General features: G+C 57.9%; 55 protein-coding genes and 2 pseudogenes (2 of these 57 only partly in view). 32 read left to right on the top strand and 25 right to left on the bottom strand.

All coding sequences use genetic code 11. The annotated features are described in order from the left end of the window. Together D8U73_RS15795 and D8U73_RS15790 are read right to left on the bottom strand one after the other, a co-directional pair. Positions 1-87, bottom strand: the 5' portion of a protein-coding gene (locus D8U73_RS15795) for an alkyl sulfatase dimerization domain-containing protein (RefSeq protein ID WP_130905053.1). 1875 nt of this gene lie to the left of the window's left edge; the window shows 87 of its 1962 coding nt (coding positions 1-87); its start codon is at positions 85-87; its stop codon lies beyond the left edge, outside the window. A gap of 100 nt (positions 88-187) precedes the next feature. Then, positions 188-1105: a LysR family transcriptional regulator gene (locus tag D8U73_RS15790; RefSeq protein ID WP_130905052.1), complete on the bottom strand. Its 918-nt coding sequence runs from the start codon at positions 1103-1105 to the stop codon at positions 188-190. Positions 1106-1185: 80 nt separating this feature from the next. Between D8U73_RS15790 and D8U73_RS15785 the strand changes: the two genes are divergently transcribed. From D8U73_RS15785 to D8U73_RS15765, 5 genes are read left to right on the top strand one after another with little or no spacing between them, the layout of a single operon-like run. Next, positions 1186-2424 (top strand): 3-hydroxyacyl-CoA dehydrogenase, encoded by a 1239-nt coding sequence (locus D8U73_RS15785; protein ID WP_130905051.1) that lies wholly within the window; start codon positions 1186-1188, stop codon positions 2422-2424. Next, a complete protein-coding gene (locus D8U73_RS15780; RefSeq protein WP_130905050.1) occupies positions 2421-4196 on the top strand; it encodes an acyl-CoA dehydrogenase C-terminal domain-containing protein in 1776 nt (591 codons plus the stop codon). The genes D8U73_RS15785 and D8U73_RS15780 overlap by 4 nt, the downstream gene beginning before the upstream one ends. A 31-nt stretch (positions 4197-4227) precedes the next feature. Continuing rightward, the gene (locus tag D8U73_RS15775; RefSeq protein ID WP_130905049.1) at positions 4228-5391 is read left to right on the top strand and encodes an iron-containing alcohol dehydrogenase; all 1164 of its coding nucleotides are present in this window, start codon (positions 4228-4230) and stop codon (positions 5389-5391) included. Then, entirely contained in the window at positions 5391-5855 is a 465-nt protein-coding gene (locus D8U73_RS15770; RefSeq protein ID WP_130905048.1) for a thioesterase family protein, read from the top strand. Before D8U73_RS15775 ends, D8U73_RS15770 begins: the two co-directional genes overlap by 1 nt. Then, complete coding sequence (locus tag D8U73_RS15765; protein ID WP_130905047.1) at positions 5852-7036, top strand: acetyl-CoA C-acyltransferase; 1185 nt, start codon at positions 5852-5854, stop codon at positions 7034-7036. The genes D8U73_RS15770 and D8U73_RS15765 overlap by 4 nt, the downstream gene beginning before the upstream one ends. 109 nt (positions 7037-7145) lie before the next feature. Here D8U73_RS15765 and D8U73_RS15760 read toward each other — a convergent pair whose 3' ends face one another. After that, the gene (locus tag D8U73_RS15760; protein WP_130905046.1) at positions 7146-8060 is read right to left on the bottom strand and encodes a LysR family transcriptional regulator; all 915 of its coding nucleotides are present in this window, start codon (positions 8058-8060) and stop codon (positions 7146-7148) included. Between the two features lie 224 nt (positions 8061-8284). On the opposite strand from D8U73_RS15760, the gene D8U73_RS15755 reads away from it, so the two are divergent. Then, the gene (locus D8U73_RS15755; protein ID WP_130905045.1) at positions 8285-9625 is read left to right on the top strand and encodes a nucleobase:cation symporter-2 family protein; all 1341 of its coding nucleotides are present in this window, start codon (positions 8285-8287) and stop codon (positions 9623-9625) included. Between the two features lie 32 nt (positions 9626-9657). Further along, positions 9658-10167, top strand: coding sequence for a nucleoside deaminase (locus D8U73_RS15750; protein ID WP_130905044.1), 510 nt, complete (start codon positions 9658-9660; stop codon positions 10165-10167). Between the two features lie 78 nt (positions 10168-10245). Here D8U73_RS15750 and D8U73_RS15745 read toward each other — a convergent pair whose 3' ends face one another. Further along, entirely contained in the window at positions 10246-10800 is a 555-nt protein-coding gene (locus D8U73_RS15745) for a YdeI/OmpD-associated family protein (RefSeq protein WP_130905043.1), read from the bottom strand. A gap of 649 nt (positions 10801-11449) precedes the next feature. On the opposite strand from D8U73_RS15745, the gene D8U73_RS15735 reads away from it, so the two are divergent. Both D8U73_RS15735 and D8U73_RS15730 read left to right on the top strand, forming a co-directional pair. After that, complete coding sequence (locus tag D8U73_RS15735; RefSeq protein WP_130905042.1) at positions 11450-13012, top strand: sensor domain-containing diguanylate cyclase; 1563 nt, start codon at positions 11450-11452, stop codon at positions 13010-13012. Between the two features lie 118 nt (positions 13013-13130). Further along, positions 13131-13829 carry a potassium channel family protein gene (locus D8U73_RS15730; protein ID WP_130905130.1) on the top strand — a complete coding sequence of 233 codons (699 nt, stop codon included), beginning with the start codon at positions 13131-13133 and terminating at the stop codon, positions 13827-13829. Between the two features lie 185 nt (positions 13830-14014). Here D8U73_RS15730 and D8U73_RS15725 read toward each other — a convergent pair whose 3' ends face one another. From D8U73_RS15725 to D8U73_RS15705, 5 genes are all read right to left on the bottom strand, one after another. Continuing rightward, the gene (locus D8U73_RS15725; protein WP_130905041.1) at positions 14015-14956 is read right to left on the bottom strand and encodes an alpha/beta hydrolase; all 942 of its coding nucleotides are present in this window, start codon (positions 14954-14956) and stop codon (positions 14015-14017) included. 61 nt (positions 14957-15017) lie between these two features. Continuing rightward, entirely contained in the window at positions 15018-16040 is a 1023-nt protein-coding gene (locus D8U73_RS15720; protein WP_130905040.1) for a transketolase family protein, read from the bottom strand. After that, positions 16037-16885, bottom strand: a complete 849-nt coding sequence (locus D8U73_RS15715; protein WP_130905039.1) for a transketolase — start codon at positions 16883-16885, stop codon at positions 16037-16039. Before D8U73_RS15715 ends, D8U73_RS15720 begins: the two co-directional genes overlap by 4 nt. Positions 16886-16903: 18 nt before the next feature. Further along, entirely contained in the window at positions 16904-18202 is a 1299-nt protein-coding gene (locus tag D8U73_RS15710) for an MFS transporter (protein ID WP_130905038.1), read from the bottom strand. Between the two features lie 100 nt (positions 18203-18302). Then, positions 18303-19052, bottom strand: a complete 750-nt coding sequence (locus D8U73_RS15705; protein WP_130905037.1) for an SDR family NAD(P)-dependent oxidoreductase — start codon at positions 19050-19052, stop codon at positions 18303-18305. Between the two features lie 198 nt (positions 19053-19250). Here D8U73_RS15705 and D8U73_RS15700 point away from each other — a divergent pair, with 198 nt between their 5' ends. The 4 genes from D8U73_RS15700 (at position 19251) to D8U73_RS15685 (ending at position 24440) form a co-directional block, all read left to right on the top strand. Continuing rightward, positions 19251-20165: a LysR substrate-binding domain-containing protein gene (locus D8U73_RS15700; protein ID WP_130905036.1), complete on the top strand. Its 915-nt coding sequence runs from the start codon at positions 19251-19253 to the stop codon at positions 20163-20165. A gap of 736 nt (positions 20166-20901) precedes the next feature. Beyond that, positions 20902-21855, top strand: coding sequence for an enoyl-CoA hydratase/isomerase family protein (locus D8U73_RS15695; protein ID WP_130905035.1), 954 nt, complete (start codon positions 20902-20904; stop codon positions 21853-21855). Between the two features lie 207 nt (positions 21856-22062). Then, positions 22063-23634 carry a gamma-glutamyltransferase gene (locus D8U73_RS15690; protein ID WP_056856784.1) on the top strand — a complete coding sequence of 524 codons (1572 nt, stop codon included), beginning with the start codon at positions 22063-22065 and terminating at the stop codon, positions 23632-23634. A gap of 113 nt (positions 23635-23747) precedes the next feature. Beyond that, positions 23748-24440 (top strand): GntR family transcriptional regulator, encoded by a 693-nt coding sequence (locus D8U73_RS15685; protein ID WP_130905034.1) that lies wholly within the window; start codon positions 23748-23750, stop codon positions 24438-24440. On the opposite strand, the gene D8U73_RS15680 is transcribed toward D8U73_RS15685, so the two are convergent. Genes D8U73_RS15680 through D8U73_RS15665 form a run of 4 tightly spaced genes read right to left on the bottom strand, consistent with a single transcriptional unit; the run spans position 24437 to position 30218 of the window. Beyond that, positions 24437-25666 carry an amidohydrolase family protein gene (locus tag D8U73_RS15680; RefSeq protein WP_130905033.1) on the bottom strand — a complete coding sequence of 410 codons (1230 nt, stop codon included), beginning with the start codon at positions 25664-25666 and terminating at the stop codon, positions 24437-24439. The two genes, D8U73_RS15685 and D8U73_RS15680, sit on opposite strands and share 4 nt — an antisense overlap. Continuing rightward, positions 25663-28155, bottom strand: coding sequence for an ATP-binding cassette domain-containing protein (locus tag D8U73_RS15675; RefSeq protein WP_130905032.1), 2493 nt, complete (start codon positions 28153-28155; stop codon positions 25663-25665). Before D8U73_RS15675 ends, D8U73_RS15680 begins: the two co-directional genes overlap by 4 nt. Next, the gene (locus tag D8U73_RS15670) at positions 28152-29021 is read right to left on the bottom strand and encodes a branched-chain amino acid ABC transporter permease (protein WP_130905031.1); all 870 of its coding nucleotides are present in this window, start codon (positions 29019-29021) and stop codon (positions 28152-28154) included. Before D8U73_RS15670 ends, D8U73_RS15675 begins: the two co-directional genes overlap by 4 nt. A 3-nt stretch (positions 29022-29024) precedes the next feature. Beyond that, the gene (locus tag D8U73_RS15665) at positions 29025-30218 is read right to left on the bottom strand and encodes an ABC transporter substrate-binding protein (RefSeq protein ID WP_130905030.1); all 1194 of its coding nucleotides are present in this window, start codon (positions 30216-30218) and stop codon (positions 29025-29027) included. A 187-nt stretch (positions 30219-30405) separates the two neighbouring features. Between D8U73_RS15665 and D8U73_RS15660 the strand changes: the two genes are divergently transcribed. Continuing rightward, a complete protein-coding gene (locus D8U73_RS15660) occupies positions 30406-30804 on the top strand; it encodes a nuclear transport factor 2 family protein (RefSeq protein WP_056856778.1) in 399 nt (132 codons plus the stop codon). A gap of 547 nt (positions 30805-31351) precedes the next feature. Here D8U73_RS15660 and D8U73_RS15655 read toward each other — a convergent pair. The 3 genes from D8U73_RS15655 to D8U73_RS15645 are packed head-to-tail and all read right to left on the bottom strand — an operon-like array spanning position 31352 to position 35209. Further along, positions 31352-32188, bottom strand: a complete 837-nt coding sequence (locus D8U73_RS15655; RefSeq protein WP_130905029.1) for a hypothetical protein — start codon at positions 32186-32188, stop codon at positions 31352-31354. After that, positions 32185-33789: a hypothetical protein gene (locus D8U73_RS15650; protein ID WP_130905028.1), complete on the bottom strand. Its 1605-nt coding sequence runs from the start codon at positions 33787-33789 to the stop codon at positions 32185-32187. Before D8U73_RS15650 ends, D8U73_RS15655 begins: the two co-directional genes overlap by 4 nt. A 37-nt stretch (positions 33790-33826) precedes the next feature. Beyond that, complete coding sequence (locus D8U73_RS15645; protein ID WP_241668528.1) at positions 33827-35209, bottom strand: OmpA family protein; 1383 nt, start codon at positions 35207-35209, stop codon at positions 33827-33829. A gap of 182 nt (positions 35210-35391) precedes the next feature. Here D8U73_RS15645 and D8U73_RS15640 point away from each other — a divergent pair, with 182 nt between their 5' ends. Next, positions 35392-35856 carry a hypothetical protein gene (locus D8U73_RS15640; protein ID WP_130905026.1) on the top strand — a complete coding sequence of 155 codons (465 nt, stop codon included), beginning with the start codon at positions 35392-35394 and terminating at the stop codon, positions 35854-35856. Positions 35857-35992: 136 nt separating this feature from the next. Beyond that, the gene (locus D8U73_RS15635) at positions 35993-36397 is read left to right on the top strand and encodes a hypothetical protein (RefSeq protein ID WP_130905025.1); all 405 of its coding nucleotides are present in this window, start codon (positions 35993-35995) and stop codon (positions 36395-36397) included. Between the two features lie 102 nt (positions 36398-36499). Here the strand turns inward: D8U73_RS15635 and D8U73_RS15630 are convergent, their stop codons facing one another. Continuing rightward, on the bottom strand, positions 36500-36955 hold the full coding sequence (locus D8U73_RS15630; protein ID WP_130905024.1) for a VOC family protein: 456 nt from the start codon (positions 36953-36955) through the stop codon (positions 36500-36502). A gap of 201 nt (positions 36956-37156) precedes the next feature. Between D8U73_RS15630 and D8U73_RS15625 the strand changes: the two genes are divergently transcribed. From D8U73_RS15625 to D8U73_RS15615, 3 genes and pseudogenes are all read left to right on the top strand, one after another. After that, complete coding sequence (locus D8U73_RS15625) at positions 37157-37474, top strand: transposase (protein ID WP_130905023.1); 318 nt, start codon at positions 37157-37159, stop codon at positions 37472-37474. Continuing rightward, complete coding sequence (gene tnpB, locus D8U73_RS29530; protein WP_153188975.1) at positions 37471-37806, top strand: IS66 family insertion sequence element accessory protein TnpB; 336 nt, start codon at positions 37471-37473, stop codon at positions 37804-37806. Before D8U73_RS15625 ends, tnpB begins: the two co-directional genes overlap by 4 nt. A gap of 61 nt (positions 37807-37867) precedes the next feature. Then, a pseudogene (locus tag D8U73_RS15615) lies at positions 37868-39444 on the top strand (IS66 family transposase). Between the two features lie 46 nt (positions 39445-39490). Here the strand turns inward: D8U73_RS15615 and D8U73_RS15610 are convergent. Then, complete coding sequence (locus tag D8U73_RS15610; RefSeq protein ID WP_130905022.1) at positions 39491-39850, bottom strand: DUF2834 domain-containing protein; 360 nt, start codon at positions 39848-39850, stop codon at positions 39491-39493. A gap of 118 nt (positions 39851-39968) precedes the next feature. Between D8U73_RS15610 and D8U73_RS15605 the strand changes: the two genes are divergently transcribed. After that, on the top strand, positions 39969-40775 hold the full coding sequence (locus D8U73_RS15605; protein ID WP_241667845.1) for a helix-turn-helix domain-containing protein: 807 nt from the start codon (positions 39969-39971) through the stop codon (positions 40773-40775). A gap of 280 nt (positions 40776-41055) precedes the next feature. Continuing rightward, positions 41056-41760 (top strand): CTP synthase, encoded by a 705-nt coding sequence (locus D8U73_RS15600; RefSeq protein WP_130905020.1) that lies wholly within the window; start codon positions 41056-41058, stop codon positions 41758-41760. A 206-nt stretch (positions 41761-41966) separates the two neighbouring features. Here the strand turns inward: D8U73_RS15600 and D8U73_RS15595 are convergent, their stop codons facing one another. Continuing rightward, a complete protein-coding gene (locus tag D8U73_RS15595; protein WP_130905019.1) occupies positions 41967-42767 on the bottom strand; it encodes a hypothetical protein in 801 nt (266 codons plus the stop codon). 264 nt (positions 42768-43031) lie between these two features. Then, a complete protein-coding gene (locus D8U73_RS15590; protein WP_130905018.1) occupies positions 43032-44462 on the bottom strand; it encodes an aldehyde dehydrogenase family protein in 1431 nt (476 codons plus the stop codon). 124 nt (positions 44463-44586) lie between these two features. Here D8U73_RS15590 and D8U73_RS15585 point away from each other — a divergent pair, with 124 nt between their 5' ends. The 3 genes from D8U73_RS15585 to D8U73_RS15575 all read left to right on the top strand — a co-directional run bounded on the left by D8U73_RS15585 (position 44587) and on the right by D8U73_RS15575 (position 46632). Next, positions 44587-45489, top strand: a complete 903-nt coding sequence (locus D8U73_RS15585; protein ID WP_241667844.1) for a LysR family transcriptional regulator — start codon at positions 44587-44589, stop codon at positions 45487-45489. Between the two features lie 245 nt (positions 45490-45734). Then, complete coding sequence (locus D8U73_RS15580) at positions 45735-46208, top strand: carboxymuconolactone decarboxylase family protein (RefSeq protein WP_130905017.1); 474 nt, start codon at positions 45735-45737, stop codon at positions 46206-46208. 46 nt (positions 46209-46254) lie between these two features. Continuing rightward, positions 46255-46632, top strand: coding sequence for a MerR family transcriptional regulator (locus D8U73_RS15575; RefSeq protein ID WP_130905016.1), 378 nt, complete (start codon positions 46255-46257; stop codon positions 46630-46632). A 122-nt stretch (positions 46633-46754) separates the two neighbouring features. On the opposite strand, the gene yfcF is transcribed toward D8U73_RS15575, so the two are convergent. Both yfcF and D8U73_RS15565 read right to left on the bottom strand, forming a co-directional pair. Then, positions 46755-47387, bottom strand: coding sequence for a glutathione transferase (yfcF, locus tag D8U73_RS15570; RefSeq protein WP_056856772.1), 633 nt, complete (start codon positions 47385-47387; stop codon positions 46755-46757). Between the two features lie 259 nt (positions 47388-47646). Beyond that, positions 47647-48033 (bottom strand): YkvA family protein, encoded by a 387-nt coding sequence (locus D8U73_RS15565; protein WP_130905015.1) that lies wholly within the window; start codon positions 48031-48033, stop codon positions 47647-47649. Positions 48034-48151: 118 nt separating this feature from the next. On the opposite strand from D8U73_RS15565, the pseudogene D8U73_RS29525 reads away from it, so the two are divergent. Further along, a pseudogene (locus tag D8U73_RS29525) lies at positions 48152-48244 on the top strand (serine hydrolase); the annotation flags it as partial. A 110-nt stretch (positions 48245-48354) separates the two neighbouring features. Then, positions 48355-48900 carry a hypothetical protein gene (locus D8U73_RS15555; protein WP_130905128.1) on the top strand — a complete coding sequence of 182 codons (546 nt, stop codon included), beginning with the start codon at positions 48355-48357 and terminating at the stop codon, positions 48898-48900. 36 nt (positions 48901-48936) lie between these two features. Here D8U73_RS15555 and D8U73_RS15550 read toward each other — a convergent pair whose 3' ends face one another. Together D8U73_RS15550 and D8U73_RS15545 are read right to left on the bottom strand one after the other, a co-directional pair. Then, positions 48937-49572 carry a hypothetical protein gene (locus D8U73_RS15550; protein ID WP_130905014.1) on the bottom strand — a complete coding sequence of 212 codons (636 nt, stop codon included), beginning with the start codon at positions 49570-49572 and terminating at the stop codon, positions 48937-48939. A gap of 223 nt (positions 49573-49795) precedes the next feature. Next, complete coding sequence (locus tag D8U73_RS15545) at positions 49796-50830, bottom strand: helix-turn-helix domain-containing protein (protein WP_241667843.1); 1035 nt, start codon at positions 50828-50830, stop codon at positions 49796-49798. Positions 50831-51227: 397 nt separating this feature from the next. Between D8U73_RS15545 and D8U73_RS15540 the strand changes: the two genes are divergently transcribed. From D8U73_RS15540 to D8U73_RS15520, 5 genes are all read left to right on the top strand, one after another. Continuing rightward, positions 51228-52106, top strand: coding sequence for a transporter (locus D8U73_RS15540; RefSeq protein WP_130905013.1), 879 nt, complete (start codon positions 51228-51230; stop codon positions 52104-52106). An 83-nt stretch (positions 52107-52189) separates the two neighbouring features. Continuing rightward, on the top strand, positions 52190-53230 hold the full coding sequence (locus D8U73_RS15535; protein WP_130905012.1) for a phenylacetaldoxime dehydratase family protein: 1041 nt from the start codon (positions 52190-52192) through the stop codon (positions 53228-53230). Between the two features lie 32 nt (positions 53231-53262). Next, a complete protein-coding gene (nthA, locus tag D8U73_RS15530) occupies positions 53263-53883 on the top strand; it encodes a nitrile hydratase subunit alpha (RefSeq protein WP_130905011.1) in 621 nt (206 codons plus the stop codon). A 44-nt stretch (positions 53884-53927) separates the two neighbouring features. After that, positions 53928-54560, top strand: coding sequence for a nitrile hydratase subunit beta (nthB, locus tag D8U73_RS15525; protein WP_130905010.1), 633 nt, complete (start codon positions 53928-53930; stop codon positions 54558-54560). 99 nt (positions 54561-54659) lie between these two features. Further along, the gene (locus tag D8U73_RS15520; RefSeq protein ID WP_130905009.1) at positions 54660-56177 is read left to right on the top strand and encodes an amidase; all 1518 of its coding nucleotides are present in this window, start codon (positions 54660-54662) and stop codon (positions 56175-56177) included. Between the two features lie 142 nt (positions 56178-56319). Here D8U73_RS15520 and D8U73_RS15515 read toward each other — a convergent pair whose 3' ends face one another. After that, entirely contained in the window at positions 56320-56592 is a 273-nt protein-coding gene (locus D8U73_RS15515; RefSeq protein WP_056856770.1) for a hypothetical protein, read from the bottom strand. Positions 56593-57036: 444 nt separating this feature from the next. Between D8U73_RS15515 and D8U73_RS15510 the strand changes: the two genes are divergently transcribed. Beyond that, positions 57037-57317, top strand: partial view of an MATE family efflux transporter gene (locus tag D8U73_RS15510; protein ID WP_130905008.1) — the 5' portion only. It continues 1078 nt past the right edge of the window; only the first 281 of its 1359 coding nucleotides appear in the window; it begins with the start codon at positions 57037-57039; the stop codon falls past the right edge of the window.

Genomic DNA, 57317 nt, shown 5'->3' with positions numbered 1-57317 from the left:
GGTTGTCGCATCCTTGGCAGGCGTGGCGGCGAGACTCGTCAGCGGTACCAGCAGGGCGAGAGTGAGCAAAGGCTGTGAAAAACGCATGGAGCAGTCCTTGTTATTGTTCGGGCGATCCACTCTAAGGAGCGGTTCGAGTCGCAGCCAATACCAGAGCGGCATGCCAGCCATCGCATTGGGTAATGGCTCAGCCCGGTTGAATGGCCAGGATTTGCGCCTCGAGCCAGGTCAGCGCCGGGTCGTGCTGGCGATGGGTCAGGCGTACCAGCTCTAGATCGAAGGGCGGTAGCGCGAACGGCAGTTCATACAGCTTCAGCGGCAGCAGCCGGGCGAACTGCTGCGCCAGCAGCGTCGGCAACACAACACAGAGTTCGGTCGCGGCCACCAGGTGTGCGGCTTGCAGGTAATTAGGCGTGGTGTAGACGATCTGTCGCACGAGGTTCTGCTCGGCCAGCCATTGGTCGACCATGCCGCGGGTCTGGCCACCATGAACCCAGACGTGGCGCAATTGCAGGAAACGCTGCAGATCCAGGCCGTCACTCAGTCGCGGATGGTCCTGACACACCGCGACTCGCAGGGTTTCGGTGCGCCAGAGCTGGCGAGTGAAACGTGCCGGTACGTGATCGAAACGACCCAGCACCATGTCCAGTTCGCCTCTGTCCAGCGCCTCGGCGGGCAGGCTGGGACTTAGGTGGGCAACATCAATGCGCAGGTGCGGCGCCTGCGTCTGCAGGCTTGCCAGCAAGGACGGCATGCACAGTTGTTCGACGAAGTCGGTCAGGGCAATTCTCAATTGACGATGGCTGCGCAGTGGGTCGAACGCGTCACCGGTGGACAGCGTTTGCTCGATTTGTTGCAACGCGGCGCGAATAGGCCCTTCCAGCGCGAGCGCTCGAGGGGTCGGGCACATGCGCCGACCGACGCGCACCAGCAGGGGGTCGCCCAGCATATCGCGCAAGCGCGCCAGGGCGTTGCTCACCGTGGGTTGGGTCAACGCCAGGCGTTGCGCTGCGCGCGAGACATTCTGCTCACGCAGCAACATGTCGAACACGCGCAGCAGGTTCAGATCAAAGTTTGAAGTATTCATGCACAGAATATATGGCATATGAAAATGAAATTTCAAAAATACTTGAAGCCTGCTTAGGGTGTCGGCTGTTCATTTTTCCCAATGCAGGAGCACCGCGTGTGAGCACCCCTTTCGATATCCAGCAGGTCGCCGTGATCGGCGCCGGCACCATGGGCCGGGGCATCGTCATCAGTCTGGCCAGCGCCGGGTTTCCGGTGCTGTGGCTGGAGAGCAATACCCAGACACTCGACGCGGGCCTGTCGATGATTGAGCAAACCTGGTCGCAGCAGGTGGGTAAACAACGCATCACGCAGGTCGAGGCGCACGCCAATCTCGAGCGAGTACGCCCGGTACAAAGTTACGCGGCGCTGGCAGAAGCGGACCTGGTGATCGAAGCGGTGTACGAAAGCCTGGAGCTCAAACAGGAAATCTTCCGCGCGCTGGACGCGCACCTCAAGCCCACGGCGATCCTGGCCAGCAACACCTCGGCGCTGGACATCGACGCGATTGCGGCGGTCACCGGGCGTTCACCGCAGGTGTTGGGTCTGCATTACTTCAGTCCTGCCCACATCATGAAACTGTTGGAGATCGTTCGTGGCAAGGACACCGACAGCCGAGTGCTCGAAGTGGCCCGCAGGCTCGCCCAGCGTACCGGCAAAGTAGCGGTGGTGGCGGGCAATTGCCCCGGTTTCATCGGCAACCGCATGCTGCGCAGCTATGTGGCCGAGGCACGAAAATTACTCCTGGAAGGCGCATTCCCTCAGCAGGTGGACGAGGTGCTGCAGCAATTTGGTTTCGCCATGGGCCCGTTCCGCATGTATGACGTGATCGGCATCGATCTGGAGTGGCGCGCGCGTCAACTGGCCGGGCAGGGCATGGACGCCCCCTTGGTGCAAGTCGACAACGCCTTGTGCGAACTCGGGCGCCTGGGTCAGAAAAGCGGTGCCGGGTATTACCGCTATGCTCCCGGCAGTCGCCAGGCCGAGCATGACCCACTGGTGGACGAATGGGTGCTTAAGGTATCTCAGGGGCTGGGCTACCGCCGCCGCGACATCGACGCACGGGAAATCCTTGATCGCTGCCTTTTGGCACTGGTCAATGAAGGCGCGAAGATCCTCGAAGAAGGCATTGCGGCCAGCAGCCATGACATCGATCAGGTATGGCTCAACGGTTATGGCTTTCCGATTGAAACCGGCGGACCGATGCGCTGGGCGGATGGGCAGGGCATGAATTCCCTGCTGGCTCGACTGGAACGTCTGCAAGGTCTTTTCGGCGAGCATTGGCATCCTGCCGGACTGATCTCCCGATTGATGGCCAGCGGCAAACACTTTGCCGATGTCGGGGAGGGCCGCGTATGAACTACCAGGCACCGCTGCGCGATATGCGCTTCGTATTGCATGAACTGTTCGATGTCACCGGGCACTGCCAACACCTGGGTCTGGACCTGGACCGCGACACCCTTGACGGCATTCTGGAAGAGGCGGGGCGCTTCACCGCAGAGGTGATAGCCCCGCTCAACCGCAACAGCGACGAGCAAGGCTGCCAGTTGCTCGGTAATGAAGTCCGCACGCCGGATGGCTTTCGCGAAGCCTATCGTCAATACGTCGATAACGGTTGGGCGAGCATGACCGGGCCGATGGCCTACGGGGGACAAGGCTTGCCGCAAATGGCGTCGGCCTGTTTCCACGAGATGTTAATGGCGGCGTCGTTGTCGTTTCGGATCTATTCCGGGTTGACCGAAGGCGCGGTCCTGGCCGTGCACCGCCATGGCAGCGACGCGCTCAGGCAAACCTGGCTGGGCAAGATGGTCAGTGGCGAATGGACCGGCACCATGTGCCTTACCGAGCCTCAGGCCGGCACGGACCTGGCGTTGTTGCGCACCCGCGCGCAGCCTCACGCCGACGGCAGCTATCTGATCACCGGCAGCAAGATTTTCATCAGCGGTGGTGAGCAGGACCTGACTGACAACATCATTCATCTGGTGCTGGCACGCTTGCCCGATGCCCCGGCGGGTGTGAAAGGCATCAGTCTGTTTCTGGTACCCAAAATCCTTGCCGATGGCCGGCGCAATGCGCTGAGCTGTGGCGCGCTGGAACACAAGATGGGCATCAAGGGCGCTTCGACTTGCGTCATGAATTTCGACGGTGCCCAGGGCTGGCTGGTCGGCGAGCCGAATCAAGGCCTGTCCTGCATGTTCACCATGATGAACGACGCACGATTCCAGGTCGGGTTGCAGGGACTGGGGATCGCTGAAGCCGCTTTCCAGGGCGGCCTGGCCTACGCCCGTGAACGTCTGCAGTCGCGCTCGCTGACCGGTGCAGTGGCGCCAGACAAGGCTGCCGACCCAATCATTGTTCATCCGGATGTGCGTCGCATGTTGCTGACGCAGAAGTCCCTCACCGAGGGATGCCGGATGCTGGGCGCCTACACCGCACGGCAACTCGATCTCGAGCACGGTGCGCCAGAACCCGATGATCGTCGCGCAGCCATGCGCCGCGCTGCGTTTCTGATCCCGATCGTCAAAGGGTTCTTCACCGATGTCGGCCAGGAAGTCGCCAGCCTCGGCGTGCAACTGTATGGCGGGCATGGCTACATCCGCGAATGGGGCATGGAACAGTTGATGCGCGACAGCCGCATCACCCAGCTCTATGAAGGCACCAATGGCATCCAGGCGCTGGACTTGGTCCGGCGCAAGCTGATGGGCGATGGCGGTGCCGAATTGCACGCGCTGATCGATGAGCTCGCTCAGCACGTCGAGGCTGCGGGCTATCTACCCCAGCTGCAGGACATGGCGGGTGCAGTCAGTCAGCGTCTTGAGCAATGGCGAGAGTTGGGCAAGACCATCATCGACGCCTGCCAGCGGGATCCGCAGGAAATCGGCGCGGTCTCTGTGGACTTCCTCGCCTATTCGGCTTACGTCCTGCTGGCCGGGCTATGGCTGCAGGCCGCGGTTCGAGCGGGTGAAACCCTGGCTAACGGGACGGGTGAAAACGCCTTTTATCAAGCCAAGCTACAGACTGCCGAATTCTACTGGCGGCGCGTATTACCCCGTGCAAGCGCACACCGGGAAGCCTTGTTGGGTGGCGCGAACTGCTTGATGGCCATGCCAGCGAGCGACTTCAGTTGCTGAAAACCTATAACAACAATCAGGAGTCGCGGACATGCAGCCTTTCAGCTTTGCCACTACGGCGCAGATTCTATGCGAAACCGGCGCCGTGCAGCGTCTTGCCAATCTGTGCAGGGAACGCGGCGCGCGCCGTGTCTTGATAGTCACCGACCCGGGTATTGCTCGCCTGGGCATGCTCGATGATGTGTTGCCCGGTTTCACCCTCGCAAAAGTTGCCGTGGCGATCTTCAGTGACGTGACGGCGGATCCGAGTCAGGCCTGCGTGCTCGCCGCCGTTGAACGGGCCCGGCATGTCGGTGCCGACCTGATCGTCGGCTTTGGCGGCGGCAGTTCGATGGACGTGGCCAAACTGGTCGCGCTGCTGGCGCATCCGCAGTGCACTCAACCGATCACCGAGCTGTATGGCGTCGACCAAGCCAAGGGCCAGCGCTTGCCGCTGATTCAGGTGCCGACGACTGCCGGGACCGGCTCGGAGGTGACCCCCATCGCGATCGTCACCACCGGTGAAACCACCAAGATGGGCGTCGTCTCGCCGTTACTGTTGCCGGATCTCGCCGTACTCGACGCCGTCTGTACGTTAGGTTTGCCGCCTGCCGTGACGGCGGCCACGGGCATCGATGCCATGGTGCATGCGATCGAGGCCTACACCAGCAAGCTCAAGCGCAATCCGCTGTCCAGCCTCTTGGCGCGAGAGGCGCTACGGCTTTTGGCCTGCAACCTCGACCAGGCCGTGTACAACGGCGGCAACCTGGGCGCGCGCCAGGCGATGTTGCTGGGTGCCTGCCTGGCCGGCCAGGCATTCGCCAACGCGCCGGTGGCGGCGGTGCATGCGCTGGCGTACCCGCTGGGCGGGCACTTTCACATTCCTCATGGGCTGGCGAATTCGCTGGTGCTGCCTCATGTGCTGCGCTTCAACCTGCCGGTAGCGATGGCGGACTACGCCGAACTCGCTCTGCCTTTGCTGGGAGAAAGGTTGCAGGCAGGTGATCACCATTCTCGCGCCGATCAATTTGTCTCTGAGTTGGCGCAATTGGGATCTCGTTGCGAATTACCGACCACGCTGCGTGCGGTTGGTGTTCCCAGAGAAAGTCTGGCCCAACTGGCCCGTGACGCGATGCAACAGCAGCGTCTGCTCGTGAACAACCCGCGCACACTCACCGAAGCCGACGCGTTGGCCATTTATGAAGCGGCATATTGATGACCGACCTCAGGCAGCGTGCCGGCTATCGGCACTTCACAACGATCAACACCCGTTGGCACGACAACGACGTGTATGGGCACGTCAACAATGTCGTCTTTTACGGTTTCTTCGACACTGCCGTGAACAGCGTCCTGATCCAGCAGGGAGGGCTGGATATCCACGCAGGTCCGGTGATCGGCCTGGTGGTGAGCTCCGGCTGCGATTACCACGCGCCGGTTGCGTTCCCCGAGCCCATCGAAGTGGCACTGGCGGTCAGCAGACTGGGTAACAGCTCAGTGCATTATCAACTTGCGGTGTTCCGTGAAGGCCAGGCACTGGCCTGTGCGACCGGGCGTTTCGTGCATGTGTTTGTTGACCGTATTCAACGCCGCCCGGCGCCGATTCCCGAACGGCTGCGCCTGGCACTGACTGAGCTGGTCAGCGACTGCCAGCCCTCATCGAACAAGGAACTTGAACCATGAAAGACGCCGTGATTGTTTCCACTGCTCGCACACCGATCGCCAAGGCGATGCGTGGCGCATTCAATGACCTCAAGTCGCCCAGTATGACGGCCATTGCCATTCGCGCAGCAGTCGAGCGTGCTGGCATCGAACCAGGCCAGATCGAAGACCTGGTGCTGGGTACGGCCATGCAGAGCGGCACTGCGGCCATCAACCCGGCGCGTTTGTCGGCCCTGGCCGCAGGCTTGCCCATTTCGGTCAGTGGGCAGACGATCGACCGCCAGTGCGCATCGGGCCTGATGGCCATTGCCATCGCCGCCAAGCAGATCATCGTCGACGGCATGCAGGTGACCGTTGGTGCCGGGCAAGAGCAGATCAGCCTGGTGCAGAATGCTCACAATCAAATGGCGAGCGAGGCGTTCGATGCCAACGTGCTGCGCATGAGCGAGCATGCGTACATGCCAATGCTACAAACGGCCGAACTCGTTGCGCGCCGGTATGGCATCAGTCGGCAAGCGCAGGACGCCTATGCGCTTGAGTCTCAGCAACGCACCGCGGCGGCGCAGGAAGCTGGTGTTTTCGCCGACGAAATTGTTCCGGTCAAGGCACGCAAGCGAGTCGTTGACAAGGAGAGCGGGGCGGTGAGCTATCAGGATGTCACGCTTGTCCAGGATGAAGGCAACAGGCCGACAACCCAACTCAGCGATCTGCAAGGACTCAAGCCGATAGTGGAGGGCGGTAGTGTCACGGCCGGCAATGCCAGTCAGTTGTCCGACGGCGCCAGCGCCTGCGTTTTACTTGAGGGGGCAGTGGCTGCGCGATCAGGCATTGCACCCTTGGGCCTGTATCGAGGGATCGCAGTCGCCGGACTGGCGCCAGAAGAGATGGGTATCGGCCCTGTACTGGCAGTGCCCAAGCTGCTCCGTCAGCACGGGTTGAAGGTGGACGATATCGGCTTGTGGGAATTGAACGAGGCGTTTGCCTGCCAAGTGTTGTATTGCGCACAACAGTTGGGGATCGATCCGGCGAAACTGAACGTCAATGGCGGCGCAATTTCCATTGGGCATCCCTACGGCATGAGCGGCGCGCGAATGGTTGGGCACGCGTTGCTGGAAGGAAAGCGGCGGGGGGTGAAGTTCGTGGTGATAACGATGTGCGTGGGTGGTGGCATGGGAGCAGCGGGATTGTTCGAGGTTTTGTAACCCAAACCCGAACATGGGCTGCCAGCATCAGCAACCAAGCCGATCAGTTGGATCGGCTTTTTTGTGTGCTTTAGTAAAACTGTTCAAGTCAGCGGCCGTTCGAGATTGGTCACAGCGTGGTGGTCTGTCCATTGCGATCCAGTTCATACACTTTATTGCCCTGCAGTTTCTCTTTCAGCCAGCGTCCAGCCTTGCCCAATGGCCGTTGGCGCATCCATAAAAGGTCGACGCCAATTTGCCAGTCGGTGTGCGGGTAGGCCGAGAGGGGTAGTTCTACCAGTTCGCCCCTGGCCAGTTCGCGCTGGATGAGTTGACGGGGCAGGGTGGCCCAACCGAGCGCCGCGCGGACCATTTCCAGCAACGCGAGGTAGTTCTCCGCTTGCCACAATTGCGTCGAGCGCAGGTATTCGCTGCTGGGCAGTTTGTTCGCGTGCGCGCTGAATGCCAGGCGTCGATGCACGTGCAGGTCATCGAACGTAACGGTGTCGAGCTGTGCCAGCGGATGATCGGGATGGCAGACGTGCAGCATGATCAATTTGCCCAATTGCTGGAACGCCAGTTCCTTCGGGTAGCCCGGTTGAGAAAACGCCACGCCAAGCTCCGCCTCTCCACTGCTGACCAGTTCACTGACGTCACCGTGCACCGGGTGGCGGATGATCAGGTCGACGAAGGGAAACGCCTGCTCGAAGGCCTTGAGCACCGGCATGATTGGCCCGTAGGGCGTTTCGATAGCCAGGGTCAGGCTGGGTTCGACGTTATCCGACAGGCATTCGGCGTGTGCCTCGAAGGTCATGCAGCGTTCGAGCACGGCTTCGGCCTGGATCAACAGTTTTTGGCCGCTGGCGGTGAGGGCAGGGCTGCGGTTGGTGCGGTCGAACAGATCAACGCCCAAATCGGTTTCGAGATTGGCAATCGCTGCGCTGATGGTCGATTGCGTCTTGCCCAACTTGCGTCCAGCGGCGGAGAACGAACCGCTTTTGACCACTTGGGAAAACATCTGCAGTTGATCGAATGAGAAGCGCAATCGGTTTACTCCTGGTCGAACGTGGCGGTTTGAACATCAAGACGAGTGCTTGAGTGTGCCGCTTGTACGCCATCGAAAAAAGCGATGGTTGCTAATTTGTTTCATCGTTAAAAACGCTCGAGTATGGCCTAGCGTCAATCGATCACCGGGGTTGGAGCATGCTTGCGACCGCCCCTGAGAATGCCGCGATCACACCATCCGTTGCACCTTCAGGAGCTTGTGACATGAATACACAACGCATTCATCCGGTGGACGAGGTTTTGCCCTTGCGGCAGCTGGTCACCTTTGGCTTGCAGCATGTGCTGGTGATGTACGCAGGGGCGGTGGCGGTGCCACTGATTCTGGGCAGCGCGATGGGGTTGTCCTCGGCGCAGATCATCTTGCTGATCAACGCCAACCTGCTGACGTCCGGCGTGGCGACGCTGATTCAGACCATCGGGTTCTGGAAATTTGGTGCGCGCTTGCCACTGATTCAAGGCTGCTCGTTCATCGCCCTTGCGCCGATGATCATGATTGGCAAGGAGTTTGGGCTCAGTCAGATATTCGGGGCGGTGATTGCCGCAGGCTTCATAACCATTGCGCTGGCACCGGTATTCAGCCGTCTGTTGCGATTCTTTCCGCCAGTGGTGATCGGCAGTCTGATCACCATCATCGGTATCTCGCTGATGCCGGCTGCCGCGATCTGGCTGGGCGGCGGCAACCCTGAGGCGGCAGATTTCGGCAGCCCCGCCAATTTGCTGCTGGGCCTGGCCACGGTCAGTGTCACGCTGGTGATCTACGCCAAATTCAAAGGCTTCATCGGCAACCTCAGCGTACTCATCGGTTTGTTCGTCGGTAGCTTGATTGCCGCAGCCTGCGGTATGACCCATTTCACCCGAGTGAGCGAAGCGGCGTGGTTTGAACTGAGTGCACCGATGGCATTCGGCGCGCCGGAATTTTCGCTCGTGCCGATTTTGATCATGACCCTGGCGATGCTGGTGATCATGGCCGAAACCACTGGCAACTGCCTGGCCATCGGCAAATTGACCGGCAAGCCAACCACCCAACAAACCCTCGGCAATGCGTTCCGCGCTGATGGCCTGTCGACCATGCTCGGTGGCTTGTTCAACAGTTTCCCCTACAACGCCTTCACGCAGAACACCGGTTTGATTGCGCTCTCCAACATCAAGAGCCGCTTCGTCGTGGCCGCTGCCGGGGCAATCATGGTGCTGATGGGGTTGTTCCCCAAACTGGGTGCGTTGATCGCGGCGGTGCCGACTCCGGTGCTCGGTGGTTGCGCGATCGTGATGTTCGGCATGACCACGGTGGCAGGGATTCAGGAACTGTCACGCGTGCAGTTCGAAGGCACCCGCAACGGCATCATCGTCGCGGTGTCGGTCAGTGTCGGCGTGTTGCCGATGTCCTTTCCTGCATTGTTCGAGCACGTCGGCCCTACGCTGAAACTGGTGCTGGACAGCGGAATCTTTCTCGGTGCGATCACCGCCATTGTGCTCAACGTGCTGCTCAACAATGAAAAAAAATCGACCGACAGCGTCGGCGTCTCAGCGGCTGAATGGGTCGACTGATCTTTTGTTTTTCCACTGCCCAGGAGTTACCCATGAATCAATTCACTCAGCTTGTTCCGGCCGGCGTCAGCGATCTGGATCTGGCGTTGCTGCGCCAGACCATCGCCTTGTCGCAGGCATCAAAACAGCGCGGCCGTCATCCGTTCGCGGCGTTGGTGGCTGACCGCAACGGCAAGGTGATTGTCGAAGCGGGCAACAATTCGATGCCGCCGGAGGGCGATCCCACACAGCACGCCGAACTGGTCGCGGCGGCTGCCGCTGCCAGGCTTTTGTCTGCGCAGGAACTGGAGCAGTGCACGCTGTACACCAGTGCCGAACCCTGCTGCATGTGTGCCGGTGCGGTGTATTGGACCGGGATCGGGCGAGTGGTTTATGCCTTGTCGGAGCACTCGTTACTGGGGCTGACGGGGGATCATCCCGAGAATCCGACGTTTGCTTTGCCGTGTCGCGAAGTCTTTGCCAAGGGCCAGCGCAAGGTCAGCGTATTGGGACCAATGCTGGAAGCCGAGGCTAGCGAGCCGCATATAGGATTCTGGTCATAACGGGTTTCGAACCGAAACTCGATCGTTCCTGGCGCTGCTTTCCGTCAAGGAGTGCAGCGCACCAACGTAATGCCCCATTCAAGAATTATCCGCCTCGGGCGCACGGAAGGCCTTACTGTAGTAACCGGACGGGTCGAAACAGCAAACGTGCTTCTTGCCGCTGGCGAGCATATCGCAGGCATCACCGATTCGTTTCGCGCGGGTCTTGAGTTGCTTGGCTGAAGTGATCCAGTGTATCCAGTCTACTCGTGCGATGGTCGTCGTATTGTTCCAGACTTTAAGCGCCTCAGGAGTAGCTGCGAGTGCCTCTTGAAAATCTGCCGGTATGTCAGGCTCGGGTTCCTTCTGTACAGAGGCTAGCTCCAGCGTAACGATGTCCCCAACAACCGCGCCTGCGGCTTCGAGTAACGCTCTGCTGACCGGCAGCCAATGGCTCAACTGACCATCAGGCTCAAGGGTTGCCTGGAAGGGGTGCCCATTGATTGTGCCTTCAACTGTCGTTCTTCCTCGCCTTGGAAGCTGTTCACTCGCGTCTGCTGGCAATACCAGGAACGCCCAGGACGTATCATTACCAGGCTTTGCCGGGCGGAGAAGCTTTGCTTCGAATCGGAATTTCATATCGATTGTTGTCATTGCAACGTCTCCAACCAATACGCCTGACGACTCAACTACGGGACAAATTCAGTGTCGAGGGTCGACGTTACCGATTAGCCACTAGTGTGTCCAGCGGGTGCTTGTGGCCGTTTTTTTGCCTGTCGCAGCCTGGATAGCCGACTTTATGTGCGATGCGAACCGCTCTCAGGCCGCCGTGCTCGTCATCGGAAACACCCGCCAGTCACTTGTTGTGCTGGCAAATAGCCGCTAAACCTTAGGGTGTTTTAGGAGAGGGCCTGAAGATGATTTCCAGATTCGTTGTTGTCCCTGCAATCCCGACAGAGACTGGATCAATGCGTGATGGAATGCGCTTCTATTGTGAGACTGCGCCATCAGTTTCAACATCTATGACAACGAAGAAAAACGTCGCTTGAAGACGACCTATCAAATTCGAGAGGAAGTTCGGGACGAGTGTCAGCGGCTTAACCACAAGCAGTTGCTGGCGGTTCTTACGGAGCGACAATCCATGACCGTGGTTTAGGCGCTTGCCCACGTGATCAAAATTTTCACCTGACGAAACGAGACGCTACAGTCAGGGGCATGGAAAAATACAAGTTGTTTCGCTGAAGGCTGAATGCTTGTAGAGCGTGACAGTAATTTGGACGCACCGCGAAATCGGAAGATCAGGATGATATGGACAAAGCGGCGCAACTCGCTGATGGGCTTTATTTTTTTAGCGGTCGGTCTGGTGGTTTTTTCGGCGTTACTATTGCTGAAGTCCGAGACTCAGCGAAGGGAAACGTATTTTTCCGAGTACGTGCAAAACATCTCTGGGATTGTGCGCAATCAGCTTGATACCAATGAAGCTGTGCTCTCGGGCTTCTCTGCATTCCTGCAAGCCGTAGACCAGAGTGATACCGAAGCGACGTCCCGATTTGCGGCAGTCGTATTGTCGGCCTACCCGCATATCTACATGCTCGAGGCAGCCCGCTCCGTGCCTGTCGCCGAGCAATCCGCCTTTGAGGATCTGTTGCGGCGCACATGGCGCCCAGACTTTGAGCTCAAGGATTTCCCAAGTCTCACTGGGCAGCCAACCCAACCTCAGGCCTTCCTCAAAGAGACCTGGCCCGTTTTGTTTATGTACCCCTTGCTCCCTGAATCCAGTTCGATTTACGGGGTGAGGTTAGAAACGGTCGCTTACCTTTCCTACGCGCTGGCACGCGCCCAAAGCAGCCAGAAACCCGTGGTTTCTCCCGTTTTTTCCATGTACGAGGGCGGTAGTGCTTACATTCTGATGCAGTTAGTCAGCCGGCCTGACCAAGAGCGAACGAGCCCCAGCCCCAATTTTTTTGGTAGCACTATGGTGTCATTGCTGTTGATCAAGACGGGCTCTCTTCTTGATGCCGTCAATCACGCTAACGTCGACCCACTGGTTCATATAACTGCCGTGCTGAAGACCGCAGCCGGTTCTGAAAGCGATGTTTTTTCCACGCACGTTCAACAGGCTGGCTTCCTTGATCGCCTGTTTTTGCCGCAATTGAACGACCGTGTCGAGATCCGCAGTGCATCGCAGCCCATGACGCTGGTATTCGACCGGCAACTTCGTTTCGGGGATGTCCTTACTGAAGAAATGTTGATGATTCTTTTGGTACTCGCCGGCGCTCTGGTGCTGATGCCGATGGTATTGATCACGCATTTCAAGGCGATAGAAAGAGCCGAAGTTGAGCACGAACGCTCAGCCTATCTGGCAACCCATGATGTACTCACGCAACTGCCTAACCGTTACCTGTTCGCTGAGCGTTTTGCCCAGGCCATCTCGGATTGGGAAGTGAAAGGGATTCCGTTCGCTGTGCTTTTGATCGACTTGGATCATTTCAAGGAGGTCAACGACAAGTACGGTCATGAAGTCGGCGACCAGGTTTTGCAAGCGGTTGCACGCCGCATGCTTCAAGCCACCCGGTCATGTGACACGGCTGCCCGATACGGCGGCGACGAATTTGTGATGCTGATCTCCAATCTTTCTGACCCCCAGAGCGCTGAGTCGCAAGCGGCGAGGGTATTTGACACCATCGCCCAGACAGTCGCGACAAGTGCGGGGGAGCTTTCAGTGTCGTGCAGCGTCGGAGTTTCGCTGTGTCCTGTTCATGGGCAATCTCTCGACGCATTACTTAAAGCAGCGGATCAGGCCATGTATGGTGTCAAGCAGCTAGGGCGCAAGGGGGTAGGGATGAGGGAATCCCCCCTTGCATGAGGCTTGCGCGGGCATTGGACAAGTCAGTTGTGTTTCTGGGGCTATCATGCACAACTGGACCCCGTCGCGCTTGGTCTTGTCAGGTCACGTGCGTTACTTCAACCTCTGGGAATCTGGTATGACAAGCTCGCAAGATAAAGCCGAATCCGACGCGGATTTAGCTCAGATGGTAATAGGGCTAGGGCCCTGCACTTATCTGTTGCTGCTTTTACTGGGATTGATCCTCCTGTTCCCCTTTCTTGAGGGGGGGCTGATTGCTCGCATGTTGCTCGGCATTCTGTTTTCGGCTGTGCTGCTCGTGGGCGCTTTCGCCACCCGGCAGACCCGACCCGGATTCATCCTCAAACTGTGCCTGGCGTTGCTCGGGATTGGCCTTCAATGGGCGGCCTTGTGGACCGAGAGTATCTCGACTCTTGAACTTGCAGGGATAACCTATGCGGTGTCTCTTACGGTTTCGTTCAGCGGGGTACTGCGCTACCTTCTCAAGCGCGGGCCGATTACAGCGGACAAGCTGCATGGCGCACTTGCGGGCTACATCATGCTGGCCTTCGTTTGGTCCTTCATCTATGCCCTGGTCGAGATTTCCGCCGCTGGCTCATTCGGCCCTGGCAACTTCGATTTCAGACAGCCCGGCACTTTCTTCAAACTGATCTATTTCAGCTTCACGACGCTCACGACCACCGGTTACGGGGATATTATCCCGATCACCAACCATGCCCGCTCACTGGTGATGGTCGAAGAATTTTCAGGCGTCTTTTACGTGGGGGTCGTGATAGCGCGGCTTGCCGGTATTTATCCGTCGCATCAGGCCAGATGACGCCTGATTTGCCTGAGCCACCCAAAGCGTTTTTGGTTGACTCTTCCCTGATTTATCAGACACCTCCGAGCGACTGCTTTTGGCTGTTCTCTGCCCGTCGTGAGGGGTAACAGCTCTAAGCGGTCAGGCCAAGGCAAAATGGAAATGCTCGCTCAGAAACACTCACGATAATGTCAGGGTATCGTTCAACGTTCCCTTAAAAATTCGTTGAGCGCACGAACGATATCCAGAATGGATTGCGTAGTGATGCGCCCTGGATTCTGATCGAACATGTGTGGGGCGCCGGGATAGACGTGCAGCTCTACAGCGACCCCGGCGCGCGACAGTCTCAATGCAAATTCCACGTCTTCTTCCAGAAACAGGTCCAGCGAGCCTACCGATATGAAGGTTGGAGGCAGGCCTTGAAGGTCCCGCTGCATGGACGGAGAAAAAAGGCCGATACGATCATCGTCAAGGTTGTAACACCCGCGAAGGCAATCCCAACAGAACCGGTTAGGCGCCGGCAACCAGCTGAAAGTCCCGGTGCTTTCGTTCTGGTGAGGCGATTGCGAGGTGCCCGTGCGGTGATCCAGCATCGGATAGACAAGTACCTGGGCTGCGATGGGATACTGCCCCTTGTCGCGGGCCAGAATGCCCAATGCAGCCGCCAGGCCTCCGCCAGCGCTGTGCCCCATGATCACGACTTTTCGGGTATCCATGCCCAGGTCATGGTCATCACCGAATAACCAAGCGAGCGCGGTATAGCAGTCTTCAAGGGGCAGGGGAAAAGGGTGTTCAGGCGCCAATCGATAATCGACTGCGACGATGAGGGTTTTCAATTGTTCGGCAAGCGCCGCCAGGTAGTTGTCGGCCATTTCAGGCTGGCCCAGTACAAAGCCTCCACCATGGATGTAAAGGATCACCGGAAGGCGGGCAGTTGCTGATGTCGTATCAGGTCGGTAAATACACAGGCGCAGAGGCTCTTTATCGGCCGTTATCCATCGCTCTTCGTAGCTGCTGTTTTGCTGAATCCTGTAGGTTGTATGGACGCGCTCCCGGATGGTCGGCAGTGTATCGATCGACCAGTGATCCGTGCCAGGGAGCAGAAAGCTGTGGAATTCGGGATCAAGCAGTTCATGTGGCCTCAACGTTCCGCTCCCTTCCTGTCGAACTCAATGGCACCTGTTGCCAGGTGCCTTGTCCTCACCGTTAAAGCCAGGCTTTGATTTGAGCAGCCACGGCTTGAGTGGAGATGCCGTAGCGATCATGCAACGTCGGCAGGGCGCCTGCATCGAGGAACGCGTCGGGCAAGGCGATCTGCCTGAAGGTTGGCGTCACGCCGTTGCGCAGCAGCACTCCGGCGACGGCCTCGCCGAGGCCACCAATGATCGAGCTGTTCTCTGCGGTGACCACCAGCCGGCCTGATTTCCTTGCCTCGGCAAGAATCGTTTGCTCATCCAGTGGTTTGATCGTCGGCACGTGCAGCACGGCAACATCGACGCCGTCCGCTTGCAGTTCCTTGGCTGCTTCCAGTGCACGCATGGTCATCAGACCGGTGGAGATGATCAGCACATCGTTACCGGTGCGCAGAGTCTTGGCCTTGCCGATCTCGAACTTATAGCCGTACTCGTCCAGCACCAGCGGTACATTGCCGCGCAGCAGGCGCATGTACACCGGCCCCTGATGCGCGGCGATGGCAGGCACAGCCTGTTCGATTTCCAGGGCATCGCACGGGTCGACAATCATCAGGTTGGGCATGGCGCGGAAGATCGCCAGGTCATCGGTGGCCTGGTGGCTCGGGCCGTAGCCGGTGGTGAGACCGGGCAGCCCGCAGACGATCTTGACGTTGAGGTTTTCCTCGGCAATCGCCATGCAGATGAAGTCGTAGGCGCGGCGTGAAGCGAATACCGCGTAGGTAGTGGCGAAAGGTACGAAGCCTTCGCGGGCCATACCGGCGGCTGCACTCATCAACAACTGCTCGGCCATGCCCATTTGATAGAAGCGGTCGGGATGCGCCTTGGCGAAGATGTGCAGGTCGGTGTACTTGGACAGGTCGGCGGACAGGCCGACGATGTTTGAACGCTGCTCTGCCAGCGCCGCGAGCGCATGACCGAAAGGCGCTGATTTCGTGGCTTGGCCTTCAGAAGCAATCGAAGCGATCATCGCCGAGGTGGTCAGGCGTTTTTTGATCGGTTCGGCAGTCGAAGTCGGCGTGTTGGCGGCGTTGCTCATTGGTTTTTTCCTTCTTCAAGATTGTTCAGTGCCAGATCCCATTCGTGTTCTTCCACGCGGATGAAGTGGGTCTTTTCCCGGGTTTCGAGGAAGGGCACGCCTTTGCCCATTTTGGTATCGCAGATGATCACCCGAGGCTGAGTGCCGGGATGATTGCGCGCGGCATCGAACGCGGTGACCAGCGCCTCCAGATCATTGCCGTCAACGCGCTGGGTGAACCAGCCAAAGGCTTGCCAGCGATCGACGATGGGTTCAAAGGACAGGATTTCACTGGAGTGACCGTCGGCTTGCTGGTTGTTGACGTCGACGATGGCGATCAGGTTGTCGAGCTTCCAATGTGACGCCGACATCACGGCTTCCCAGGTCGAGCCTTCGTTCAGTTCGCCGTCCGACAGCAGGTTGTAGACGAAGGCTGGTGAGCCTTTGCGCTTGAGACCCAGGCAGGCACCGACCGCGATGCCGAGGCCCTGGCCCAGCGAACCACCGGTGATTTCCATACCCGGCGTGTAGGCGGCCATGCCCGACATTGGCAGGCGGCTGTCGTCTGCGCCGTAGGTTTCCAGCTCGTCGAGCGGGATGATTTCGGCTTCGATCAAGGCCGCGTACAACGCAATGGCGTAGTGACCAATCGACAGGTAGAAACGATCGCGGGCTTCCCATTCAGGATCTTCAGGACGATGGTTCAGAGCATGGAAGTAGGACACCGCCAGCAGGTCGGCAGCGCCGAGAGCCTGGCCGACGTAGCCTTGCCCCTGGACTTGACCCATGCGCAGTGCGTGGCGACGAATATTGTGGGCGCGCTCCGTCAGGGTTTTCGGTGTTACGAATGAAGGGTTGGCAGTCATGGTGAAATCTCCTGTGAATCAACGATTGACCAAGGCGGCGGGAATGCGCAGCACCAGGGTGGCACCGACGAGCAGCACGCCAGTGATCAGATACATGCCGATGGCGCTGGAGCCGGTCAGTGTGGTTATCCAGCCGATCAGGTAGGGCGAGCAGAAGCCGGCGAGGTTGGCGAAACTGTTGACTGCCGCAATGCCTGCTGCGGCGGACACGCCACCGAGCAGCGTGGTGGGCAGCATCCAGAACATCGACGTCGCGGACAGAATCCCGGAGGCAGCGAGGCAAAGACTCAGGATGGAAAGCATCACGTTTCCGCCCATCATGGCCGCGAGTGTCAGGCCGATGGCCCCGGCGATCATTGGCACAATCAGGTGCCAGCGGCGCTCGCGGTGTTTGTCGCCACTGCGCCCGGCATACAGCATGGCGGCAATCGCGCAGAAGTAGGGCAGGCTGGTCAGCAGGCCTATTTTCATCGGGTCGGATACCCCTGCGTTGCGCACCAGGGTCGGCAGCCAGAAGGTGATTGCGTACTGCCCCATGACGACACAGAAGTAGATGGCGGCCAGTAACCAGAGGCGGCGGTCACGGATGAACTCGCCTATAGACGCATGCGTCACTTTTTTCTGCTCGTCCTCGGCCAGTTCGCGGCTGATCAGCGCTTTTTCATCGTCGTTCAGCCAGCTGGCTTGATGCACTCCGTCCTTGAGATAGCTCAGTACCAGAAGCCCGACTACAACGGTAGGCACAGCCTCAAGCACGAACATCCACTGCCATCCGGCCCAGCCATGAACACCGGCGAAGTGAGTCATGATCCAGCCGGAGATCGGGCCGCCCACCATCCCCGACAACGGAATGGCGATGAACCACAACACGGTCATGCGGGCACGACGATAAGACGGGAACCAATAGGTCAGGTAGAGCAGCAGGCCCGGTGCCAGGCCGGCTTCGGCAATCCCGAGCAGAAAGCGCAACGCATAGAATTGCCAGGCGGTTTCGACGAAGGCGAACAGGGCAGAGACGATGCCCCAGGTGATCATGATGCGCGCGATCCAGACCCTCGCCCCGACCTTGTGCAGAATGATGTTGCTGGGGACTTCGCAGAGGAAATAGCCGATGAAGAACATGCCCGCGCCCAGCCCGTAGACCGTTTCGCTGAGCGCCAGATCATTCATCATTTGCAGTTTGGCAAAGCCGACGTTGACGCGGTCGAGGTAGGCGCACAGATAGCACAGCATCAGGAACGGCATCAGGCGCCACGCGGTTTTACGGTAGGCGTTGGAGCGCACGGTCGAAACCGCTTCGAGCGACAGGGTAGTCATGATGGTCTGATCTCTTGTTTTTATTGACCGCCAGGCCATCAAGCCTGGCTGTGTCATCGATCCAGAACCGCACGGGCCTTGCAGGCCCGCCCAGATGTACTCAGTGAATCAGCATGCCGCCGTTCACATCCAGAGTGATGCCGGTCAGGTATGAGGATAGGTCGCTGGCCAGGAACAAGGCGGCGTTGGCGACATCCTGGGCCTCACCCAGACGGCCCAACGGGATGCCGTCGATGATCGCGTGACGGCGTTCGTCCTGCATCAGGCCGCCGGTGATGTCGGTGTGAATCAGGCCGGGGGCGATGGAGTTGACGCGCACTTTGTCCGGTCCCAACTCGCGCGCCATCGCTTTGGCCAGACCCAATACGCCGGCCTTGGCGGCGCTGTAATGAGGGCCACCGAAAATGCCGCCGCCGCGCTGGGCGGACACCGACGACATGCACACGATGCTGCCGCTCGACTGTTGACGCATCAGTGGAATGACCGCCTGGGACATGAGCAAGGTACCGCGCAGGCTGACGTCCAGCACCTTGTCGTAATCGGAAGGGCGGATATCGAGCGTCTTGAGCGGTTGGGTGATGCCGGCGTTGTTGACGAGGATGTCGATGCGCCCGAAATGCTCGATGATTTTCGCCACGGCCTGCTGCACCTGGGATTCGTCGGCGACGTTGGCGGCCAGGCCGAGATGGCCTTCGCCCAGGGAGGCAGCGGCATCGCGTGCGGCGGATTCGTCCAGATCGAGAATCACCACACGTGCGCCCTGTTGCGCGAAGGTGGTCGCTGTAGCGCGGCCGATGCCACGTGCGGAAGCTGCACCGGTGATGATCGCGACTTTGCCTTGAAGAAGCATGGAAGAGTACCTCGGATTGTTTTTATTGGGTCGATCCACGAAGAACCGATGACCCAGCTTGTTCCCCAGACCAGCCCTGAGCAATAACGCGAATGTCACTCGGTGCTGAAAAAAATTCAGCACTCGCCAATGAACCCTCCCGATGTTTGAATGGCTACATGCCCGGCCCACGCCACTTGCAGCGGAACAACAATAATCATGAGTACATCTGGCGACGCACCTCCGATCCTTCCACCACTGAAAGCCATTCAGGCCTTTGAACAGACCGCACGCTTCGGCAACGTCGCCCGCGCGGCCGAATTGCTTGACCTGACACCCTCGGCGGTCAGTCACCAATTGGCAAAACTGGAGGCAATGATTGGTCGCCAGCTGTTTCTCCGGACGGCCAGGGGCGTGACATTGACGCCGGTGGGCGAGCAATACCTCACTGAGGTGTCTGGCATCCTGCACAGCCTGGCGGTGGCGACCGAGCGCGCCACCAGTGACGTCAGCCTCGACTGCCTGCGCTTGCACTCATCCCCCAGTTTCGGCCTGCTGTGGTTGATGCCGCGCCTGGAACAGTTTCGACAGAGCCATCCCGACATCCAGCTCAACCTGTCGTGTTCCTACGAATCGCTGCATTTCAGTCGTGACAAGATCGATGTCGACATCCGCCACGGCATGCCCAACTGGCCCAGCTACGAAGTGCGGACGATACGTAATGAAAGAATTGCGGTCATGGCTTCGCCGAAGTTGCTGGCAACACGTTCGGTTCGAACGGTGGCGGATTTACTGGACAGCCAGTTGATCCTGTCGGAAGCCACATTGATAAAGTGGCCCCAATTGTTTGCCCAACAGGGCGTGTCACGCCCGGAAAAGCCCTACACCCTCAGCTTTGACCGCTCCTACATGACGCTGGAGGCAGCCAGCCACGGGCTGGGATTCGCCTTGGAAAGCACGCTGCTTGCGCAGGACTATCTGGCGCGGGGCGCGCTGGTCGAGGTAGCGCCGGAGCTTAGCGCGCCCATCACTGCACATCACCTGGTTTTTCCGAGGGCCCATGCAAATTTTCCTCGAGTGAGGAGATTTCTGGAGTGGATGCAGAAAGAGCTGGGGCATGACTTCAAATACTGATCTTGATGTCGTGGCAAACCAAACTCCAGTATCACGGCAGTGTGGCTGCTGAGTGTCTACTTTTGGCTGTGGATTCAACCGGTCGATGCAACAGATTGGCTAAATCGTTCAGCGGGCGTTTCGTACGTTAGCGATTTCGGCTTAACGCCCTAAACCACGAGCATTGGTACAGACGAGCATGGCCTATCCAAAGGCGTGCACCGGTGCGGTTTCCCCCTTGGTCTGCGTTCATATTCACTGCATAGCCGCCTCGCCTTGAAGATCAAATGCAGCCTGTCGAGCAAGCTCCGTGAACCGCACTACACTCGTAGACACACATCACAGGCAGCTTTCTATGAATTGGGGCAGCTGCACTGAGCAGAACAGCAGCGCTTAGGCAATTCCCCAATCGCCACTTCGGATTCGATAGCCCATCGCTCCTGAAGTTTTAGCTGATTAGTTACGCCATGTATTAACTGATATTTCAGATCGTCCGTTTATCTTGATGATCATCATAAATATAGTGACCCCATCGTTCTCCTGAAGCACAGCCAAGTTCAACTTTCCTAAAAAAACCGGCGATGTTGGCTGGCCGGCAGAAGGGGGTATCACCAAGTTGCACATAAACATGACCACGTCGCGCCTATATTTGCCAAAACGGTACTGCTAATTCGAGCATCAACCGGTGCTCGTGGTCCTGAACAGAAATCAGGTCAATTCATCGTTGTTCATTCCATAAAATTGGAGTTCCACCATTATGAAATCACGACGTATCGTAAGCGCCACTCTCGCCTTTAGCATGCTGTTGGGCGGGAGTACCATAGTTGGTCAAGCCCTTGCCGCCGACACTGCTACCAGTCCCCCAAAATCCGCCAGTTCCTCCCCCAACCAGTTTCTCATTGACAAGATCAGTCCGGAATACTGGCGAGTGCAGATCAACAACCCGCCTTTCAACATATATGGTCCGGATTCTACCTTGCAGTTCGAGAAGGTGGTCAGCGCGATAGAAAACGACACCAAACTCAAGGTGGTGGTTTTTGAAAGCAAGGTGCCTGGCTTTTTCCTAACCCACTACGACTTCGCCGAGCCTCTGGAGCGGACCCTGGAAATGCCCAACGGGAAGACCGGCCTGCCGCCCCTTCCGGACATGTTGGTACGCCTGAGTAAGTCCCCAGTGGTTTCCATCGCGATGATCAACGGCCGCGCCTCTGGCGTGGGCAGTGAACTGGCCCTGGCCAGCGATATGCGTTTTGCCAGCGACAAGGCAGTGCTTTCCCAATTTGAAATTGGCGCCGGCTTTGTCCCAGGCGGAGGCCCAATGGCGCGCCTGCCACGTCTTATCGGCCGCGGCCGTGCATTAGAGGTCCTGCTAAGCGGTAACGACATCGACGGCAAGCTGGCCGAGCGTTATGGTTACGTAAACCGCAGCTTTCCCGAAAACGAGCTGAACAGCTTCGTCGATGCTCTGGCCCGCCGTATCGCCACCTTCGACAAGCAATCTCTGGGCGAGATCAAGGAACTGGTGAATGTAGCTTCCCTCCCTTCAAACGAAGACGTCGGGAAAGAATGGCCCGCTTTTCTCAACTCTGTTCGACGCCCTGCCGCCCAACACCATATCGGCCGCCTTATGGAACTAGGCCTGCAACAAAAAGCTGATGTGGAAATTAATCTGCCCAAGTATACCGGCCAGGTCAGTGCCGAGAAAAACTAAGGCGCAGAAAACTGCATTTCCGAGGTGGCGGTTCAAAAACTGTTGAACGACGCCGGATCTCTTCAATAGCTTGTTTTGGGGGGCCTGGTTGACGTTCAAAAGGGTTTGACGCTGGACGCCACCCCGTCTGCCGCAGGGTAAAAGGCATACATCTTGCTTTGCTAACAATATTCATATCGATAGCTAGCAAAAAAGAGGCCTTGAACCATGATCGCTACCTCCAGTCGTGCCGTGATCTGTACGCCCCATGCCGATGCCAGCGCCACCGGCATGCGGGTTCTGGAGGCGGGCGGAACGGCCATCGATGCGATGCTGGCCGCCAGTGCCATGCTTGCAGCGGTTTTCCCGCACATGACCGGTCTGGGTGGCGATGCCCTGTGGATGATCCACGACAGCAAGGTGCGCACCATCGTGGGGATCGGCCAGGCCGGGCAGCGTTTGCCTGAGGGCGGATCCATCACCGTGCGAGGTCCGGCTTCGGTGGCCAGCACCGCGGGCGCGATGGCGAGCTGGAAGACCGCAGCAGACATCAGTCGTCATGAGTGGGGCTCCAGGCTGGGCTGGGCTGATCTGTTGGTAGACGCAGCGAGCGTGGCCGATGCCGGTGTCGTGGTTTCGCAATCGCAATTGTTCTGGCAAACCCTGCGCCAGCCGTTGATCGAGCAATTGCCGGACCTGCATCACCTGTGCAAGACCGACGGGCGCTGGCTGCGCGAGGGCGATAACCTGCGCCAGCCCGAGCTCGCCAACACCCTTCGCCATCTGGCGAAACACGGCGTCGAGGATTTCTACCACGGCGAACTGGCTGAGGCTTTCGGGGCTGCGTTCGATCGCCTTGGGTGCGGCTTGACCGCTGCCGATCTGGCCGCGACCCGCGCCCCTGAAGTCGCACCGATTTCGGTGCGTTACCGCGATGGACGACTCTACAATGTCGCGCCGCCGTGCCAAGGCCTTTACACGTTGCAGGCCATGGCCGCGCTGCAACACAAGCCGCTGGCGCAAGTCGGCAACGGCAGCGCGCTGTACTATCACTATCTGGTCGAAGCCATCAAGCAGGGGTTGCTGCGGCGCAATGCGCAGTTGTGCGATCCGCTGAGCAAGCCCTGGGATTTTGCCGCCAGTCTCGAAAGCGTGCAGATTCAAGCCTATGCAGATGCCATCGACGACCAGCGTGCTGCACCCTGGACCGAGCCGGGGCGCCCGGCCGATACCGTCTGGATGGCCGCGACCGATGCTCAGGGGCGTACGGCCTGCCTGATCCAGAGCCTGTTTCATGACTTCGGCTCGGGCTGCGTTCTGGGTGACACCGGCGTGCTGTGGCAGAACCGCGCTGCCGGCTTCAACGCGAATCCCGGGCACGTCAATGGCTGGGCTCCCGGCAAGCGTCCGGCGCACACGCTCAATCCGTCCTGCTATCTGGCTGACGATGGCCGACGCTGGTTCTTCGGCACCCAGGGGGGCGATGGTCAACCGCAGACCCAGATGGTCCTGGCGACCCAACTGATCGACTACCAGCAGCCCATTGACCAGGCCCTGCAAACCCCGCGCTTTTTGTTGGGGCGCAGTTTTTTCGACAGCACGGACAATCTCAAGCTGGAAGGCGACATGGCGGCCAACACGATTGAGGGCCTTGGGATGCTGGGGCATGAGGTGGAAATCATCCCGGCCCGCAGCCCCATGACCGGCCACGCCGGGATCATCGCCATCGATGCCGATGGCCTGCGCAGAGCCATGCATGACCCACGGGGCGAGGGCGCGGGCCTGGGTCAGGCGGGCTGAGCCGTGAGCGGGGCATTTGCCGGGTTCATGCCGCTGGCGGATAATGCCGCCGATTGCCCGCCATCCGCAGCCTTGCGTATTGGCCTGAGGCTTTCTGGACAACAGAGGAATGGATGGGCTTGAGCACTGTCACCGCCAAACAGCTTGAAGTGCAACGCATCGTCGATGCGCTGTTCAAGGCTATCGCCCAGCATCGCCTGCCGCCTGGCACTCGATTGGTAGAAGCACACATTGTCGAAACCCTGCAGGCCAACCGCAATCATGTGCAGGTGGCGTTGCAGCGGCTGGCGATGCAAAAGGTGGTGACCATCGAAGCCAATCGCGGCGCAATGGTTGCTCAGCCGACGGCAAAGGAAGCGCGGGATATCTTCAGCGCGCGTCGCGCCATCGAGCGGGCGATCGTCGAGGCCATCACCCCGGCAGTGATGCGCAAACACCGGCAGCGCATCGCCCGGCACATGAACAACGAACGCAAAGCCACCAACGACACCGATCGACGTGCCATCGTCCGCGAGCTGAGCGAGTTTCACCTGCTGCTCGGCGAGATCAGTGGCAATGCCGTGCTGAGCGATATCCTCGCCAACCTGATGGTGCGCAGTTCATTGATCGTCGCGCTGTACCAGCGCAATGACGTGCCATCCTGCGCCTCGGATGAACATCAGGAGATCATTACCGCGCTGGAAAATGGCGACAATGAAAGAGCCGTCGCCGTCATGCTCGAACACCTGGATGAACTGGAAGGGCAGTTGGCCCTGGAAGAAAGCGTGCCCGAGGAATTCAACCTCAAGCAGGCGTTGATCGATTAAGCACTCGGCTTCAGCAACGTTCCCGCCGGCCGGCTGAACGTCTGAAGCCCTCCCTTGAAGCCCATGACCGGTGCGCATATTTCAGCGATGACCGCCGCCGGCGAGGGCGCGTCGAACACAATGAAATCGGCGCGGCAGCCTGGCAGCAGACCGTAATCGGACAACCTCAGCATACGCGCCGCCTCGCTGGATACCCACGCCAGGCATTGCCGCAGTTGCGCCGCCGTGCCCATCTGGCTGACGTTGGCGAACAGGTTGGCCTGGCGGATCAACGAGGCGTCGCCATAGGGCGTGAACGGGTTGCCGATGTTGTTGGTAGACACCGAACAGGTCACGCCGCAAGCGTGCAGATGCGCCAGTGGCGCCAGTCCTCTGGGTTTGTTGTGAAACGCCTCGCGACCCATCAGGAACAGATCGGTGCTGGGCAGGCAAGTCACCTGCACGCCCGCTTGCGCCAGGTGCAGGCCAAGCACCGTCAGGGGTTCCCGGGGCAAGGTCGACAACTTGGTCGCGTGGCCGACGGTGACGCGTCCGCCCCAGCCATGCAGCTGCGTGCAGCGTGCCACCTCCATGACGGTCATGCCTTCGGGATTCAGGTCGAAATCCAGGTGCAGGTCCAGGTCGCAGTCGTAGCGCACCGCCAGTTCGAACAGGCGCCGGATCTGCCCGTTCGGGTCACTGTCCATATAGGGGCAGCCGCCGAGTACGCTGGCGCCGCTTTCCAGTGCCTGGCACAGCAGCGCTTCAGTCCCCGGATTGTTCAGTAAACCCTCCTGGGGGAACACGCAGATTTCCAGGCTGATGGCCCAGGCATAATCGGCTTGCAAGCGGCGAATGGCATTGAACCCGGTCAGGCCAATCTGCGGGTCCAGCTCGACATGGGTCCGGATATGCGTCGTGCCTTGGACAATCGCCTTGTCCAGTACCCGGGCACCGCGCCGATAGACATCGTCTTCAGTGAATTCGGCTTTTGCTGCCCGGGTTTGCGCCACGGCTTCAGACAGCGTGCCTTCGTGCAGCTGGCAGCGTTGCATGATGCAGGCCTTGTCCAGGTGCAAGTGGGTTTCGATCAGGCCCGGCATCATCAATTGGCCCTGCAGGTCAAGGGTTTGCCAATGGCGTGTGTCCTTACTGAAGGCGGCGACGAAGTAGCCGTTCTCGACATGAAGCTCGCTATTGGCGCGCTCGTCAGGCAGCCGGGCATTGATGACTTTCAAGGCGCTCATGCGACGGCTCCTTCACCCAGGTAAGCGGCAGCCAACGCCTGATCGTCGCGCAATTCTGCGGCGCTGGCGGCTTTGACAATGCTCCCGGTTTCCAGCACATAGGCGCGATCCGCCACCTGAAGGGCCAGGTTGGCCATTTGATCCACCAGCAGGATGGTCACGCCTTCGTCGCGCAGTGCGGCCAGTGCGTCGTACAACTCGCCGATCATGGCCGGTGACAAGCCCAGTGAAGGTTCATCCAGCAACAGGACTTTTGGCTTGGCCATCAGGCCGCGACCCACCGCGACCATTTGTTGTTCGCCACCGGAAAGCAGCCCGGCCGGGTTGTCGATGCGGTCTCGAAGGCGCGGGAAGCGCTTGAGGATCGCCTCGATTTCCGCGTCGGCGTCGAAGGCTTCGCGGCGTGAATACCCACCCAGCAACAGGTTGTCGCGCACACTCAGGTAAGGGAATACCTGGCGGCCTTCGGGTACCAGCGCCAGGCCTTTTGCCGCGACGGTGCTGGCGTTGGCCTGTTCGATGTTTTCGTTGTCCAGCAGGATGCTGCCGCTGCTGGCGCGATGCAGGCCTGCCAGGCACTGCAGGATGCTCGATTTGCCCGCGCCGTTGGCGCCGAGAATCGCCACCAGCTCGCCGGGATTGACCAGCAGGTTGACCTTGTCGACCACCGCTGACGCGCCATAGTCGATGACCAGGTCCTTGACGAACAGGCGCGCATCGCGGCTGCCATTCCAGGCCTGTTCGCGCGGCGTGGCCTGATACTCGGTGCCGCCCAGGTACGCGGCGATCACCTGCTGGTTGCGGCGGATTTCAGCCGGCGGCCCGGCGGCGATTGGCTTGCCCGCATCGAGTACCAGCAGGTGCTCGGACACCGACATGACCAGCGCCATGTCGTGCTCGACCAGAATCACCGTGAGGCCAAAATCCGCCAGCTTGCGCAGCAGAACGGCCAGATCATCGGTGTCGCGGCGGCTCAGACCCGCTGCCGGTTCATCCAGCAACAGGACCGCAGGCGCGGTGGCCAGTGCCCGGGCGATTTCCACCAGGCGGCGATCCACATGGGGCAAGTCCTCGGCGGCAATGTTCACCTCGCCGCGGTAGCCCACCAGTGCCAGCAGATCCAGCGCCAGGCTTCGCTGCTCGTCGGTGGCAAGGCTGAACGGCAGGCCCAGGCGACCCTTCTGCATCGCGACCAGCAGATTGTCCAGCACCGACATTTCGCCGAACAGCAGGGTGGTCTGATAGGTGCGGGCGATGCCGGCCCGGGCGCTTTTCCAGGCCGGCAGGCCCGCCAATGGCTGTTGCAATTCGATCTGGCCGCTGTCCGGCACATAGAACCCGCTGATCATGTTGAGCACGGTGGTTTTACCCGCGCCGTTGGGGCCGATGATGCTGGTGATGCTGCCGGCAGGTGCATGCAGGCTGACATGCTGCGCGGCCTGCACGCCGCCGAAGCGAATGCCTATGTCACTGACCCGCAAGCCTGAAGACGGGCCACGACTGCGCAAATGCGCGGCGATGCGTTGCTGATCGATGCGCGTCGGTGGCAGCAAGCGAGGCGGTTTGATCCAGCGTCGGGCGAGGGCGCCGAGCAGGCCGTTGGGCGCGATCCAGAGCACCAATAGCAGGAGCACGGAAAAGATCAGCAGGCGGTACTCGGCAAAGTCGGACAGCAGTTCCGGCACCAGCACGATCAGCAGTGCGCCAATCAACGGTCCGAACAGCATGCCGCTGCCGCCGACGATCACGGCCAGGACAAACAGAATGGATTGGGAGAACGGGAAGGATTCAGGGTTGATGAACATCAGCAATGGCGCGAGCAAGCCACCCGCCAGCCCGGTCAATGCCGCCGACAAGGCAAACGCCAGGGTTTTGCTGATGACCGGATTGAAGCCCAGTGAGCGGGCGGCAATCTCCGAGGCTTTCACCGCGCGCATGGCCTTGCCCCAACTGCTGTGGCTCAGGCGCTGGTAAAACAGCAGGGCGCCTATCATCAACGCACCGGCCAACAGGGCGAGGACAGTCGCCGGATCAAGGCCGGCGAATTCCGGCAGCGGGATACCCATCAAGCCGTTGGAACCGCCCGTAACGTCCCGCCATTCGATCAGGCTGTGATGCACCACAAAACTGAAGGCGATGGTGATCATCGCCAAGTACGGGCCGCTGACCCGAAGGGCGGGAATCGCCAACAGCGCGCCAACCAGTCCGGCTACCGCACTGGCCGTGGGCAGGGCCAGCCACAACGGCCAGCCCGCCAGGGTCAGCAGTGCCGATACATAGGCACCGATGGCGTAGAAGGCGATATGCCCGAAGGAAATCTGCCCACTGAGGCCGATCAGGATATTGAGGCCCACACCGACCACCGCCGCCAGGGCGCAGAGGGTGAAAACCAGCAGCGAGTAGCTGTCCAGCGTGAACGCCAGTACGCCGCAGACGATCGCGAGCAGGGCAATGAAGACCGGTGCGGCCAGGGGGTTGAAGTTCTTCATACTTTCACCAATGCCTGGCTGCCGAACAGACCGTTGGGACGAATCGCCAGCGCGACAATGACCAGCGCAAACGTGAATATCTGGGTGAAGGCGGAGCCGAAATACAACGTGATCAATGCTTCAGTCAGGCCGAACAGCAGCCCCGCCGTGAACACACCGCCCGCGCTGGTGATACCGCCGAGAATGGCCACCGCGAACGCCTTGAGGCCGAACAACATGCCCATTTCCGCATTGACGCTGAACAGCGGCGCAATCAATAAACCCGCCACGCCGGCGAATAACGTGGAGACAGCAAAGGCGATGGCGACCACACGATTGACGTTGATCCCCATCAGCATCGCTGCGCGGGGATTCTGCACGCAGGCTTCCAGCACCTTGCCCAGCCGGGTGTAGCGCCGCACCAGATACAGCGCCAGGGCAATGGCCGCGCCTGCCAGCGGAATCAGCAATTGCAGTGCGCCCACGTTGCTGCCAAACAGCTCGATGTTCAGATTGACCAGGCTGCTTTCAAATTGGCGCGGCTCCTTGCCGAAGGTAAACAGCGCCAGGTTATCCACCAGGATGCCTCCCGCCACCGTTGCCATCAGCCAGGCCTGTGAGCCGCGACTGTGGAAGGGCCGTACCAGCCAGCGTTCGATCACCAGGCCGTACAGCCCGCAGAGGAGCAGCGTCAGCGGCAGGGCCAGCCACAGCGACCAGCCCCAGTTGATGCAGAGGGTGTAGCCCAGCACGGCGCCGACCATCATGGCGCTGCCTTGGGCAAAGTTGACGGTGCGCGAGACGACGTAGGTCAGGTGAAAACCCAACGCCAGCAACGCGTACATGCTGCCGAGGCCGAGGCCGGTGATGATGGCGGCGGTGAACATGGCTTACTCCTCAGGCTTGAGCGGCACGATCTGGTCGTTGACGACGTGGGTGAACAGATAGTCGTCCGGCCCCAGCGCGTCATGCTTGGATGGGGTAAACGGTTGCGTGTAGTGCTTGATCAAGCCGTCGTATTCGTTGATGGCGTAGAACCCGTCGCGTACGGCCTTGCCGTCGGTACTGCCGGCTTTTTCGATGGCCTGGGCGGTGAGATGCAGCGCGTCGTAGGCATTGGCAATGCCCACTGCCGGCGTGACGTCAGCCAGCGTCTTGATCTGCGGGTATGCCGTTTTCAACGCAGCCAACAGGGCATCGCCCTTGGCGCCATTGTTCTCGGTGAACACGTAGGTCTGGATGAAATGCACGCGAGAGGCGTTCGGCCCCGCCAATTCGCCAAAGCGTCCACCGGCCGGCCCCCAGTGAGAAACGACCGGCACGTCCCAGCCCATGCGGTCCAGGGACTTGACCACCTGTGCCGAGGGACTGACGTTACCGACCAGCAGCAGGGTGTCCGCACCGGCGTTTTTCAATCGGGTCAGTTGCGGCACTACGTCGAGATCGCTGTCCTGGATACGCTCGACACCAGCGTTGGGCATGCCGCGTTTTTCCAGGGCGCGCTTGAATCCAGCCTCGTTGGACTCGCCCCATGGATTGTTGATGAGGATCATCCCCGGCTTCTTCATGCCGTTGTCGACGCCGTACTTCACCAGTGCCTCATCCACCAGTTCATCGACGGCGGAAACCCGGAACACGTAGTTATCGGCTGCGCCGTTCTCGGTGATTTTCGTACCGGCGGCCCAGATGCCCATGAACGGTACTTTCATCTGGTTGACCAGCGGCACGATGGCCAGGGAAACCGGTGTATCAAGACCGCCAAACAGCACCGCGACCTTTTCCCGCTGGACCAGTTCGCGAGCGGCGAGGATGCCCTTGGACGGGTTGCTTTCGTCGTCACGCCGCACCAGCTCCAGCGGACGCCCCAGCACGCCGCCGCTGGCGTTGACCTCATTGATGGCCATGGTCAAGCCCCGAGTCAGGGCTTCGCCGGATTTGGCCGACTGGCCCGAAAGCGCGGCTACCAGACCGACTTTGATCGGCGGCTCGGACGCTTGCGCGCCACCGAAAACAGCCATGTTGAGCGTGACTGCCGCAGCCACGGGAAACAGCAGACGTTGCAGGTTTGGAAGCCGGGTGGCCATGGTTGATTCTCCTGATTGCTAGCAGTTGCATAATTATTGCTAGCAAGTAGGATGCCAGTCGCAGCAGCCCTTGAAATAGGGTGGTTTTGCAGGGGCTGGCAGAGTTTTTCGCGCCAAAAGAAGGCGGCTTGCACCATGCAAAGGCGTCCGAATCAACCGGGTATTCCTAGAGTCAGGAGTTTTAGCGATGTCTGAAATGAATAAAGATGTACAGATTGTTAGCAATTTTCTCGAGGCTTCCATGGCCCCGGATCCCGTCCGGGCGGCGACGTTCATGAGTGCCGATGTAAAGATCACCTTCACCGGCGGCCGGGCCATGCCCGATCCGCTGGCGATCACGGCGTTCAATGGCTCACGCTACGCCTGGGTCAAGAAAGCCATGGGAAACTTCGACTGGATGGACCGGGGCGACCATACCGTGGTGTATTCCAATGGCACACTGTTCGGCGAATGGCCGGATGGCCGCCGCTTTTCGGGCAATCGTTATCTGGACCGCTTCGAAGTGCGCGATGGCAAAATCACCCATATGGACGTCTGGAACGACAGTGCTGAGTGGCTGCTGGCACCGGAGATTGCCAAGGAATGAAAGGGCACTTTGTTGTTGCGCACAGTTGAGCCAGGGTTCAGCGCGAACGAAGAAGTTGGGGGGCGGCCATTTTACATGACACTGGTACCTCTAAAGACCTACCCGCCGCATTGCATTGGTATACCCGTGCTGCCGATCAGAGCCGGGCCAACGCCCAGTACGTCCTTTGCCACCTCTACACGTCGATTTGATGTGTGGTCGAGGTCGTGCGAGCCGGCGCGTCACGCTGCAGCACTGGGCAGCCCTTTGAGAGCGGGTGATCTAGTGGTAATTGGACCGGGATCTACTGGGTGGTGCCCGGGGTGAAAGTGGTCGTTGAGTTTGCCGGATAGGACGAGCTGCCTTGTTGGCTTGATGCGCTCCAAAGGCTTGTTCACTTCCAGCTTGCGGAGCCAGCCGGCGCATGGCTCCTCCTTAAAAGGCGTCGGCTTTTAAGGCTTGGCTCAGTGGCGGGCGCCAGTATCTGTTGAAAAAGGAGCCCCCTGCCGAGCTTGTCGCTATCAGGTTACCGCGCGCGCAGGTATTCCCACGCATGCGGCTCTCCAAATTACCTCAAGTCTCCACCCAAACTCGGCGTGCCAAACCCGGCCAACGACGCGTTGGAGCGGTTGAAGTAGCCTGCCCAGAACGCGTTCAACGCATCCATGGTTCTGCCTGAGCGATAGCTTTGTTTGATGTCATCGGAGATCAGGCCAGCACCTGTGACGTAGACGCGGGCGCCGGAAAGATCGGCGAACAGGTTGTGGGTCTGGGCTTTTTTCAGCTCGTCGGCGACTACCAGGTTCTTGATCTGGTTTTTCGCGTAGAAGCTGGCGTAGTCGCTGTTTTCCAGCATGTCGCTGATCAGGAATACCACGTGATCGTGGGGCTTTTCGGCAGATTTGATGTCGTCGCCGATTTTGCGCAATGCGTTCATGATTTCGCTTCTCGGAATGTCCTGACGGGCATCACGTAGGCTCTTGACGAACAGTTTGCCGAAGCCGGTTTCAAAGTCTTGTGGCTGACGGGCCAGGCACTGGTCCAGGGTGCGCAGTTTGCGAGCGCTGGCGTCGTCGCGAACTTCCTCTCCGACATTTTTGTCGAGCTTTCCGGCATAGATCAAACGTAGGTATTCGCCCGGCAGAAACGCCGAAAAACTGTAGAGCTTAATGCTGTCACCGGGTTGCACGAAACGAGTGATCTGACCCCATGCCTGTTTCTGGATGTCTTCCGGAACGGGTACGGTCTCATCGACCACGACGATCAGTTCGCGGCCTGAAGCGTCTGGCTTCAGTTCTGGAAGTTGGGCGGTTTCGTAGCAACTTTGCAGGTCGTTACGCTCCAAAGCCAAGGCGATGTGGGGCATCACCAAGGCTGCGATCATCAATGCCTTCAGGGCTTTCATGCGTTGACTCCTGCGACCTTGAAGATGCCCAGTTGCTTAAGCAGCAGCTGTTGTTCACGGACACTCTTGAGAGTGGCTTCGTCTTGCTTCAGAGCTTTTGCCAAGGTTGGCAATTGCTCATCAGTGACGCTCGTGAGGTCGTGGAAGGTATTTGCGTCAATATCTGCCAGTACCGCCACGGGTGCCACCGTCTGAGGTTCGGACACTGCTGCAATGGCTGCTTGCAACGCCCGGACAGGTTGAGGCGCGGGGATTACCGGTGCCACTTCAATTGCTGGCGCTGGCGCTGGCGTTGTGTTGATGCGCTCTTGACCGTGCTTCAGTGCTTTTTCAGCAGTACGGCGCACCATCACATACGCGTTGAAGTCACGCTTTTGAATAGCCGAGCCTTTCATCGCGTTGAGGTGTTCGGCATTGTTGGTCATGCGCGTGGAAAGCTTCTGCTGCAACATGCTCAGCTTATGGTCGGCATGGCCGGAGATTTTGGTGCGCTCGCGCTCCATCCAGCGAACCATTTCGTCCGCACTGTTGAATTTATGTGTGTAGTTGTAGGCGCGGCGCGAGTGGACACCGGCGAAACCAAAAATGCTCGCTAGCCAGCAGGTGATGCACTGGATGGCGATGTAGATGACCGAGAGGATCAGGTATGTGGTCAACGACGCTTCTCGGATCGCTTGCATCTTGTCGTCGATGGTTTTGTTGTCAGCCGAGTCATTGACCGCTTTGGATTCATCCGGCAGCTCAAATGGGCTGACTTTGGTAGAGCCGCCACTCTGTGCGCTTTCAGCGCGCAGCGAGTTCACCATCTCATCCTGAATGCTGTCGAGCGTCTTGGCGCGAACCACGAATGCGGCGACAGCCATGATCATGATAATGCCGACGAACGCACCGATAAGCAGGTACTTGGGCGTAACGTCCACCGAGGTGGCGATGCGCGACAGAATGCGGTTGTAGTCCTTGTCGTTGCTGTCGCTGAAGCTGTCTTCGATGTTGATCGAATCGATTTGCTTAAGGTGGTTGGAGCGTGAATCGGATGCGTCGCCACGCCACCACGCACGGGCCTTCTTGATCAGGCTGTTGTGGTGGATAGCGTGACCGGCCGCTTCGGCAAAACCACAGGAGATGACGGCCAGGAGGATTGCCACGCCAATAGCCTGGTAGCGTTTGTCACTGGCCGATGCGTCGAGGCTTAACCAGCCCGACAGTACGTAACCAAAGCCGACGGCTTCAACCACCAACAAAACGGCGGCCAGGATAAACACCCAGGCCGGACGTGGTCTGCGGCCGGCTTCGCCAATTTTTTTCAGGTAGTCCTGACACTGGCGAAAGAACTCCGGGCTCTTGTCTACCTGGCCGTATGCTTCGTAGTAGTCATTGCACAGATCGTACTCGGAGTTGGTCCAGCCATCTGGGCGGATGGTGGGCTCTTTACTGGCTGAGCGCGATACCGTGCCAATCAGCGGTACACCGTGCCAGATACGCATGGTGAAGTAGCCGACCTTCTCCCAGTAGAATTTCAGTAGGCACAGCAGGACGAAAAGAGCGGTGATGCTGACGATCGCCATCTCGTTTGCGGCAATAAAAGCTTTGAAAGCTGCCATCGCGGATTCTTGCACGTTCGATATCTCCGTTTATCTACTATTGGGTGCTGACAGGGGCATATGCGACGGTGTAGCTCTGCTCGCCGACGGGGTAGAACAACGCACCGCGCTCGGCGGTTGCATTGCCTTTGCTGAATACAACGTCCATGCAGGCTACCGGTGCTTTGGGTTCACTGATGAACACGCGGTACAGCACTTCTTTTTCGCCTTCGTACGTGTTGGCGACGGCATTCATTGACGGCAGCGGCTTACGATTGCCATCGTCATACCCTTTCACCACTTGAATGAAGGGTTGTTTGCCGACTTCGGCGCCTTCGCGAAGGATGGAAACCGGGGAGATAGTGACCAGGTTGCCGTTGACGGTATTGGCCCAGACTCGGTTGTTGTAGCCGGGCAGGTAGTCGCGTGTTTTCACGCCATCGAGCGGTTTATCGGTTGCCAGGCTGATGACGTCACCGCTTTCTCGCGGCATGTCGTCCTGGCAACTGCCAACGGGAATGTCGCTGGCATTAGCCGCGCTAACGAAGCTGAATCCGCCGGTTTTTGGCGTGATGTTTTGGCCCAGATTCCAATGCATGCTGGCGGTTGGCACACCGCCAAAGTCGACAGCCGGTTTCGCACCATTGCTGTTTTTAGTGCTGATGAGCTCCACCGCGGCGACAGTGGAAGGCGTTGGTGATGTCGATTTTGCCGCGACCGCAGGGGTGGCAGGCTTGCTCAAAGGTTTGGCGGTGGATGCACCGTAGGCCAAGTATTTGGCGTTGGACTGCTCGGCTTTGGCGCGCCTCACCAACACCTCCTGGGAGGTCAGCTCTGCAATTTCTACCCGGCGGTTTTCAGTACGGCCTTCGAAGGTACTGTTGTCGGCCAGAGGCCGCGAAGCGCCGGCACCCTGGTAGAAAATCGAAGTCGAAGGAATGCCTGCGGTCATCAATATTTTGCCGACGGTGCGTGCACGGCGTTCGGACAGTTTCTGATTGGTTGCGCTACTTCCCGTGGCATCGGTGTGGCCTACCACCAGTAAACGTCGAGTGTTCGCTATTTTAGGATCGACATTGGCATAGGCGGCTGCCACTTTGGCGACGCTTCGCTGGCCGCTGACAGTGAGTTGGTCGGAGCCGGTGTCGAACATTCCAGAGTCTTCGATTTGCGTCACGAGACCGGCATCCAACGGCGCGGCACTGGGTGTGGCCGACACAGTCTGAAGTTGTTCTGAATGGATCTTCAGGTTTTCTTCTTTAGCAATGCGATCCAGCTCTTGCATTCGGCTTTGCCAGACCGATCCTGCATAGCAACCAACAGCTGTGCCCGCGGCAGCACCAAGCAGTGCGCCGTTCTTGCCGTTAAGGGCATAACCTGCCGCACTACCGACAACCAGCCCAGCACCGCACAAGATCGCCGTGCCGTAGTCTTTGCCCAATTGGTCGAATTGGCCAGTTGAGCACCCGGAAGCCAGCAGCAATGCGCTGGCAAGCGTGGTGAAACGAAATGCGTTGGTCATTTCAAGTCCATTTCAATGCTGTTTTACAAAACGCAGTCACACCTAAATGCCGATAAAAAATCAGTATTCAGGCGAAACCAAATGCGTTCGGGAAGTGCGTATTGGGTGAGGTCAAAAGCCGACCGCGTTTAAAGATCGCCAGCGTTACGGCGCAGCACGGAAGGGCGCAAAATGAACAAGCCCTGGCGCGAAATTTTCATTTCGCGCACAGCTTTTGGCGGGCCGGGTCGAAGAATGGCCAAAGCAAAACTGGTTATCTTGTTCAAGCGAAGTCCTTTTCCAGGAAGTGCACTGCTGAGTCCAAAGTGATGGCTAAAAGGCATCATTTTTTAATACTAAATGCAACAAAGAGCGATGTCACGAAAATGTTTGGTCCTGTGCTGCTGCTCACCGCAGCAGAGGGACGACTGGATTTTTGGATTGGAGGAGGCGGTTCAAGACTTAGATACTGGCTTTCACAACCCTGGCTTTTTTTCTTTTTGGTCGGTAGCAGCGTGTTAAAAACGACTATCAGGCCATTGCTGTCTGTCAGGAATAGCAGTAAAACGATCCTTAGCCTCCGGTGAGCAAAAGCAAAAAGGGATACAGCCATTAGTTAAATAAACCCTACTACTTTGTCTTTTTCAAGAACACCGATTACAAGGCATAATGGCGGCGGGGTTTGTATAGAATCCGTCCATCTGGAAACAATTTAGATCAATAATGAACGATATAATTTCCGAAATAGTTAAGTGGCTAACTGAAAAACATTCGACAGGAATTCGCTCACTTTATGGTTTTCAGTCCGTGTTGGTAATCGTTGTGGGCATCGGCGCTATGATCAGTACCAAGGCGCTTGTCGAAAAACGGAATATGCTTAAAAAGCGGATGGTTAGTGACCTGTCCTCGGCCCCCCTGATCGCAACTTTACGAGTAGAAGAGACTGGAGGAGCGGTTAGATATGTCGCAACGCTGAGCAGTACCAGCAAAGGGTTCGCTGTTACGGTTGTTCGCGAAACTGGGGTGGATCCTGTGAAATCATTTAGCCCCTTAATGCGATCACTGGATGAGGTTGACGCTTGGTTGAGAAACCGAACCCCCTTCATTCTTGCTGACTTCAGAAATTGAAACGGCTGTGCTGCGTTGGTAGTGAGAGGCTACATCCGACCCCAAGCGGTCGGTGACATCAAACAATAAATGGCAGCAAGCAAACGTTCATCGCCGCATCACTCAGGCAAATGCAGCTTCTACAAATGCCTCTAACGCCTTGTCTTCCAGGATTTCGATAGAGAAGTGCCCGAAGCGCTTGGGCAACCAGATAATGCGTGTTCCCGACGGTGATTGCAGGTTCGAGCGGGCTAGTGGCTTTCCGTTTTCATCTTCTGGCTGAACACCGGCGACCATCAGTTCGTCGTAGGCCCGCTCGATGTCTGGCGTCGAATAGCAGTGGCGATAAATCATCCCTTCTCCCGATGAGCCTAATAGCTCTTTCAGGTTCCCCGCCAATGGTTGTACCAACATGAAACGCTCTTGACCGATCAGCGCAATTGCGTAGCGTACGTGCAGACCACCTCGTTCCCAAACGAGCGTTTTGGAGATCCTGGCATTAAGTATCTGTGCGTAGTAAGCACAGGCTTCTTCGAGATTATTGACCAGTACATCTACGTGACTGAACTTCAGATCCATTGCAGACTTCCTATTGAACCGACGTACATGTTAAGCCGAACGCTCTCAGAACTCGATGGATTTCGTGAAGCTCTATTGTTGGTGTAGAAGTGCGCTAATCCGTAAGCGCCTGGGGAAGTCACCTTCCGAACTCCAGCATTAAGGGCGATGGTGTCCGCGTATTTTTAAGCGGACGCCATTGGCCTTAACGTCAGGATTTCCATGCGCCATCGAAGCTCTTATCCGAAACCCTTCAAGGCCCGGGTTGTTCAGGAATGCCTGCAACCGGGCGCAACCCTATCCAGCGTCGCCATCAGCCACGGCATCAACGCCAATGTGATCCGCAAGTGGCTGCCGCTTTACCGAGACCAGACGCCAGCAGCGTTTCCGGCTTTCGTTCCGTTGAGAGCTGCACCCAAGCGGCAGACGGAAGCTTTGGCGATTATTGAGCTGCCGCTTGGCGAGCAATCGATCACGGTGAAATGGCCGATGTCTGATCCTGAAGGCTGCGCCCGCTTTGTCCGTGGACTCACGCAATGATTCGCGTCGACGCCATCTGGCTTGCCACCGAGCCCATGGACATGCGTGCCGGCACCGAGACCGCGTTAGCCAGAGTGATCGCGGTGTTCGGTGCGGCGAAGCCGCACTGTGCTTATCTGTTTGCCAACCGCCGCGCCACTCGTATGAAAGTGCTGGTGCATGACGGGATTGGCGTCTGGCTGGCTGCTCGTCGATTGAACCAAGGAAAGTTTCACTGGCCAGGCAGTCGACTAGGCTGCGAGATGGAGCTGGATGCCGAGCAACTTCAGGCTTTGGTGCTCGGACTGCCTTGGCAACGCGATGGAGCTGGCGGTGCAATCACATTGCTCTAGAAACTGTAATTAGCGCCTCGGCCTGCTGCCGCAGGCGATCCGCTTTGGTAAAATCCAGGGCATGAGTTCCTCGCCCAATCTCGATCAGATGACCCTCGACCAAGTGCGCGCTTTCGCTGCGCAGTTGCTGTCCCAGGTTGATTCGCTCGGACAGCAAGTCGACAGGATGGGCAAGAAGAACGACCGCGACCAAACCATCATCGAGCAACTCACCCATGAAATCGCCTGGTTCAAACGTAGCAAGTTTGCCAAGCGTAGTGAGCAATTAAGTCCCGACCAAGGCAGCTTGCTCGACGACTTGCTCGACACCGACATCGCGGCCATTGAAACCGAGCGGAAGGCGTTGAGTCCGCCGGCTGCGCAAGCTGAACCACGCAAGCAGTCCAAGCGTGTTTCCTTGCCTGCGCAGTTTCCGCGTACCGTGATTTATCACGAACCCGACAACATCCAATGCGCCTGCGGTTGCCAGCTCCAGCGGGTTGGCGAGGACGTCAGCGAGAAGCTGGATTACACGCCGGGCGTGTTTACGGTGGAGCAGCATGTGCGCGGGAAATGGGTCTGCCGCGAGTGTGAAACACTGACTCAGGCACCGGTTCCCGCCCAGGTCATTGATAAGGGCATCCCGACGGCAGGGCTGCTGGCTCACGTGATGGTGGCCAAATTTGCCGACCATTTGCCGCTGTATCGGTAAGAGAAAATCTTTGGCCGCGCCGGCTTGGCCATCGCCCGCTCGACACTGGCGCAATGGGTCGGTCAAACCGTGTGCAGCTCCAGTCCTTGGTCGATGCGCTACGCGAAACAGTGCTTGCTCAAGGCGTGATCCACGCTGACGAAACGCCGGTGCAGATGCTCGCCCCGGGTGAGAGGAAAACGCATCGTGCTTATGTCTGGGACTACTGCACTACGCCATATTCGGGGCTCAAGGCGGTCGTTTATGACTTCAGTCCAAGCCGTGCGGGAGAGCATGCACGCAACTTCCTTGGCGCGTGGAATGGCAAGCTGGTTTGCGATGATTTTGGTGGTTACAAAGCAAGCTTCCAGCAAGGCATCACTGAAATCGGCTGCATGGCCCACGCTCGCCGCAAGTTTTTTGATCTGCACGCGACGAACAAAAGCCAACTGGCCGAGCAGGCGCTGCACTCAATTGGTGGGTTGTACGAAATTGAACGGCTGGCGCGGGAGATGACCGACGAAGAACGCTGGCGAGTACGTCAGGAAAAAGCGGGGCCCCTTATCGACGCACTCCATACCTGGATGATGGCCCAGCGCGACCTTGTGCCCGAAGGGTCGGCTATCGCCAAAGCTCTGGATTACAGCCTCAAGCGCTGGATGGCACTGACTCGATATCTAGAGGACGGCGCTGTGCCCATAGACAATAACGCGGTCGAAAATCAGATAAGACCGTGGGCACTTGGGCGCTCCAACTGGTTGTTCGCCGGGTCACTGCGCAGCGGCAAACGGGCGGCAGCAATCATGAGTTTGATCCAGTCTGCGCGCATGAACGGGCATGATCCGTAAGCTTACTTGAAGGATGTTCTGACTCGTCTGCCGACGCAGCGGGCGAGTGAGATTACGGAGTTGCTGCCGCATCGATGGGCGCCCATTCAATCACGTAAGGCGTGTTGGCCGGTCACCTAGAAACAAAGGAATTGCCAAACGCCAACGGACTTCCTCTTCATTCCTTTTAGTCGAGATTGCGCGAAATATTGATGCTGTAACCGGTGGTATCCGTCGGCACCTTCTTCTTGGCGAATCCGTTGATGACGAGGTAAAGCAATGGGCCAATCGATACGAAGACTGCTGTTATGAGAAAGTAAGGCACAAGAGAGACCGCAGATCGGCCTTTGGAGCGAGCGTCCCGATACATCCAGATGCAAGCGAGGACGCCGAGCAGGTAAAGGTCAATAACTACTTGGGCAGTGTCCGGGCTGGATATTAACTCCAGGCCGAAGTCGATGAGCGATTGATCGGCAACGAACATGGTACTCACCGTATACAAGGAAAAAATCACCAATGTGGCAAGTGAGAGGTAGGGTCTTTTCATTAGTCCTCCTTGAGCAAGAAGCGATGATCAACGCTGACAAGGTAGTGATATTGTCACGACGAGATCAATGACCTCACAGGTCATGGACTCAGCCAATTCGCGCCGTCAGAGTCGAACAATGAGCACTCGACCTTTTCCTCGAACGACACCCGCCATCACTGCAAGTGAGCAGTTGCGTCAACTGCGACGTCAGGCAAAATTGAGCCAACTCGACCTAGCCTTGATGTCAGGTATTTCTCAGCGCCACCTCAGCTGCATCGAGACAGGGCGCGCCAAGCCAAGCCCAGGAACTCTGCATAACCTACTCATGGCACTCGATGCGCCTCTAGAGCACTGCAACAGTGTCTTTCTCGCCAGTGGTTATGCACCGCGCTACGAAGCAACACCTCTTACCTCGCCAAGCATGGAGGCTGTTCGTGACGCTATAACTCACCTGCTTCATGCCAACAACCCCGCACCAGCGATTGTCTTGGGGAGTCAGTGGGAGATATTGGCAGCCAACGCCAGCACTGGAGTGCTGTTCGATCTGGTCGGCCTGAGTGCCGATGCGGCAGAAGGCCTAAATCTGTTGGTAACGCTGCTGGAGCCTGGAGGGTTGGGCGATCATCTGAACAACGTCGAGGAAATCAGATTGATTGCTTGGCAAAGGGCAGCTAGAGAGGCCCTGAGCAACCCGGGGCTCGCTACGCTTCTGAAAAGCCTCCCCACGCCTCAAGAGGCTTCCACGTTAACAAACGAACTGCCTCCGTTGGTACTGACGCGGCTCGACTCAAGGCACGGGGAACTGAAATTCATGTCAACTTTTACAACATTTGGCATGCCTCTCGACATTACGATGGAGTCGCTGCGTATTGAGCATCTGGTTCCTGCCGACGCGAGAACCTGGGAAGTCATGGCCCGAGCCTATGGACAATTGAAATGCTGATGCCGTTATCTTCGATTCAACACATTCATAGGTGTGTTCGCCAGACGCTTACCCGACTCTTCCTGCTCGTGGAGGTTATAACAGCATTGACGCTAGCGCGTTTAGGGATTGAGAAACAAGGGATAAGACCTTATTGCCAAACGTCTGCGTTTGGTCGATTGCCGCCCGACGTAAGGGGATTAATCGACCGTAGTGGCCACTCAGGCTCGACAGATCCCTTGCCTGTGCCTATCGTCGCTCCCTCTAGATCGCGTTTTTACCAAAGTCAAAGGAACGACCCATGAGTACGCTGCTCACTATACGTGTAGGTCTGATCGGAGACCGTGACCTTAGCGTTACTGCTCACAGAGCCATCGAGCAAGCGTTGCCATTAACGGCTGCCGCAATGGGCATCAGTATTGAATATGAATGGCTGGCCACAGACTCGATCAACCCTGCGCACTTACTCAGCTTCAACGGGCTATGGTGCGTTCCGGCCAGTCCGTACCGCGACACTGAAGCCGTATTGGCTGCGATCAGTTACGGGCGCAAGGAAGCCATTCCGTTTCTAGGCACTTGTGGCGGCTTTCAACACGCTTTGCTGGAGTACGCCCGGAATGCCTTGGGCTGGAGGGATGCTGAGCATGGCGAGCTACCTAGTCAAGGCGGTCGGGCTGTAATCGCCCCACTGACTTGCGCGCTGGTGGAGACCCAACAATCTATTCGCTTGGCGGAAGGTTCACGGATCGCTAAGGCCTATAGCGCTCCGCGAATTCAAGAAGGTTATCGCTGCCGGTATGGACTGAACCCGCAGTTCGCGGCTGAGCTGCTTGAAGGGTCTCTACGCGCCACGGGTTGGGATGAGGACGGTGAAGTACGAGCTGTCGAATTAATGGGTGCCGCGTTCTTCGTCGCTACTCTGTTTCAGCCAGAACGTGTAGCCCTTGAAGGTCAGACTCCTCCACTGGTGAGGAGCTGGTTGCAAGCCTGTACCGATCGTAAGTAACTATTATCTATCGGCGCGTTCATGGCTGCCCGAAGAGTCGCTTTGTGGGGGCTCTTTTGGCCGATTTCTGCCTACCATGACCAGCTAAAATCAACCCATATCAACCCATATCAACCCATATCAACCCGTCTGGAAACCAACCGAAATACCTGCCCTTGGTATCTGTTGTAGTTAATAGCGCTGTGAAAGGTGGGCCAAGGTAGAGCTCAGTTGCTGTTTCGGTCTATTGGCTCAAACATGGTTTTGAGATCAATCGGATCCAGGCAGTCCGGCGCCTTATCTTTCACTTGCTTGAAATAGCTTCGTGCTGCCGGATTCTCGATACCACTTTTGAGCGCTAGCAGATAATAACCATCGGCACGAAACTGTTCCTGGCTCAGCAGCACAGGGGTGTAAAGATCCCTCAGTGAGGTCAACGGTTGCTCACGATTGACATCGGGCATCTTCGGCTCTTTGAAACAGTACGAATTTAACGCCGGCAATGGGTAATGCCCTGAGTAAGGGTCTGGCTGGTCCAACGCGCTTTGCAATTGTCCCCTAAGCCGCAGAAGTTCAGGGTCATTGAACTTGAAACGCTGGTACGCTTGATCACAGTCGCGCAATTGCATTACCGCGCTGGCCAGCAGTCCTTGATCCGTGGCGCGCTGATAGAGCTCACAAGCCTCTGCATGCATCGCCGAGTAGTCTTGACCAGACATGGTCTTGCTGCGTTCTTTTAAAGTCGCCAGCAGGTAAGTGGCTACACCATGACCCTCGCTGCTAGCTTTACGCAGTTCGCTTTCAAATGCCTCAGCTTTGTTTGCCACTTCCCGGATGGTTTCAGTTAGAGCACCTTTATCGAATTTGCCTTGTTGCTCTTGCTCCACAATCAAATCTATCTGTTGCTTGCTGTCTTCCGCTATACGCAGCGCATGCTGAAAGGTTGCTTCAGCCTCGGCTGTCGGTGCCGCATTTACAGCGGTGCATAAGGCAAGACTTAGCAACAGTGTTGAATGACACAACTTCAATCTCACTTCCTCCATGAATGCCTGCGCGAATACGTAGACCGAGCGGCCTTATCCTTCGATTTGTAAAGCCTGTCAAGGTGTAAGTGGGCAGTGAATCTATCCTGCGTTTTATCTCGTCGTTTGCAGCTCCGGACCTAGTGTGCTGGATCTTTGCAATGACCGCTCCTGGCCGTTTTCTGCCTGTCGCGAACTGCAGAAATCGGCCTATAGCGGACGCTCGCTGCCATTTCCCACCCAGTCCTCCCAGACAGGAACCGCACACGGTCATTTCAACAGGTCATGCGTGATCAATGTCTTGGGCTCCAGATAAGCGCTCATCCCCCACTTGCCCATTTCGCGCCCAAGACCTGAATGCTTGAAGCCGCCGAAGGGAGCACGCGGTTCGTGGACAAGGGTGTTGATGAGCACACGTCCCGAATCGATCTGCCGGGCGATATTCAGACAGCGTTCGGGATTCTTGCCCAGCACCAGGGCGCTGAGCCCATAGTCCGTGTCGTTGGCAATGCTGATCGCATTCGCATCATCGTCGTAGGGGATGATCGTGAGCACGGGGCCGAAGATTTCCTCGCGAGCGATGCGCATCCGGTTGTTGGCATCAGTGAAGATCGTGGGTTTCACGAACCATCCGGCATTCAGGCCTTCCGGGCGACCCTCGCCGCCCGCCAGCAACCTCGCGCCTTCTTCCTGGCCGATACGGATGTAGCGCTGCACCCGTTCCCATTGTTTCTGACTCACCATCGGACCGATGTCGGTGTCGGCGCTGCGTGGATCGCCCGATTGAATCTGTGAGACGCACTCCTTTGCAATCCTCTCGAACTCTGCCAACCGACTGCGCGGCACAAGGATGCGCGTGCCCGCGACGCAAGCCTGGCCGCTGTTGAGAAATCCGGCTTGCAGGACCAAGGGCATGACCGCTTGGAAGTCTGCATCGTCAAGCACCACGGTGGGCGACTTGCCGCCCAGTTCGAGCGTCACGCGCTTCAGGGTATTCGCGCCGGTTTTAACCAGATGTTGACCGACCGCGGACGACCCTGTGAATGAGATCTTGGCTACGTCGGGATGGCGGGCGATTTCCTCGCCAACCACATCGCCCCGTCCGTTGACGACATTGAATACGCCCGGCGGCAACTCCGCTTCGTGCAACGCCCTGAGCACGACCTGCGTCTGCAATGCGCTCATCTCGCTGGGCTTGATGACGGCGGTGCAACCGGTCGCCAGCGCGGTGGCCAGCTTGTTGCAGATGAAGCCCGCATTACTGTTCCAGGGCGTGATCAGACCGGCAACGCCCACGGGCGTCAGAATGACCCTGGCCATGCCGACCTGTTCCTCGAAATCGAACGCCACCAGTGCATCGATTGCTTGCGCAATGACGTCGGCTGGGTACGTCGCCATCCAGCGCCCGCGGACCGCAGGTGCGCCGTATTCGAGGAGGATGGCTTCCAGCAACTCTTCCTCCCGTGCCGCCATGGCCCGGTGCATGCGTTGCAGTGCCGCAATGCGCTCCTCCCGAGTGGTACGAGACCACGCCGGGAACGCGGACCTGGCGGCTGCTATGGCACGCTGTGCGTCCAGTGCATCACCCAGACGAACCCGGCCGATGACGGCCTCGGTGCTCGGGTTATGGAGGTCGAACCATTCCTGGCCGTGGGGGATGACGTATTCGCCGTTGATATAGATATGTTCGATGCGCTGCATGGCGACTCCTCGCTCAAAATGACTCGCCTGAAACGAGCCTGTGTGCATTGAAGTCTATGGGGGGCTTATTGTTCCGATAAGCTATCCTTTTGCGTATGAAGCATCCGCATTTTCAGGACGATCCATGCACAGAACAGGAATGACCGAACTGGAAGTGGTGCTGGCCGTCGCGCGCCGCAGCAGTTTTCGTGGTGCGGCACAGGAATTGGGCATGTCCACCACCGCAGTGAGCAGCGCCGTGGCCGGCCTGGAAGCGCGCCTGAAGGTGCGCCTGTTCAATCGCTCCACGCGCAGTGTGGCCCTCACCGACGTTGGGCAACGCTACGTGGAGCGCATCACCCCTGCATTGGAGCAGATTAAAAGTGCCGGCGAAGAAGCCAGCTTCGGCCCCGATGAACCCAGCGGCACCCTGCGTATCAATGCCCCACATGGCGCGGCCTACTTGTTGCTGGAGCCGCTCTTCAAGCAGTACACAGAGCACCATCCCAAGGTGCGCATCGACATCGTCAGCGAATCAAACATGGTCGACATCGTCGCCGGTGGATTCGACGCCGGTATCCGCCTGGCAGAGTCGGTACCACAAGACATGATTGCCGTGAGGCTGTCAGAGGACATCCGAATGCTTGTGGTGGCAACGCCCGAGTATCTCGACCGCCATGGTGTGCCCGAGCATCCGCGAGACCTGCTCAGCCACCAGAGCATCGGCATGCGCATGGCCCATGGCGGCATCTACCAGTGGGAGCTGGAGCGAGACGGTGAGAAGTTGCAGATGGATCTGCCGGTGCGCTTCATTTTCAACGAGATGCTGGCTATCAAGCAGGCCGTGGTGATGGGCCTTGGCATCGGTTTCATTTCCGAGTGGTTCATCCAGGAAGAACTGGCCAGCGGTACCCTGGTGCCGGTGCTGATACCGTGGTGCCCGTCGTTTGGCGGCTTGAGGCTTTACTACTCCGGCCATCGCTTCGTGCCGGCGCGATTACGCGCATTGATCGATCTGGCGCACGCGTTGCGGCCCACTGTGGTTTGAGCGTGTCGCTATGGAGCGTTTTCGGCCAAAGCAGCCCTTCATCATGACAAAACCGTTGGTGCCCCAAACTGGCTGCGTGGATTGAAAACGCAGTTTTGGGGCGACGGGTTCAAATCCCTCTAGTTGCAATCCCCATTATCTGAGCGCACCAGGTGCTTGACTTAGAGCGCGCTCTAACCAATAGCCTCCTTGTTGCACCGCCAAAACGGCCAGGTCCGTGCGCGGTTTAAACAAGGAGATAGGTCATGACATTAAAAAATCTTGGTTTTGTAACCGGGCTCGTGCTTTCAGCAGTCGCAGTTCCGGTGTCGGCAACTGAACCGGATAGTCGACGAGTAAAAGGGTTAGAGACACTGGAAAAAATCACCGGCGCCGCTGGCAACACTGTGGTCAATTCGCTTGGCGATATCTCGCCCGAGCTAGGTGATTGGATAGTCGATTTCGCCTATGGTGATGTGTTTTCCAGGCCTGGTCTCGCTCTGTGCACACGCGAGCTGGCAACCATCTCGGCCCTCACCGCATTGGGGAACGCGCAACCTCAACTCAAGGTGCATATAGAGGGGGCGCTGAATGTGGGTTGCAAACCTGAGGAAATCGTTGAAATCATCATCCAGATGGCAGTATATGCGGGCTTTCCAAGCGCGTTGAATGGCATCAGCGCAGCGCGGGAAGTGTTTGCCAAACGAGGCATCAAAATGGTTGCCGCACTTCCCGAGTGAACGGGACCACTGAATGACCTAACACTGATGGCCAAGGATTGCGCTTATGAAGCCCTACCAGACGATTGACCAGGTCGCCAAGCAAACCGGCCTCACGGCCTATACCCTGCGCTACTACGAACGCATCGGCCTGTTGGCACCTGTCGCTCGTGCAGCCGGCGGACAACGGCTTTATGCGCCGACTGATATGGCGTGGCTGGAGTTTCTGCTGCGTTTACGCACCACTCACATGCCCATCGGCAAAATGCAAGCATTCGCCAAGCTGCGCAGCGCCGGGGATTCAACGGTTGTCGAACGCCGCCGGATGCTGGAATGCCATTTACAGGAGGTACAGGCCGAAATTGCTGCGATGCAAGCGGCCGCTGCCGCACTGCAAGTCAAGATTGAGCACTACCGCGCACTTGAGGCCAAGGAGAATATTTAGCGCCTGCTCAAAGGGCTCAGCGTAATGCGGTCCGTTCATGCAGAAGATTGATAGCTTGGATCGACCCGTAGCTGCCGCTTAGCAGCGGCAGAATTCGGCCATTATCAGCAATTTGGGTGCGGCTACATTGGAGGTCGTTGCAGCTTGATCCACTCTTGCACTGTCGGGCGCTGCCATTGGCGCTGGGCGTAATCCTCCAGTTGAGCCGGTACGGTGTCCCCATTAAGAATCAATCGGTTCAGCATCAATGCGAGATCAACATCGGCGATCGACCATTGGCCAAAGATGTAGTTCGGGCTATCGGTAAGCAGCGATTGAGCGACATCAAGCAACTTTTGCTTGGCAGATTCAGCCGATGCGGACAAAGGTCCGTATTTTTGGCCATAGAATATAACCAGCGTTGAGCGCTCCTGGCGGATGGGTAGCAAATCACTGCGTAGCCACGCTTGAATTTGTCTCGCCGCGGCACGCTGTTGCGGGGGCTGTGGGTAAACAGATGTTTGGGGGAACACATCTTCCAGGTACTCAGTGATTGCCGATGATTCCGACAACGCAAAGTCACCATGCACGAGGGTGGGCACTCTCTGAGTCAACGAAAGACGGGCATAATCACTGGTCTGGTTCTCCAGTGTTGCCAGGTTCAAGGTACTCATTTCGAACTCAATTCCCTTTTCTCTAAGTGCCACAAAGCATGACAGCGCGTAGGGGCTGGTGAATTGAGAGTCAACGTAAAGGCGCAGTCTCGGGTCATTCATAGCGACATCTCCATATGCAGAATGGAACACGCTAGAACATCTGACGCTTTAAATAAAATGCGTGTTTTTTATGGGGGCATTCCTGTCAGGAATGCGGTATTGCCGCGAATCACCTCTAATTTTCTAGACTCTTTCGAAGGTTTCCTCTTGGCCGCTTTCTGCCAATCCCGGAGGATAAAAACGATGCAGCGCTATTGATGCAACAGCGCCCGCTGCCAGCGTCGACGAGATGTCATCGGCTGAAGGGGGCAACCTTAGCTCAGAAGAAACAAGCGCCCAAAATGCTCAACGTGACAACCCAAACCAATACAACGATTACGGCAGCACAGCGGTTCACAGGCCGCTTCACTCGGCTTGCCTCCCACTCGATCGCTTTGAGCTGACACTGCTCCAGCACCTGAGCAGGCATCAAGCGAATAGCCAGCAGAATGCCAAGCGGCAAAATGATCACATCGTCCAGATAGCCAAGTACTGGAATGAAATCAGGAATAAGGTCGATAGGACTCAAAGCATACGCCACGATAAAAATCGAGACCCATTTGGGTAACCAAGGGGTTTGCGGATGTTGATAGCAAAACCACAGGACCATTGTTTGCCGTTTTAACTTCTTGGCCCAGCCACGCAGGCGGTCGAGGATACTTTTCATCGTGTAATTGTGAGTACCTTGAGGGCATTGGGGCGAGGGTACCTTCTTGAGTGATTGGCTGCTATGAGCCAAGCGGCTGACGTTTCACTCGGGTGAAGAAGCGTGAATGAGATAATCCACGGCCTTGCTCCAGGAAATGCAGACAGCACGAATATTGGGCGGTCCGATTCTGGGGCGCCCATGGATCACGACGGGCTATGGCCTCGGTGTGAAGCCATCATCGTCGAGCAACTGATGCAGACACAAACCGAATGATGACTGATGGCTAAATGCCATTTTTGGGGTAATCTCGCGGCCTTATATTTCATGCAAGGAAATGCCGTGAAAAAGTCCCTACTCTTCGTTCCGCTATTCGCGCTGCTGCTGCAAGGTTGTGGTGTCACCATGACGCGTTATGAACCGAGTTACGAGAACGTCCAACAGCTCAAACAGACCCCAACACTGCAATCAATCAACAATGCTCAGGTGAAGGCAGAGTCTGGCCAGGGCTCGCTGACTGTTCGGGCTAATCCGATCAGCTCGCCGAGTGGCACCATCCCTCTGCATATTCAGGAGGCTATCAACGAAGAACTGCGCCGAGCGGGCCTGCTGGATCCGCAAGCACAGCGTCATCTGGATGTATTGCTGGTCAAGAATGAGCTGACGGCAGGAATGGGTACCGGTACTGGCCAGCTCGCTGCCCGCTTTACTTTGCTCAAGGGCAACGAGGTAGTTTACGACGCGACCAAGGACGTGAGCCGCCAGTGGGACAGCAGTTTTTTCGGAGCCATTGCGATCCCGAACGCCGCCAATGCCTACAATCCGATGGTTCGTGATTTGCTCAAGGCCTTGTACACCGACCCGCAATTCATACAAGCCCTGAAATGAAGGTAAAAAAAGAGCCGCAATTGCGGCTCTTTTTTATCAGGTGCGTGTCACGCCGGAACTGAGTGCCGAGTATTGCAGGCTCTTGCTCTCAACCATTTGTTTGAGCAACGCATTGACCTGGCGGCTGAAGGTATCGCTAATCGCCGCCTTCGGGGTATTACCCATCAAAGGCACAAACCAGATACCGATCCAGGTATTGATCGAATCATGGTTGCTGGCATTGCTGATTGGCAGCCCTTGTTGATCAAGCGCCTCGAGACTCATGGTGTATTGATCAGTGGCCATGGAAGGAATGACGGTCATAGTGAGCCCACTGATAAAGGCCATGGCAAGCTGACCACCACCAGGTGGGTGGTTGTAAACCTTGAGGCGCAGGCTGTAATCGCCAGGCTGCTTCTGAAACTCGTCCAGCGTGACGCGACCAAAGAGCCCGGAGTCGTTCAGCACTTTTTGAAGTTCAGGTTTGAGCATGTCGCGAGCTTGTGGAATTTCAACGGCTGACGTGCTTTTTGGAGCGCCTTGGTAGAAATCGAAGTCCACATACACATTCGGCTTGTTCGAATAACTCGACATAGACGGCAGATTCACCGGAGCCACTTCATCCTTGGTGAAGCTGGCGCAACCGCTCAGCCCTAGTACCAAGGCCAACCCCAGAATTTTTCCTACTTGCATTATGGCTTCCTTAATTGATGGCATAGCGCCTCCATTGTCGGAGTGCTGGGCGGATTCTAGAGATTTCGCGGTAATTGCAAAAGGCCATATATGAGAAATTCGACAGGGCATGCACATCCAGCAATCAGGGACGTGACGAAGACCAGCGCATACAAATCCCCAGTAGGTTTTCCGGTAGTGGTCGTTCCTGAGTGGATATAGGCGTTCAGCAGATGCACGCCAATCATCGCTTCGTTTGTGACTCCCGCCATTCTCTGGCCGCCACACCATAGAACTCCCGGAATACCCGGCTGAAATGGGAAAGATCATTGAAGCCCCAACGAAAGGCAATGTCGGATATTCGATGTGCGGCATTGACCGGATTGAGAAGATCGCTGCTACAGCGCTCTAGCCGCCGACGCAGCACGTAGCGCATCAGGGAAACACCTTCCTGTTCGAACAGTTTGTTGATGTAGCGAACGGAGATCCCCATTGCCAGGGAAACCTGCTGAGCGCTGAGCGTGGGGTTGCCCAGGTTGTCGTTAATGTAAATTTTCACCCGCATCAGTGTCAGTGCCTGTGAGCGCGAGTGTTCAGGGTCCATGGGCTGCACATGGCCGAGTGAAAGCGCGATCAGATGTGTAATCGACTCTGATAGCCGTGCCATTTCAAATGGAGTGAACTGGCCGATCTGCGAAGCAATGCTCTCCAGCAACGAGCGCATGACCCGCCCTACAGGGCTGTCAGTAGATATCCGCGTTGCGGTGCGGCACTCCATATTGACCACCAACTGGTTGATGCAAGTTCGGGGTACGCTGACGATGATCTGCCTCCAGTTATTCTCGAACGTCAGGTAATGCGGCCGTGTTGCATCGTAGATGGAGAAATCGCCCGGCCGGATCACCGCTCGGTTGCCATCCTGTTCCAGACATTCCGTGCCTTCAAGCATCAGGACCGCAAAATATCTGTCCTCTTCCCGGCACGTAGGTTGTAAGTGCCTTCGATTCACTGCTTGTGCTGCGGCACCAACATCGCTCACACGAAGGGACTCACACTTTTGCGAGCGAACTTTTCCGAAGAAATCGGGGTTCGGGATTGCACCGATTTCCACGTCCGCGAAAAGTCGCAAGATCATTTCCCGCCAGTAGTCCACCCGGTCACTGAAAGAGTTGCTTTGAGTCGTGAGGTCAACGCTTTCGCTAGACCAGTCCGTGCCCGCGAGCGCCTTTCGAGCGGTTTGCGGAATCGTTATGGCGTACTCCCGAGAGTCTTTGTCCAATTGCAATGCACCCCTGTTCTTTGAATTTATTTTCAGGATAGAACCGCGGTTGCTTCGCTACTTCTGACTGTCAGGGCTCTTTGACAAGAAGCGAAGTTTCCTGAATGCAACTGCCTGCAAATGCCTTGGGACAACTTTTACAACAGCCTCCCGTTACTCGCCAGCTACCTGAGACGGAAGGGCCGCCTGAACCTATTTTTGGTTCCGTTTCAGCCAAGAAGCGCGAGGCGTAGCGGCCTCATCCTTGAGTCAGCGACAAACCCGCGCGGTGTAAATGGCCGTTGGACGTCGACCCGTACGCCAGGCTAGCCCGGCGTACGACCAGGAAGGTCAAGGACCCAAGTCCCCCGTGAGGGGTTTACCGAGCAAGGCAGACATAATGAAAACAATAAGGCTGATGCTTCCTGAATTTAAACGATCGGTATTAGCAGCGCTGACGCTTGTCGGCGTGTCCTTTTGCACGTTGGCTGCAGAGGTGGCGCCGGGTGACTACGAGCAATACCCCGCGGGCACCACCATCGGCGTGGTCTATTACCAGCACGCAACCACTGATTCACTGCGCGTCCATGGGCGTGAAGCCAGTTCAGATTTCAACCTGTCCTCTGACATCGGCATCCTGCGTCTGCTGCACGTTTATCAATTGAGCGACTCAGTCACCATCGACCCACAGTTCCTGTTGCCTTTTGGTCACGTTTCCAGTGGTGGCGACGCCTGGGCAATGGGCAATGCCAGTGGCACCGGTGACCTGATTCTGACGGCACCGATCAAGTTCCTGCTCAATAGCGCCCGCGATACGTTCAGCGTCAACGCCTACCTGTACGTGCCTACCGGCAGCTACGACAAGAATGATCTGATCAACCTCGGCGAAAACCGCTGGAAGGTCGATTTCCAGACGGCCTATATCAAGCACTTCAGCGACAAGTGGGCGATGGATCTGGTGGGTGATGCGATCTGGTATGGGAACAACGACGACTACGGTCCCGGTTCGGATGTTCTAAAGCAGAAAACTTCCTACGCTGCGCAGCTAATGGGTCGGTACATGCCGGACCCCGCAACTTCATTGGGTGTCGGCTTCGGGCAAACGTGGGGAGGAGAAGTCGAGGTTGATGGCGATGATCTCGATGATGCCATGCGTACTACCAACTTTCGTCTCACCGCCACCCGTTTCTTCACCCCCAAGGACCAGTTGCAACTTCAGCTGGGCCGGGACCTGTCTGTTGAAAACGGCCCACGAGAAGATTTCCGGATGAATCTTCGCTATGCGCGGGTGTTTTGACCTCGCTTCAACCAACAACAAAAGCACGCCATAGACCATGCCGCGCATCGGCGGCCAATGGCAAAAAAAACTGTGAGGAACCCATGGAATCAGCAATCGACAAGCACCTGATGTGCCCTCGTACCCGCACCCGGCGCATCGACGATAGTTACACCCCTCCATTCCCGGCTTGGGTAGGACGCGCCGACGCTTCAGTCACCCAGTTTGTCATGGGTTACTTCGGTGTCCAGTCAAAGGGTGAGAACCAGTTGAGTGCAGCCTGTGCAGCACTGCGCCAGATCACATCCAGCTTTACCCTGGACGATGGTCCTCGCCACCATGATCTGTCCCACTACGTTGACGATGCCGGCTACGACAACATGGTGGCCATCGCCTACTGGGACGATCCCGCCGCATTCGCCCGCTGGGAAGCGAACAGGGAGGTTGCCAACTGGTGGAACACCGAAAGCCTTGGCAGCGATGGCTTGGGATATTTCCGGGAAATCCTGATGCCGGGCGTTGAGCGTTTCGAGACGCTCTATGCCATGCCACAAGGCATGGAAGGTGTAGGCGTTGCGATGGCGACCCGCAGCGGCGAGATTCAGGAGCATGGCTACTGGGGCGCCATGCGCGACCGGATCGCGCTTTCACAGACTGATGCCATGGCGCCGACCGGTAGCTTGGTGACCGAAGAAAAGTCTTCCCGGGTGATTGTCAGGGGCCATGAAAACCTGGTGGTCATTCGCTCGGGTCAGGACTGGACGGAAACAGTTGGCAAGGAACGGGAACTGTACCTCGGCGAGATGGAGCCTGTGCTGCGCGAAGGCATGAACTTCTTGAGAGATGACGGCCAGCCTGTCGGTTGTTACAGCAATCGTTATATGCAGCACATCGACGCCAGCGGACAACTTCAAGAGAAGAGTTTTTCGGTCAGCCACTGGCGCTCCCTGGCACACCTCGAACGCTGGTCAGAATCCCATCCCACCCATATCGAGATATTCGGGACCTTCATGCGCATGGTGCAAACGCTCCAGGCCGAGCTCAAGTGGAAGGGCTACCACGAAGTGAGCGTCATGCGCGCCGAGGACCAGCGCTACGAATACATCAACTGTCACGCCGGCACAGGGCTGATGCGCGCAGCATGAACGGCCGATGATTCGCCAAGAGGAGAACGATCATGAGTAACACCCTAAACAACACTGCGGCGCCGGCATCCGCTCGCGCACATGCGCTGAAAAATGCCCTCCAGGAACGCGAACTGCTACCCGAAGGCTACGTTGAGAAATTCACCGAGGTCATGGAAAACGATTTCGATCCGGCCAATGGCGCGCGAGTCGTGGCAAGGGCCTGGGTAGACCCCGCCTATCGTGAATTGTTGCTGCGGGACGCAACCGCCGCCTGCGACCAATTCGGCTACACCGGCGTGCAGGGTGAATACATCGTCGCCCTGGAAAACACACCGACACTACAAAACGTCATCGTCTGCACGCTCTGCTCTTGCACCGCCTGGCCAGTCCTCGGCTTGCCACCGGATTGGTACAAGAGCTTCGAGTACCGCGCGCGGGTCGTACGTGAATCGCGCACGGTCCTGCGTGAAATGGGCCTGGACCTGCCGCTCGACGTTGAGATCCAAGTCTGGGACACCACTGCCGAAACCCGCTACATGGTCCTGCCATTTCGACCGGCGGGTACGCAAGGCTGGTCGGAAGAAGCATTGGTCAAGCTCGTTACCAAGGATGTGCTGATCGGAATCGCCCGACCGGAAGTCCCGGCAAGCCTTGAACGTGGGCCGGAATAACACGGTAACGACTACTTCCATCATCGGCAGCGAGTAATGAAAAAATGGATGGCATACATGATCTTGGTGGCGTTCAGGGTTTCGGCCGGGTGCAACACACCGCCAACTCCCTGAGCTACAAGCCGGTCTTCCACGAAGACTGGGAAAACCTCGGCTATAGCCTGCTTTTCCTGGGCGCAGCTGAACTCGGCCTGTTTAACGTTGACGAACTGCGCCATGCAATAGAACGCATGGAGCCCCGCCAATACCTGACATCCAGCTACTACGACAGGATCATCGTCGGCGTGGCGTCCTTATTCGTCGAGAAGGGAGCACTCCAACATCGACGTCTCGAAGAGCTGGCCGCAGGCGCCTATCCACTGGCTCTGCCTATGGTCGCGGGGCGTGCCCCCAGACCTCCTGAGCAACCGTTCCAGGTAGGCGATCAGGTACTTGTGCGCAATGAGTTCGTTTCCGGGCATATCCGCATGCCCGGTTATGTTCGCGGAAAACGCGGAGTAGTGGTGCACCGCACATCCCAAAAATGGCCATTCCCCGATACGGTCGGCCATGGCGGTTCCAGTCCATCCGAACCCACCTACCACGTCCAGTTCACGACCCAGGAACTTTGGGGCGACGAGGCGGACGCGGGAAAAGTGGTCGTGGACCTGTTCGGCGGCTATCTGCTCCTGGCTTGACGAACGGCTTTTCGGTGCGACAAAGCAATCAACAGACGAGCAGCTTCTGCGTGTCGCGCGTCGCACCCTTTTTCAGCACGGATTCCATAAGGACACTACATGGCCATTCTCAGACCCGGCAATGAACACATCGGTGAAATCGCCGCCTCCCTCGGCATCACCTTGAGCACTTCGCAGATTGAGGACTATCAGGTCGCGCTACAGGGTAATTTCGACGCGTACGATCAACTCGATGCGCTTGCGGATTTTCTTCCAGAAGTCCGCTATCCGCGGCAAGGGATTCATGTGCCAGACGCCGAGGAGAACCGCTATGGCGCCTGGCAATGCAAATCGCAGATCCGCGGCAGGAGCGACGGCCCGTTAGCGGGCAAAAGCGTCGCGATCAAAGACAACATCGCGGTCGCCGGGCTCCCCATGCTCAATGGCTCCTTTACGCTCGATGGCTATGTGCCGGATGTCGACGCCACCGTCGTCACCCGTCTCCTGGATGCGGGTGCGACTATCGCCGGCAAGGCAGTCTGCGAAGCGCTGTGCTTCTCGGGCGGCTCCCATACCGCAGCTAGCGGCCCGGTGCACAATCCACACCGCCACGGGTACTCCGCTGGCGGATCTTCGTCGGGCTGCGCCGCACTTGTCGCGGCGGGCGAAGTTGATCTGGCCGTCGGCAGCGACCAGGGCGGTTCGGTTCGCATCCCGGCCTCTTTCTGCGGCGTATACGGAATGAAACCCACCTATGGGTTGATTCCCTATACCGGCGCCATGCCCATTGAAACGACACTCGACCACCTGGGCCCGATCACCGCCAGCGTCCGGGACAACGCGTTAATGCTTGAGGTCCTGGCGGGTGCGGACGGCCTCGACCCTCGCCAGTCGAATCCGACAAAGGTGGGCGGCTACGTCGAGGCGCTGTCACGTGGCGTCGCTGGCATGCGGATCGGCGTTCTCAAGGAAGGCTTCGGCCTGCCCAACGCGGAAGCCGTCGTGGATCAGGCGGTGCTGGAGGCCAGCGGGGTCTTCCGTGCACTCGGGGCGTCAGTAGAAGAAGTATCTCTTCCCATGCACGGAATGGGGGCGGCTATCTGGCTGGCAATTGCGGCCGAAGGCGCCACCCAGCAAATGATGAAGGGCAATAGCCACGGCTTCAATTGGCGCGGCCTCTACCTGACCGACATGATGGAACACCATGCGCGATGGCGAGAGCAGGCAGACAGCCTTCCGGACACCGTCAAGACAACAATGATCCTCGGTGAGTACCTCAGTCGCCAGTACCAAGGCCGCTATTACGGCAAAGCACAGAACCTCGCCCGTCAACTGCTCTTGGCCTACGACGGCCTGTTCGAGCATTTTGACCTGCTGCTGATGCCCACGCTGCCGATCAGGTCGACGCCACTACCAGGCGTGGGTGCCGAACTGCCGGAATTCCTGGGTCGTGCCTTCGAGATGCTCGGCAACACCTGTGGCTTCGATGTGTCGGGTCATCCAGCGATGTCGATTCCCTGTGCCATCCGCGATGGCCTGCCCATTGGCTTGCAACTGGTCGGCAAGTATTTCGGCGAAGCCGACATTTACCGGGCAGCCCATGCGTTCGAGCAGTCCGCTGACTGGCGATCGCGCTGAACCATGAGAAGCATGGGCTAAGAAAAAGCGGACAGGATTATTGATTGAATAATTCTGTCCTCCTTTCGCCATTCGCGCGGAATCAGGTTCGAGTTGATTGTGCCGACAAGCCTGAGAACGGGCGCTTTGCGCCCGTTCTCAGTCACTGCGCCGCTTGCGCCCGCAATCGTCGCCCAACCACATCCATCAAATCACAACCATCGCGCAACGGAATGGCCAGCAGTTTGGAAAAGTCCGACAACACCACCGTGTCACAACCAATCTCGGCGCGAAAGGCGATGTTCTCCAATACCTGAGTGACTGTGCGAATGCGGTAATCCGCCATGGCTTGCAGCACGTCGAGCGGGGCTTCGGTATCAATGAGCAGGGAGGGCGGAATCAGGTCAAGTCCGGTGAGGGGCATATATCTTTCCATGGTGAAACTCCGATCAAGGCAAAGGTTGACTGTCCCTCACTCGTCGCCAAACGAATGGGTGACAGCTGTACGCAGGTTGGCGAACCGGGATCGGAATCCGGCAGACCCGAAGGTCTCCCGCGCACAGCTGCCATAAAGACAGCTTTGCGGGCATGCAAAAGCGACTGCATTAAAGCACAGAGCCTTTGCATTCCGAACGATCAGGTCGCCAAACCCGAATCGCCATTTGGGGCGACGGCACCGACTATAAGCCTCACGAGATCAGCACGGTAGGTGAGGCATTCCGAACTTCATGTAGGACCAGAGTCGCCGCATTCTCGGATCTTTCACATCACTTCCCTACAAAACTAAACACGTCCCCCAAAATGTACGTTGCCCCTCGCTCATAACTCACCGAAGCTATCCTTCATCAGCCCTCACGCCGTCGAGATGGACCTCCACCCCATGCAAACTGCCACTGCCTCGCAGCACCCGCTCTGGAAAACCTACCTGCTTTTCCTCGCGCCCATGGTGCTGTCGAATTTCCTGCAATCCATGTCCGGCACCGTCAACAGCATCTACATCGGCCAGATGCTCGGCACGCAGGCGCTGGCGGCGGTGTCGGGGATGTTTCCCATCGTGTTCTTCTTTATTGCCCTGGTCATTGGTTTGGGCGCGGGTGCGGGGGTTTTGATCGGGCAGGCGTGGGGCGCGCGTGAGGTGCATCTGGTCAAGGCCATCGCCGG

Source organism: Pseudomonas sp. Sample_22, assembly GCF_004307635.1.
Lineage (GTDB): Bacteria > Pseudomonadota > Gammaproteobacteria > Pseudomonadales > Pseudomonadaceae > Aquipseudomonas.
This window is presented reverse-complemented; position numbering and strand designations above follow the sequence as displayed.

Coding starts and splice junctions, on each gene's coding strand:
- D8U73_RS15600 (WP_130905020.1), top strand. CDS start 41,056: ATGAGTACGCTGCTCACTATACGTGTAGGTCTGATCGGAGACCGTGAC.
- D8U73_RS15790 (WP_130905052.1), bottom strand. CDS start 1,105: ATGCCATATATTCTGTGCATGAATACTTCAAACTTTGATCTGAACCTG.
- D8U73_RS15750 (WP_130905044.1), top strand. CDS start 9,658: ATGAATCAATTCACTCAGCTTGTTCCGGCCGGCGTCAGCGATCTGGAT.
- D8U73_RS15660 (WP_056856778.1), top strand. CDS start 30,406: ATGTCTGAAATGAATAAAGATGTACAGATTGTTAGCAATTTTCTCGAG.
- D8U73_RS15610 (WP_130905022.1), bottom strand. CDS start 39,850: ATGAAAAGACCCTACCTCTCACTTGCCACATTGGTGATTTTTTCCTTG.
- nthA (WP_130905011.1), top strand. CDS start 53,263: ATGAGTAACACCCTAAACAACACTGCGGCGCCGGCATCCGCTCGCGCA.
- D8U73_RS15695 (WP_130905035.1), top strand. CDS start 20,902: ATGAAATCACGACGTATCGTAAGCGCCACTCTCGCCTTTAGCATGCTG.
- tnpB (WP_153188975.1), top strand. CDS start 37,471: ATGATTCGCGTCGACGCCATCTGGCTTGCCACCGAGCCCATGGACATG.
- D8U73_RS15655 (WP_130905029.1), bottom strand. CDS start 32,188: ATGAAAGCCCTGAAGGCATTGATGATCGCAGCCTTGGTGATGCCCCAC.
- D8U73_RS15580 (WP_130905017.1), top strand. CDS start 45,735: ATGACATTAAAAAATCTTGGTTTTGTAACCGGGCTCGTGCTTTCAGCA.
- D8U73_RS15780 (WP_130905050.1), top strand. CDS start 2,421: ATGAACTACCAGGCACCGCTGCGCGATATGCGCTTCGTATTGCATGAA.
- D8U73_RS15630 (WP_130905024.1), bottom strand. CDS start 36,955: ATGGATCTGAAGTTCAGTCACGTAGATGTACTGGTCAATAATCTCGAA.
- D8U73_RS15625 (WP_130905023.1), top strand. CDS start 37,157: ATGCGCCATCGAAGCTCTTATCCGAAACCCTTCAAGGCCCGGGTTGTT.
- D8U73_RS15650 (WP_130905028.1), bottom strand. CDS start 33,789: ATGGCAGCTTTCAAAGCTTTTATTGCCGCAAACGAGATGGCGATCGTC.
- D8U73_RS15715 (WP_130905039.1), bottom strand. CDS start 16,885: ATGACTGCCAACCCTTCATTCGTAACACCGAAAACCCTGACGGAGCGC.
- D8U73_RS15765 (WP_130905047.1), top strand. CDS start 5,852: ATGAAAGACGCCGTGATTGTTTCCACTGCTCGCACACCGATCGCCAAG.
- D8U73_RS15745 (WP_130905043.1), bottom strand. CDS start 10,800: ATGACAACAATCGATATGAAATTCCGATTCGAAGCAAAGCTTCTCCGC.
- D8U73_RS15665 (WP_130905030.1), bottom strand. CDS start 30,218: ATGGCCACCCGGCTTCCAAACCTGCAACGTCTGCTGTTTCCCGTGGCT.
- D8U73_RS15585 (WP_241667844.1), top strand. CDS start 44,587: ATGCACAGAACAGGAATGACCGAACTGGAAGTGGTGCTGGCCGTCGCG.
- D8U73_RS15680 (WP_130905033.1), bottom strand. CDS start 25,666: ATGAGCGCCTTGAAAGTCATCAATGCCCGGCTGCCTGACGAGCGCGCC.
- D8U73_RS15565 (WP_130905015.1), bottom strand. CDS start 48,033: ATGAAAAGTATCCTCGACCGCCTGCGTGGCTGGGCCAAGAAGTTAAAA.
- D8U73_RS15535 (WP_130905012.1), top strand. CDS start 52,190: ATGGAATCAGCAATCGACAAGCACCTGATGTGCCCTCGTACCCGCACC.
- D8U73_RS15735 (WP_130905042.1), top strand. CDS start 11,450: ATGATATGGACAAAGCGGCGCAACTCGCTGATGGGCTTTATTTTTTTA.
- D8U73_RS15770 (WP_130905048.1), top strand. CDS start 5,391: ATGACCGACCTCAGGCAGCGTGCCGGCTATCGGCACTTCACAACGATC.
- D8U73_RS15685 (WP_130905034.1), top strand. CDS start 23,748: ATGGGCTTGAGCACTGTCACCGCCAAACAGCTTGAAGTGCAACGCATC.
- D8U73_RS15705 (WP_130905037.1), bottom strand. CDS start 19,052: ATGCTTCTTCAAGGCAAAGTCGCGATCATCACCGGTGCAGCTTCCGCA.
- D8U73_RS15520 (WP_130905009.1), top strand. CDS start 54,660: ATGGCCATTCTCAGACCCGGCAATGAACACATCGGTGAAATCGCCGCC.
- D8U73_RS15670 (WP_130905031.1), bottom strand. CDS start 29,021: ATGTTCACCGCCGCCATCATCACCGGCCTCGGCCTCGGCAGCATGTAC.
- D8U73_RS15700 (WP_130905036.1), top strand. CDS start 19,251: ATGAGTACATCTGGCGACGCACCTCCGATCCTTCCACCACTGAAAGCC.
- D8U73_RS15550 (WP_130905014.1), bottom strand. CDS start 49,572: ATGCAAGTAGGAAAAATTCTGGGGTTGGCCTTGGTACTAGGGCTGAGC.
- D8U73_RS15605 (WP_241667845.1), top strand. CDS start 39,969: ATGAGCACTCGACCTTTTCCTCGAACGACACCCGCCATCACTGCAAGT.
- D8U73_RS15730 (WP_130905130.1), top strand. CDS start 13,131: ATGACAAGCTCGCAAGATAAAGCCGAATCCGACGCGGATTTAGCTCAG.
- D8U73_RS15590 (WP_130905018.1), bottom strand. CDS start 44,462: ATGCAGCGCATCGAACATATCTATATCAACGGCGAATACGTCATCCCC.
- D8U73_RS15515 (WP_056856770.1), bottom strand. CDS start 56,592: ATGGAAAGATATATGCCCCTCACCGGACTTGACCTGATTCCGCCCTCC.
- D8U73_RS15675 (WP_130905032.1), bottom strand. CDS start 28,155: ATGAAGAACTTCAACCCCCTGGCCGCACCGGTCTTCATTGCCCTGCTC.
- D8U73_RS15720 (WP_130905040.1), bottom strand. CDS start 16,040: ATGAGCAACGCCGCCAACACGCCGACTTCGACTGCCGAACCGATCAAA.
- nthB (WP_130905010.1), top strand. CDS start 53,928: ATGGATGGCATACATGATCTTGGTGGCGTTCAGGGTTTCGGCCGGGTG.
- D8U73_RS15755 (WP_130905045.1), top strand. CDS start 8,285: ATGAATACACAACGCATTCATCCGGTGGACGAGGTTTTGCCCTTGCGG.
- D8U73_RS15540 (WP_130905013.1), top strand. CDS start 51,228: ATGCTTCCTGAATTTAAACGATCGGTATTAGCAGCGCTGACGCTTGTC.
- D8U73_RS15635 (WP_130905025.1), top strand. CDS start 35,993: ATGAACGATATAATTTCCGAAATAGTTAAGTGGCTAACTGAAAAACAT.
- D8U73_RS15775 (WP_130905049.1), top strand. CDS start 4,228: ATGCAGCCTTTCAGCTTTGCCACTACGGCGCAGATTCTATGCGAAACC.
- yfcF (WP_056856772.1), bottom strand. CDS start 47,387: ATGAATGACCCGAGACTGCGCCTTTACGTTGACTCTCAATTCACCAGC.
- D8U73_RS15710 (WP_130905038.1), bottom strand. CDS start 18,202: ATGACTACCCTGTCGCTCGAAGCGGTTTCGACCGTGCGCTCCAACGCC.
- D8U73_RS15690 (WP_056856784.1), top strand. CDS start 22,063: ATGATCGCTACCTCCAGTCGTGCCGTGATCTGTACGCCCCATGCCGAT.
- D8U73_RS15575 (WP_130905016.1), top strand. CDS start 46,255: ATGAAGCCCTACCAGACGATTGACCAGGTCGCCAAGCAAACCGGCCTC.